The sequence below is a fragment of the Kribbella sp. CA-293567 genome, from assembly GCF_027627575.1.
Taxonomy (GTDB): Bacteria; Actinomycetota; Actinomycetes; order Propionibacteriales; family Kribbellaceae; genus Kribbella.
The window spans coordinates 4,449,823-4,507,159 of sequence record NZ_CP114065.1 but is presented as its reverse complement, the minus strand read 5'-3'; the positions used below and the strand labels follow the sequence as shown (position 1 = coordinate 4,507,159).

The 57,337-nt window shown below is 68.5% G+C and carries 51 protein-coding genes and 1 tRNA gene (1 of these 52 cut by a window edge); 35 read left to right on the top strand and 17 right to left on the bottom strand.

The window, feature by feature from the left end:
• From pyk to OX958_RS20625, 9 genes are all read left to right on the top strand, one after another.
• Window positions 1-1,326, top strand: partial view of a pyruvate kinase gene (pyk, locus tag OX958_RS20665; RefSeq protein ID WP_270130661.1) — the 3' portion only. The gene continues 117 nt to the left of window position 1, outside the view; only the last 1,326 of its 1,443 coding nucleotides appear in the window; the start codon falls outside the window, past its left edge; it ends in the stop codon at window positions 1,324-1,326.
• A 178-nt stretch (window positions 1,327-1,504) separates the two neighbouring features.
• Window positions 1,505-1,587, top strand: a tRNA-Leu gene (locus OX958_RS20660).
• Between the two features lie 78 nt (window positions 1,588-1,665).
• Window positions 1,666-2,409: a transcriptional regulator gene (locus OX958_RS20655; RefSeq protein ID WP_270130660.1), complete on the top strand. Its 744-nt coding sequence runs from the start codon at window positions 1,666-1,668 to the stop codon at window positions 2,407-2,409.
• Window positions 2,410-2,482: 73 nt separating this feature from the next.
• Window positions 2,483-3,016, top strand: a complete 534-nt coding sequence (locus tag OX958_RS20650; protein ID WP_270139114.1) for an ANTAR domain-containing response regulator — start codon at window positions 2,483-2,485, stop codon at window positions 3,014-3,016.
• Window positions 3,017-3,208: 192 nt separating this feature from the next.
• Window positions 3,209-4,450, top strand: coding sequence for a branched-chain amino acid ABC transporter substrate-binding protein (locus OX958_RS20645; protein ID WP_270130659.1), 1,242 nt, complete (start codon window positions 3,209-3,211; stop codon window positions 4,448-4,450).
• 83 nt (window positions 4,451-4,533) lie between these two features.
• A complete protein-coding gene (locus OX958_RS20640; protein ID WP_270130657.1) occupies window positions 4,534-5,850 on the top strand; it encodes a branched-chain amino acid ABC transporter permease in 1,317 nt (438 codons plus the stop codon).
• The gene (locus OX958_RS20635) at window positions 5,847-7,532 is read left to right on the top strand and encodes a branched-chain amino acid ABC transporter permease (protein ID WP_270130656.1); all 1,686 of its coding nucleotides are present in this window, start codon (window positions 5,847-5,849) and stop codon (window positions 7,530-7,532) included. The genes OX958_RS20640 and OX958_RS20635 overlap by 4 nt, the downstream gene beginning before the upstream one ends.
• A complete protein-coding gene (locus OX958_RS20630) occupies window positions 7,529-8,410 on the top strand; it encodes an ABC transporter ATP-binding protein (RefSeq protein ID WP_270130654.1) in 882 nt (293 codons plus the stop codon). The genes OX958_RS20635 and OX958_RS20630 overlap by 4 nt, the downstream gene beginning before the upstream one ends.
• A complete protein-coding gene (locus tag OX958_RS20625; RefSeq protein WP_270130652.1) occupies window positions 8,407-9,123 on the top strand; it encodes an ABC transporter ATP-binding protein in 717 nt (238 codons plus the stop codon). Before OX958_RS20630 ends, OX958_RS20625 begins: the two co-directional genes overlap by 4 nt.
• 69 nt (window positions 9,124-9,192) lie before the next feature.
• On the opposite strand, the gene OX958_RS20620 is transcribed toward OX958_RS20625, so the two are convergent.
• On the bottom strand, window positions 9,193-9,933 hold the full coding sequence (locus OX958_RS20620; RefSeq protein ID WP_270130650.1) for a DUF554 domain-containing protein: 741 nt from the start codon (window positions 9,931-9,933) through the stop codon (window positions 9,193-9,195).
• 152 nt (window positions 9,934-10,085) lie between these two features.
• On the opposite strand from OX958_RS20620, the gene OX958_RS20615 reads away from it, so the two are divergent.
• Window positions 10,086-10,748, top strand: a complete 663-nt coding sequence (locus OX958_RS20615; RefSeq protein ID WP_270130648.1) for a GNAT family N-acetyltransferase — start codon at window positions 10,086-10,088, stop codon at window positions 10,746-10,748.
• Here the strand turns inward: OX958_RS20615 and OX958_RS20610 are convergent.
• Window positions 10,711-11,139, bottom strand: coding sequence for a hotdog fold thioesterase (locus OX958_RS20610; protein ID WP_270130646.1), 429 nt, complete (start codon window positions 11,137-11,139; stop codon window positions 10,711-10,713). The genes OX958_RS20615 and OX958_RS20610 overlap by 38 nt on opposite strands.
• A gap of 92 nt (window positions 11,140-11,231) precedes the next feature.
• Here OX958_RS20610 and polA point away from each other — a divergent pair, with 92 nt between their 5' ends.
• Window positions 11,232-13,943 (top strand): DNA polymerase I, encoded by a 2,712-nt coding sequence (gene polA, locus OX958_RS20605; RefSeq protein WP_270139113.1) that lies wholly within the window; start codon window positions 11,232-11,234, stop codon window positions 13,941-13,943.
• 62 nt (window positions 13,944-14,005) lie between these two features.
• Here the strand turns inward: polA and OX958_RS20600 are convergent, their stop codons facing one another.
• Entirely contained in the window at window positions 14,006-14,476 is a 471-nt protein-coding gene (locus OX958_RS20600) for an NUDIX hydrolase (protein ID WP_270130644.1), read from the bottom strand.
• A 151-nt stretch (window positions 14,477-14,627) separates the two neighbouring features.
• On the opposite strand from OX958_RS20600, the gene OX958_RS20595 reads away from it, so the two are divergent.
• The 3 genes from OX958_RS20595 to OX958_RS20585 are packed head-to-tail and all read left to right on the top strand — an operon-like array spanning window position 14,628 to window position 18,302.
• A complete protein-coding gene (locus tag OX958_RS20595; protein ID WP_270130643.1) occupies window positions 14,628-16,391 on the top strand; it encodes an extracellular solute-binding protein in 1,764 nt (587 codons plus the stop codon).
• A gap of 5 nt (window positions 16,392-16,396) precedes the next feature.
• Complete coding sequence (locus tag OX958_RS20590) at window positions 16,397-17,320, top strand: carbohydrate ABC transporter permease (protein ID WP_270130641.1); 924 nt, start codon at window positions 16,397-16,399, stop codon at window positions 17,318-17,320.
• Between the two features lie 4 nt (window positions 17,321-17,324).
• The gene (locus OX958_RS20585) at window positions 17,325-18,302 is read left to right on the top strand and encodes an ABC transporter permease (RefSeq protein WP_270130639.1); all 978 of its coding nucleotides are present in this window, start codon (window positions 17,325-17,327) and stop codon (window positions 18,300-18,302) included.
• A 7-nt stretch (window positions 18,303-18,309) separates the two neighbouring features.
• Here the strand turns inward: OX958_RS20585 and OX958_RS20580 are convergent, their stop codons facing one another.
• The gene (locus OX958_RS20580; protein WP_270130637.1) at window positions 18,310-19,578 is read right to left on the bottom strand and encodes a lipopolysaccharide biosynthesis protein; all 1,269 of its coding nucleotides are present in this window, start codon (window positions 19,576-19,578) and stop codon (window positions 18,310-18,312) included.
• Between the two features lie 63 nt (window positions 19,579-19,641).
• Here OX958_RS20580 and OX958_RS20575 point away from each other — a divergent pair, with 63 nt between their 5' ends.
• Together OX958_RS20575 and OX958_RS20570 are read left to right on the top strand one after the other, a co-directional pair.
• Window positions 19,642-21,408, top strand: coding sequence for a hypothetical protein (locus tag OX958_RS20575; protein WP_270130636.1), 1,767 nt, complete (start codon window positions 19,642-19,644; stop codon window positions 21,406-21,408).
• Window positions 21,409-21,463: 55 nt separating this feature from the next.
• Complete coding sequence (locus OX958_RS20570) at window positions 21,464-21,631, top strand: DUF2613 family protein (RefSeq protein ID WP_270130635.1); 168 nt, start codon at window positions 21,464-21,466, stop codon at window positions 21,629-21,631.
• A gap of 21 nt (window positions 21,632-21,652) precedes the next feature.
• Here OX958_RS20570 and OX958_RS20565 read toward each other — a convergent pair whose 3' ends face one another.
• Window positions 21,653-22,780 (bottom strand): glycosyltransferase family 4 protein, encoded by a 1,128-nt coding sequence (locus OX958_RS20565; RefSeq protein ID WP_270130633.1) that lies wholly within the window; start codon window positions 22,778-22,780, stop codon window positions 21,653-21,655.
• Window positions 22,781-22,884: 104 nt separating this feature from the next.
• Here OX958_RS20565 and OX958_RS20560 point away from each other — a divergent pair, with 104 nt between their 5' ends.
• Both OX958_RS20560 and OX958_RS20555 read left to right on the top strand, forming a co-directional pair.
• Window positions 22,885-23,643, top strand: a complete 759-nt coding sequence (locus OX958_RS20560) for a class I SAM-dependent methyltransferase (protein ID WP_270130631.1) — start codon at window positions 22,885-22,887, stop codon at window positions 23,641-23,643.
• A complete protein-coding gene (locus tag OX958_RS20555) occupies window positions 23,640-27,716 on the top strand; it encodes an alpha-(1->3)-arabinofuranosyltransferase (protein ID WP_270130629.1) in 4,077 nt (1,358 codons plus the stop codon). Before OX958_RS20560 ends, OX958_RS20555 begins: the two co-directional genes overlap by 4 nt.
• On the opposite strand, the gene OX958_RS20550 is transcribed toward OX958_RS20555, so the two are convergent.
• Complete coding sequence (locus OX958_RS20550) at window positions 27,605-28,828, bottom strand: acyltransferase family protein (RefSeq protein WP_270130627.1); 1,224 nt, start codon at window positions 28,826-28,828, stop codon at window positions 27,605-27,607. The two genes, OX958_RS20555 and OX958_RS20550, sit on opposite strands and share 112 nt — an antisense overlap.
• The gene (locus OX958_RS20545) at window positions 28,825-30,630 is read right to left on the bottom strand and encodes a hypothetical protein (protein WP_270130625.1); all 1,806 of its coding nucleotides are present in this window, start codon (window positions 30,628-30,630) and stop codon (window positions 28,825-28,827) included. Before OX958_RS20545 ends, OX958_RS20550 begins: the two co-directional genes overlap by 4 nt.
• Window positions 30,631-30,741: 111 nt before the next feature.
• On the opposite strand from OX958_RS20545, the gene OX958_RS20540 reads away from it, so the two are divergent.
• Complete coding sequence (locus tag OX958_RS20540; protein ID WP_270130624.1) at window positions 30,742-31,839, top strand: DUF3068 domain-containing protein; 1,098 nt, start codon at window positions 30,742-30,744, stop codon at window positions 31,837-31,839.
• On the opposite strand, the gene OX958_RS20535 is transcribed toward OX958_RS20540, so the two are convergent.
• The 3 genes from OX958_RS20535 to OX958_RS20525 are packed head-to-tail and all read right to left on the bottom strand — an operon-like array spanning window position 31,836 to window position 33,745.
• A complete protein-coding gene (locus OX958_RS20535; RefSeq protein WP_270130622.1) occupies window positions 31,836-32,627 on the bottom strand; it encodes a class I SAM-dependent methyltransferase in 792 nt (263 codons plus the stop codon). The genes OX958_RS20540 and OX958_RS20535 overlap by 4 nt on opposite strands.
• A 9-nt stretch (window positions 32,628-32,636) precedes the next feature.
• Entirely contained in the window at window positions 32,637-33,182 is a 546-nt protein-coding gene (locus OX958_RS20530) for an SRPBCC domain-containing protein (protein ID WP_270130621.1), read from the bottom strand.
• Window positions 33,179-33,745 carry a TetR/AcrR family transcriptional regulator gene (locus tag OX958_RS20525; protein ID WP_270130620.1) on the bottom strand — a complete coding sequence of 189 codons (567 nt, stop codon included), beginning with the start codon at window positions 33,743-33,745 and terminating at the stop codon, window positions 33,179-33,181. The genes OX958_RS20530 and OX958_RS20525 overlap by 4 nt, the downstream gene beginning before the upstream one ends.
• 166 nt (window positions 33,746-33,911) lie before the next feature.
• On the opposite strand from OX958_RS20525, the gene OX958_RS20520 reads away from it, so the two are divergent.
• The 9 genes from OX958_RS20520 to uvrB all read left to right on the top strand — a co-directional run bounded on the left by OX958_RS20520 (window position 33,912) and on the right by uvrB (window position 44,654).
• A complete protein-coding gene (locus tag OX958_RS20520) occupies window positions 33,912-34,799 on the top strand; it encodes an SGNH/GDSL hydrolase family protein (RefSeq protein WP_270130619.1) in 888 nt (295 codons plus the stop codon).
• A 107-nt stretch (window positions 34,800-34,906) separates the two neighbouring features.
• Window positions 34,907-35,812, top strand: coding sequence for a phosphotransferase family protein (locus OX958_RS20515; RefSeq protein WP_270130618.1), 906 nt, complete (start codon window positions 34,907-34,909; stop codon window positions 35,810-35,812).
• Window positions 35,813-36,027: 215 nt separating this feature from the next.
• A complete protein-coding gene (rpsA, locus tag OX958_RS20510) occupies window positions 36,028-37,506 on the top strand; it encodes a 30S ribosomal protein S1 (protein WP_270130616.1) in 1,479 nt (492 codons plus the stop codon).
• A 92-nt stretch (window positions 37,507-37,598) separates the two neighbouring features.
• Window positions 37,599-38,192 carry a dephospho-CoA kinase gene (gene coaE, locus OX958_RS20505; RefSeq protein ID WP_270130614.1) on the top strand — a complete coding sequence of 198 codons (594 nt, stop codon included), beginning with the start codon at window positions 37,599-37,601 and terminating at the stop codon, window positions 38,190-38,192.
• 172 nt (window positions 38,193-38,364) lie between these two features.
• Window positions 38,365-39,576, top strand: a complete 1,212-nt coding sequence (locus OX958_RS20500) for a PrsW family glutamic-type intramembrane protease (RefSeq protein WP_270130613.1) — start codon at window positions 38,365-38,367, stop codon at window positions 39,574-39,576.
• Window positions 39,573-40,688 carry a hypothetical protein gene (locus OX958_RS20495; RefSeq protein ID WP_270130611.1) on the top strand — a complete coding sequence of 372 codons (1,116 nt, stop codon included), beginning with the start codon at window positions 39,573-39,575 and terminating at the stop codon, window positions 40,686-40,688. Before OX958_RS20500 ends, OX958_RS20495 begins: the two co-directional genes overlap by 4 nt.
• Window positions 40,685-41,656 carry a hypothetical protein gene (locus OX958_RS20490; RefSeq protein ID WP_270130610.1) on the top strand — a complete coding sequence of 324 codons (972 nt, stop codon included), beginning with the start codon at window positions 40,685-40,687 and terminating at the stop codon, window positions 41,654-41,656. Before OX958_RS20495 ends, OX958_RS20490 begins: the two co-directional genes overlap by 4 nt.
• Before the next feature lie 49 nt (window positions 41,657-41,705).
• Entirely contained in the window at window positions 41,706-42,470 is a 765-nt protein-coding gene (locus tag OX958_RS20485) for a hypothetical protein (protein ID WP_270130608.1), read from the top strand.
• Between the two features lie 78 nt (window positions 42,471-42,548).
• Window positions 42,549-44,654: an excinuclease ABC subunit UvrB gene (uvrB, locus tag OX958_RS20480; RefSeq protein ID WP_270130607.1), complete on the top strand. Its 2,106-nt coding sequence runs from the start codon at window positions 42,549-42,551 to the stop codon at window positions 44,652-44,654.
• A 15-nt stretch (window positions 44,655-44,669) separates the two neighbouring features.
• Here uvrB and OX958_RS20475 read toward each other — a convergent pair whose 3' ends face one another.
• A complete protein-coding gene (locus OX958_RS20475) occupies window positions 44,670-45,599 on the bottom strand; it encodes a nitrilase-related carbon-nitrogen hydrolase (protein WP_270130605.1) in 930 nt (309 codons plus the stop codon).
• A gap of 295 nt (window positions 45,600-45,894) precedes the next feature.
• Here OX958_RS20475 and OX958_RS20470 point away from each other — a divergent pair, with 295 nt between their 5' ends.
• Window positions 45,895-47,004: a TerC family protein gene (locus OX958_RS20470; protein ID WP_270130603.1), complete on the top strand. Its 1,110-nt coding sequence runs from the start codon at window positions 45,895-45,897 to the stop codon at window positions 47,002-47,004.
• A 111-nt stretch (window positions 47,005-47,115) separates the two neighbouring features.
• Here OX958_RS20470 and OX958_RS20465 read toward each other — a convergent pair whose 3' ends face one another.
• Genes OX958_RS20465 through OX958_RS20455 form a run of 3 tightly spaced genes read right to left on the bottom strand, consistent with a single transcriptional unit; the run spans window position 47,116 to window position 49,855 of the window.
• Entirely contained in the window at window positions 47,116-47,955 is an 840-nt protein-coding gene (locus OX958_RS20465) for a C40 family peptidase (RefSeq protein ID WP_270130602.1), read from the bottom strand.
• Between the two features lie 23 nt (window positions 47,956-47,978).
• Complete coding sequence (locus OX958_RS20460; RefSeq protein ID WP_270130600.1) at window positions 47,979-49,046, bottom strand: mandelate racemase/muconate lactonizing enzyme family protein; 1,068 nt, start codon at window positions 49,044-49,046, stop codon at window positions 47,979-47,981.
• The gene (locus OX958_RS20455) at window positions 49,043-49,855 is read right to left on the bottom strand and encodes a serine hydrolase (RefSeq protein ID WP_270130598.1); all 813 of its coding nucleotides are present in this window, start codon (window positions 49,853-49,855) and stop codon (window positions 49,043-49,045) included. The genes OX958_RS20460 and OX958_RS20455 overlap by 4 nt, the downstream gene beginning before the upstream one ends.
• Before the next feature lie 62 nt (window positions 49,856-49,917).
• Between OX958_RS20455 and OX958_RS20450 the strand changes: the two genes are divergently transcribed.
• Genes OX958_RS20450 through OX958_RS20440 form a run of 3 tightly spaced genes read left to right on the top strand, consistent with a single transcriptional unit; the run spans window position 49,918 to window position 52,480 of the window.
• On the top strand, window positions 49,918-50,862 hold the full coding sequence (locus tag OX958_RS20450; RefSeq protein ID WP_270130596.1) for a cobalamin biosynthesis protein: 945 nt from the start codon (window positions 49,918-49,920) through the stop codon (window positions 50,860-50,862).
• Window positions 50,853-51,533: a phosphoglycerate mutase family protein gene (locus OX958_RS20445; protein WP_270130595.1), complete on the top strand. Its 681-nt coding sequence runs from the start codon at window positions 50,853-50,855 to the stop codon at window positions 51,531-51,533. The genes OX958_RS20450 and OX958_RS20445 overlap by 10 nt, the downstream gene beginning before the upstream one ends.
• Window positions 51,524-52,480 carry a DUF3500 domain-containing protein gene (locus tag OX958_RS20440; protein ID WP_270130593.1) on the top strand — a complete coding sequence of 319 codons (957 nt, stop codon included), beginning with the start codon at window positions 51,524-51,526 and terminating at the stop codon, window positions 52,478-52,480. Before OX958_RS20445 ends, OX958_RS20440 begins: the two co-directional genes overlap by 10 nt.
• 8 nt (window positions 52,481-52,488) lie before the next feature.
• Here the strand turns inward: OX958_RS20440 and OX958_RS20435 are convergent, their stop codons facing one another.
• Both OX958_RS20435 and OX958_RS20430 read right to left on the bottom strand, forming a co-directional pair.
• Window positions 52,489-53,226, bottom strand: coding sequence for a class I SAM-dependent methyltransferase (locus tag OX958_RS20435; RefSeq protein WP_270130591.1), 738 nt, complete (start codon window positions 53,224-53,226; stop codon window positions 52,489-52,491).
• A gap of 98 nt (window positions 53,227-53,324) precedes the next feature.
• Window positions 53,325-55,412 (bottom strand): AAA family ATPase, encoded by a 2,088-nt coding sequence (locus tag OX958_RS20430; RefSeq protein ID WP_270130589.1) that lies wholly within the window; start codon window positions 55,410-55,412, stop codon window positions 53,325-53,327.
• Window positions 55,413-55,536: 124 nt separating this feature from the next.
• On the opposite strand from OX958_RS20430, the gene OX958_RS20425 reads away from it, so the two are divergent.
• The 3 genes from OX958_RS20425 to OX958_RS20415 are packed head-to-tail and all read left to right on the top strand — an operon-like array spanning window position 55,537 to window position 56,572.
• The gene (locus tag OX958_RS20425; RefSeq protein WP_270130587.1) at window positions 55,537-55,869 is read left to right on the top strand and encodes an ArsR/SmtB family transcription factor; all 333 of its coding nucleotides are present in this window, start codon (window positions 55,537-55,539) and stop codon (window positions 55,867-55,869) included.
• A complete protein-coding gene (locus OX958_RS20420; RefSeq protein WP_270130586.1) occupies window positions 55,866-56,147 on the top strand; it encodes an SRPBCC family protein in 282 nt (93 codons plus the stop codon). The genes OX958_RS20425 and OX958_RS20420 overlap by 4 nt, the downstream gene beginning before the upstream one ends.
• A gap of 47 nt (window positions 56,148-56,194) precedes the next feature.
• Window positions 56,195-56,572: a VOC family protein gene (locus OX958_RS20415; RefSeq protein WP_270130584.1), complete on the top strand. Its 378-nt coding sequence runs from the start codon at window positions 56,195-56,197 to the stop codon at window positions 56,570-56,572.
• Between the two features lie 3 nt (window positions 56,573-56,575).
• Here OX958_RS20415 and OX958_RS20410 read toward each other — a convergent pair whose 3' ends face one another.
• On the bottom strand, window positions 56,576-57,313 hold the full coding sequence (locus tag OX958_RS20410; protein ID WP_270130583.1) for a hypothetical protein: 738 nt from the start codon (window positions 57,311-57,313) through the stop codon (window positions 56,576-56,578).
• Window positions 57,314-57,337: the final 24 nt, after the last annotated feature.

Here is a 57,337-nt window from a genome sequence, read left to right as displayed (position 1 = left end):
CACGCCGAGCACGAGCGCATCTACCACCGGATTCGCGCTGCAGCAGAGGAGACCGGCAAGAACGTCGGCATCCTCGTCGACCTGCAGGGCCCGAAGATCCGGCTGGCGGAGTTCGCCGAAGGCAAGGTCACGCTGACCTACGGCGAGCGCTTCACCATCACCAACCGGGAGGTTCCCGGTGACGTCACCATCTGCGGTACGACGTACCACGGACTGCCCGGCGACGTCAGCCCCGGTGATCAGCTGCTCATCGACGACGGCCGCATCGCCCTGGTCGCCGAGGAGGTGACCGAGACCGACGTGATCTGCCGCGTGCAGGTCGGCGGCCCGGTGTCGAACAACAAGGGCATCAACCTGCCAGGCGTCACGGTGAGTGTGCCGGCGATGTCCGAGAAGGACGCGGAGGACCTGCGCTGGGCGCTGCACCTGCCGGCCGACATGATCGCGCTGTCGTTCGTGCAGCGCGCGGCCGACATCCAGGCCGTGCACAAGATCATGCAGGAGGAGGGTCACCGGGTGCCGGTGATCGCCAAGATCGAGAAGCCGCAGGCGGTCGCCAACCTGGACGAGATCATCGAGGCCTTCGACGGCTTCATGGTCGCCCGCGGTGACCTCGGCGTGGAGCTCCCGCTGGAGGAGGTCCCGCTGGTGCAGAAGCTGATCATCGACCAGGCCCGGCTGAACGCGAAGCCGGTGATCGTCGCCACCCAGATGCTGGAGTCGATGATCTCCGCGCCGCGGCCGACCCGGGCCGAGGCGTCCGACGTCGCCAACGCCGTCCTCGACGGCGCCGACGCGGTGATGCTGTCCGGTGAGACCAGCGTCGGCCGGTTCCCGATCGAGACCGTCAAGACGATGGGCCGGATCGTGGCGTCGACCGAGCAGCACGGCCTCGGCCGGGTCGCCGAGATCGACTGGGAGCCCCGCACCAAGGGCGGCGTGATCGCCAAGGCGGCGGCCGACGTCGCCGAGCGAATGGAAGCGAAGTACCTGGTCGCCTTCACCCAGAGTGGCGACACCGCCCTGCGCCTGGCCCGCTACCGCACCGAGATCCCGGTCCTGGCCTTCACCCCGGTCCCGTCGGTCAGCGCCTGGCTGAGCGTCGTCTGGGGCATCGAGACCCACATCGTCCCGACCGTCGAGCACACCGACGACATGGTCCGCCAGGTCGACCAGCGCCTGCTGGAACTCGGCAAGCTGCAGAAGGGCGACCTGGTCGTCATCGTGGCCGGCTCCCCGCCCAGCATCCCCGGCTCCACCAACGCCCTGCGCGTCCACCGCATGGGCGACGCCATCGGCGGCATAGCCCCGGCGTACCGCGACTGACCCGATCCAGAGCTACAGCCGAAGCGGCCGGTCACCCGACCGGCCGCTTCGGTCGTTCGTCGTGCCGGCGGGTGACTAAGAGTAGTTGGTGATGAGGGAGCCGGCGCGACACGGTGGATCGGGAAGGGGCCGATAGCGGGATCCGGCCCTCGTACCGCTAAAGTTCTTCTGCGACCTCGCCGGGTTGGTGGAATGGCAGACACGACGGACTCAAAATCCGTTGCTCGCAAGGGCGTGTGGGTTCGAATCCCACACCCGGCACAGAAATGTCGGTGGCCGGCGCCACCATGAGGTATGCCGCACTTTCGGTCTCAGGAGACCGTCGACTCCGCGTTGCGCATGTCCGACGCCGGGGTGAGCGACCGGGTCAACGCCCAGATTCATGAGGTCGCGGTCAAGACGATCAAACGGTGGCGGCGGCAGTACCAGGAGCTGGGGCTGCCTAGGGGGCAAGGGTTTCGGCCGACGCCGTGTCCTCGGTGCGATGGGGCCGACCTCGATGAGGCGGCGTACGCGCTGCTGTTGGGGTGGTATCTGGGCGATGGGTCCATTGCCGAGGCGCGACGGGAAGTGTTCACACTCCAGATCGCGAACGACGATCGGTATCCGGAGTTGACTCAGGAGATCGCCGCGACGATGCGGATGGTCAAGCCGACGGGTAGCCCGTGTCTGAGGGGCAGTAAGACGGCGAGCTATACGCGGATCGAGGTGCGGTGGAAGCACTGGCCGTGTCTGTTTCCTCAGCATGGGCCGGGGCGGAAGCATCTGCGGAGGATCGAGCTGGCGGGCTGGCAGCAGGAGATAGTTGCCAAGTACCCCGAACAGCTGGTGCGGGGGCTGTTCCATTCGGACGGCTGCCGCTTCGTCAACTGGGCGAGCAAGCCGACGGTGGATGGTGGGACGAAGCGCTACCACTACATCCGTTACATGTTCTCGAACGAGTCCGACGACATCCGGAACATACTCACGGATGCCTTGGATTTATTGGGTATTCCCTGGCGGAAGCCCCGGGTGAACGTGGTTGCCGTCAGCCGTAGAGCGGGAGTCGACGCGCTGGATCGGTTTGTCGGCGGCAAGAGCTGAGGCCGGGCTCGATAAGGTGAGGCGTGTGAATGCTAAGCGGGTCGTGATTGCCGAGGACGAAGCTCTGATCCGGATGGATCTGGCCGAGATGCTGGCCGAGGAGGGGTACGACGTGGTCGGCCAGGCCGGGGACGGCGAGGAGGCCATCCGGCTGGCGATCGAGCATCGGCCGGATCTGGTGATCCTCGACGTCAAGATGCCGAAGCTGGACGGGTTGAGCGCGGCGGAGAAGATCGCGGGGGAGCGGATCGCGCCGGTGCTGATGCTGACGGCGTTCTCGCAGCGCGAGCTGGTCGAGCGGGCCCGGGACGCGGGCGCGATGGCCTATCTGGTGAAACCGTTCTCCAAAGCCGATCTGCTGCCGGCGATCGAGATCGCCGCTTCCCGGTACGTCGAACTGGCCGAGCTCGAGCGCGAGGTCGCCGATCTGTCGGAGCGGCTGGAGACGCGCAAGCTGGTCGACCGGGCCAAGTCGGTGCTGCAGACCAAGTTCGGGCTGTCCGAGCCGGACTCGTTCCGGTGGATCCAGAAGACCGCGATGGACAAGAGAGTCTCCATGCGGCAGGTCGCCGAGCTGGTGGTCGACGAGGCGGGTAGTGACGGCTGAATCACTCTCTGTCCACCCGGATCGGGCCCGGAAGCAGCGTTAACAGTCGTCACTGGTGCTCATGCTGCTTACGGGGGTAACGACCTCACAACACACGCTGCGTGACGTTCGCTTGTGGTGCGTCCGGAGGTCTAACCTGCGGGTGCTCGCGGCATTCGCGGGAGTCCGGGGGTTCGCTCGGACTATCCAGACATGGGAGGAACAGTGCAGCAGCGTTCCGTAGTACGGGTCGGCGCGTCGCTGATCGTTGCGTCGTTGGCCCTGACTGCCTGCGGTTCACGCAGCGGCGACGACAACGGTGGTGGCTCCGACAGCTCGACGAAGACCGCCAAGATCGGCGTCATCGCGCCTCTGTCCGGAGACCTGTCGGCGCTGGGTCTGGGTATCCAGCACTCGGTCGAGCTGGCCGTCAAGCAGGCCAACGACAGCAACGCGATCCCGGGCTGGAAGCTCGAGGTCGACGCGAAGGACGACGAGGCCAAGCCCGACGTCGGCAAGAACGCCGCCACCGCGCTCGCCTCCGACGCGAACGTGATCGGCGTCGTCGGCACCCTGAACACCAGCACCAGCCAGCAGGTCCAGCCGGTCCTCGCGCCGAAGAACATCGTCCAGGTCTCCCCGGCCAACACCGGCCCCGGTCTGACCCAGGGCGCCGACTGGCAGAAGAACCCGAAGCGGCCGTACCCGACGTACTTCCGCACCTGCACCACGGACGCGGTCCAGGGCCCGTTCGCGGCGCGCTACCTGTTCGAGACGGCCAAGATCACCAAGGTCGCCACGATCCACGACAAGAAGGCGTACGGCCAGGGCCTGGCCGGCACCTTCACCGAAGAGTTCAAGAAGCTGGGCGGTCAGGTCGTAGCGGCCGAGACCATCAACCCCGACGACGCGCAGTTCACCGCGGTCATCTCGGCGATCAAGCCCTCGGCCCCGCAGGCCGTGTACTACGGCGGCGAGTACCCGCAGGCCGGTCCGCTGTCGCAGCAGATGAAGGCCGCCGGCCTGAACGTCCCGCTGATGGGTGGCGACGGCATCTACGACCCCAAGTTCATCCAGCTGGGTGGTAAGAGCAGCACCAACGACCTGGCCACCTCGGTCGGTGCGCCGGTCGACACGCTGCCCTCGGCCAAGAAGTTCGTCGAGGACTACAACGCGGCCGGCTTCAAGGAGCCCTACGCCGCGTACGGCGGCTACTCCTACGACGCGGCCAACGCGATCATCAACGCACTGAAGACCTCCCTGAAGGACGCCAAGGACGTCGAGTCGGCCCGCCAGGCCACCGTCGATGCCCTCGGCAAGGTCTCCTTCGACGGCGTCACCGGCAAGGTCTCCTTCGACCAGTACGGTGACACCACTTCCAAGGTGCTGACCGTCTACAAGGTCGACGCCGCCAAGTGGGCGACGGTCGAGACCAAGGACTTCGAGACCAAGTAGTCGACCTCATGACCCCGGGGGTGGGACGCCGAAACGTCCCACCCCCGTGGCATGTCGAAAACTAAGTCAGTTGGGAGGTCGACGTGGACCAGTTCTTTCAGCAGCTCGTGAACGGGCTGACTCTCGGATCGCTGTACGCCTTGATCGCGGTCGGGTACACCGTCGTCTACGGCATCGTGCAGCTCATCAACTTCGCCCATGGCGAGGTCTTCATGATCGGTGCGTTCGGCGCACTGACGACGTACCTGTTGTTCTTCGACGGCCAGACCGGCCTGTGGATCCTGCCGGTCATGCTGATCGGTGCCGTCATCGCCTCGGTGGGAACCGCGGTGCTGATGGAACGTGTCGCGTACCGTCCCCTGCGGAACGCGCCACGGCTGGCACCGCTGATCACCGCGATCGGCATCTCGGTGTTCCTGCAGGAGTTCGTCCGGATCTTCTACGAACGCCCGAACTGGACCGTGCCGGTGCTGGTGGCGCTCTCGGTCGGCGTGGCCTGGGTGGTCGCCGCCCGGCTCACCACCGTGTCGCTGAACCACCCGATCACCAAGTGGCAGGACCGTGAGCCGCTGATCGTGGCCGCGGTGGTCGCCACCGTGATCTGGGCCGGTGCCCGGCTGTCGGCTCCCGACCTGTCGTTCCTGGTCTCGGCCGGTGTCGTCGTCGGCGGTGTCGTGCTCGGTACGGCGGCCGGCTTCCTGGTCGCCCGCCTTCGGGGCGGCGCCACGCGTTCGCAGGCGCTGACCAGGTCACTGGTCGCGATCACCGCGGTGTCGACGGTGCTGATGGAACTCGGCTGGCTGATCTACAAGGAACTGATCGCCTCCATCGAGTGGCCCAGCGCGAAGCAGCGGATCCCGTTCCCGCAGATCGACGTGGTGACCGGCCAGGCCCTCCAGGTCGGCGGCGTCACCATCCAGCGCTCGGCGGTCTTCACGATCCTGGCGCTGGCGATCTGCTCGGTGCTGCTGTGGTACTTCATCAACCGCACCCGGCTCGGCCGGGGCATGCAGGCGGTCTCGCAGGACCCGGACACCGCCCGGCTGATGGGGATCAACGTCGACCGGATCATCGTGGTCGCCTTCGCGCTCGGCGCGGCGCTGGCCGCGGTGGCGGGGATCTCGCAAGGCTTCCAGAACAACAACATCGAGTTCCGGATGGGCTTCCTGGCCGGCCTGAAGGCGTTCACCGCCGCCGTGCTGGGCGGGATCGGCAACATCCAGGGCGCCCTGCTGGGTGGTCTGGTGCTCGGCGTGGTCGAGACCCTCGCCACGCAGTACATCCCCGGTCAGTTCGGCGGTAGTTCCTGGAAGGACGTCTGGGCCTTCGCCATCCTGATCCTGGTACTGGTCTTCCGGCCGCAAGGTCTTCTCGGAGCAAGGGTGGTGGACCGCGCATGAGCAACGACCTGACCACGCGCACCCCCGCGCCGACCGCGGCCTGGCCGCTCGGCCTGGCCGGTGTGGCGCTGGTGATCGCCGGATCGTTCCTGTCGTGGAGCTACGACGGTTCGATCCTCGGCGACCTGTCGATCAACTTCTTCCCCGGCTCGCTGCAGATCCTCACGATCATCCTGGCGGTGCTGGCGCTGATCCTGCTGCTGGCCGAGAAGGGCCCGTTGCAGAACGGGCTCGGCCGCTGGCTGGACGCGACCCTGGGCCTGCGGGTGCTCGGCCTGGTGCTGACGCTGTACATGGTGATGGTGCTGGCCGCCATCTCGCTGGAGTCCGACGGGCTGATCAACGTCAACCCGGGTGGCTACGTCAGCCTGGCCGGCGCGCTCCTGCTGCTGGTCGGTTCGCGGATGCTGCCGCTGCGGCAGTTGCACGACCTCAGCCGGGCGAGACTGCCCGGCTGGGTGGAGATCCTCGCCATCTCGCTGATGATGGCGGCGATCCTGTTCGGCGCCGCGTTCTCGCTGGGCCTGACCGACGCCTGGTCGTTCGTGCTCTGCCTGGTCTTCATCGGCGGCGTGATCACGGTGCTGTTCCGGACCGGGGTGATGAGCTGGTTCGGCCACGTCGCGCAGCGGCACAAGAAGGTGCTGACACTGGCCGCCTTCGCGGTGGCGTTCTTCTTCCCCTTCACCCAGGGCGGGTCGGACGCGAACATGTCGATCGCGACCCAGGTGCTGATCTTCGCGGCCACCGCGATGGGCCTGAACATCGTCGTCGGTCTGGCCGGTCTGCTCGACCTGGGCTACATCGCCTTCCTCGGCTCCGGCGCGTACGTCGCCGCGATGCTGTCGGAGTCGGCGTTCGCGACCATCGACTGGCACCCGCCGTTCCCGGTCGTGGTACTGATCGGTGGCTGCGTGGCCGCCACCCTGGGCCTGATCATCGGTTCGCCGACGCTGCGGGTCTCGGGTGACTACCTGGCCATCGTGACGCTGGGCTTCGGTGAGATCTTCCGGCTGGCGATGTTCAACCTGGACGGCACCAACGGTCCGCTGCTGACCAACGGCCCGAACGGTATCCCCGCCATCCCGGAGCTCCAGGTCGGCAGCTTCAACTTCGGCGACGAGCACACCGTCGCCGGCCTCGAGCTCGGCCGCTTCTCGAACTACTACTTCCTGCTGCTGATCCTGATCGGCTTCGTCATCCTGGTCTTCGCCCGGCTGAACGACAGCCGGATCGGCCGCGGCTGGGTCGCCATCCGCGAGGACGAGAAGGCCGCCGAGGCGATGGGCGTGAACGTCTTCGGGCTGAAGATCCTGGCGTTCGTGATCGGTGCGTTCCTGGCCGGTCTGGCCGGCACGATCAAGGCGCACCAGGACGTTGCCGTCAGCCCCGACCAGTACATCTTCCTGGAGTCGGCGTTCCTGCTCGCGGCGGTCGTGCTCGGCGGTATGGGCACCATCGCCGGCGTGCTGCTGGGCGCGACCATCCTGAAGCTGCTGCCGGAGAAGCTGCGGTTCTTCTCGGAGTACCGGCTGCTGCTGTTCGGGTTGCTGCTGGTGCTGATGATGCGGTTCCGGCCCGAGGGGCTGGTGGCCAGCAGGCGACGGCAGCTGGAGTTCCACGAAGAGGACGAGGAGCTCGCGGTGGCCATCGAGAACGAACTGGTCGAGGAGGCGAAATGACCGTCACCGACGAAACAGCCAAGACCGCTCCGGTCTTCGGTGCAACGGTGCTGGAGGCCACCGGCGTGACCATGCGGTTCGGTGGTCTGCTGGCGGTCAACGACGTGAACCTGACCGTCCGCGAGGGCGAGATCGTCGGCCTGATCGGCCCGAACGGGGCCGGCAAGACGACCTTCTTCAACTGCCTGACCGGGCTGTACAAGCCGACCAGCGGGGTGGTCCGGTTCGCCGGTACGCCGCTGCCGCCCAAGCCGCGGGCGGTCGTCAAGGCGGGAATGGCCCGGACGTTCCAGAACATCCGGCTGTTCGCGAACATGACCGCGCTGGAGAACGTGATGGTCGGCCGCTACTGCCGGACCAGCGCGGGCGCGCTCACCTCGGTCCTGCGCGGGCCGAAGTTCCGGCGCGAGGAGAAGGCCACCCGGGCCCGGGCCCAGGAGCTGCTGGACTTCGTCGGGCTCGGCCGGTCCGCCGAGCACCTGGCCCGCAACATGCCCTACGGCGACCAGCGGCGGCTCGAGATCGCCCGCGCGCTGGCCACCGACCCGAAGCTCATCCTGCTGGACGAGCCGACGGCGGGGATGAATCCGCAGGAGACCAAGCAGGCCAGTGACCTGATCTTCAAGATCCGGGACTCCGGTCTGTCGGTGGTGGTGATCGAGCACGACATGCGCTTCATCTTCAACCTGTGCGACCGGGTGCTCTGCCTGGTCCGCGGCGAGGCCCTGATCGAGGGCAGCCCGGGTGAGGTGCAGTCCGACCCGCGCGTGATCGAGGCTTACATCGGAACGGGCGACGACGACGACGAGGACGAGGTGGACGTCAGCTCGGCCCACCTCCAGGACAGCACCGTCGCCGAGCAGGAGGGCAAGCCATGACCGCGATGCTCGAGGTCCGGGACCTGGAAGTTGCCTACGGCAAGATCGTGGCCGTCAAGCGGATCAGCTTCTCGGTCGAGCAGGGCCAGGTCGTCTCGCTGATCGGCACCAACGGTGCCGGCAAGACGACCACCCTGCGGACCATCTCCGGGCTGATCCGTCCGACCCACGGCGAGATCCTCTTCCAGGGTCAGCGGATCGACCAGACGCCGGCCCACGAGATCGTCACGATGGGCCTGGCGCACTCACCGGAGGGCCGGCGGATCTTCCCCCGGCTGTCGGTGGAGGAGAACCTGCTGCTCGGCGCGTTCTCCCGCAACGACCACGCGGCGATCCGCAAGGACCTGCAGGCGGCGTACGACCTGTTCCCGATCCTGGGGGAGCGCCGCAAGCAGCCGTCCGGAACGTTCTCCGGTGGTGAGCAGCAGATGCTGGCGATGGGCCGCGCGATGATGAGCAAGCCCAAGCTGCTGATGCTGGACGAGCCGTCGATGGGGTTGTCGCCGATCATGATGAAGCGGATCATGTCGACGGTCACCGAGCTGCAGAAGCAGGGCACCACCATCCTGCTGGTCGAGCAGAACGCCCAGGCGGCGCTCAAGCGGGCCGACTACGGCTACGTGCTCGAGGTGGGCAAGATCGTGCTGGCCGGCTCGGGCCGGGAGTTGTTGGTCAACGACGACGTGCGCAAGGCGTACCTCGGCGAGGACTAGCGTTCGCCGTACGAGAAGTTGCTCGGAGCCCCGGTCGCGAGACCGGGGCTCCTTGCCGTTGACAACGAATCAGTTGCGGACGGCCACCAGGAGCTGGACCAGCAGCGGCGCCACGACCAGGGCCGGCAGCAGGTCGGCGACCGCGATCTGCTTGATCTTCAGCAGCCGGAGGGCGACACCGATCAGCAGCAGGCCGCCAGTGGCTCCCAGAGCGATCACATGGGCCTCGGGCAACACATCACCCAGTACTGCGCCGACGGCCGTCATCAGCCCCTGGATGACCAGCACGACCAGTGCGGAGGCGGCCACGCCCCACCCCAGCGAGGCGGCGAAGGCGATCGAGGCGAAGCCGTCCAGCACGGCCTTGAGCAACAACTGATCGGCACCGCGCCCCAGCCCGTCGGACAGCGCGCCCAGGAACGTCAACGGGCCGACGCAGAACACCATCGACGCCGTCACGAAACCCTCGACGAAGGTGCTCTCGCCGTCACCCCGGCTGAACCGCCGCTGCAGCCAGGCACCGAACCCCTCCAGCCGCTGCTCGATCCGCAGCAGCGATCCGGTGATCCCGCCGATCAGCATCGCGCCGAGCACGATCAGTACCGGCGCGCTGTCGCCGACCGCGTCGCTCAGGGCCGCTTCGCCCACGGTGAGTGCCGACGTGATCGCGATCAGCAGGGTGACCAGACCGAGCGCGTCGGTGACCAGGTCCCGGGTCCGGTGACTCAACCGATGGCCGATGAGTACGCCGAGTGCCGAGCCGACGAGGACCGTCGCGACGTTCACGACAGTACCGATTCCGATGAACAAACCTGGTCTCCTGATTCGGTGCGCGGCCGGCCCGGCGTGGGTGGGTCACAGCTTTGCAAGTGACTCCGGAAGCCCTACTGTTGCGCGGGGGATGAGCGTATCGGCTCAGAGCCGTTCACCTCGGGGGTGGAGCAGAAATCTAGGAGGGCCACGTGGCACCAGCCATCGAGGTGCGCGACGCCCGCCCCGACGACGCCGAAGCTCTGGTCACGCTGTGGCGGGAGATGGCGGTCGGGACCGGACACCAAGCCCGGTTGCTGGCGGCGCCGTCCGTGCAGTCCGCCGAGGCGTCGGTGCGCAAGCACGCGCTGGATCCGGCCGGCCGGCTGGTGGTCGGCGAGATCGACGGGGTGCTGGGCGGAATGGCCTATCTGCGCCAGACCCCGATCAGCCCGTTGCACGACGAGGTCACCGTGACGGTCGAGTACCTGCACGTCAGCGACCACGCCCGCCGGCACGGCCTGGGCAAGGCGCTGATCGCCGAGGCCGCGGCCTGGGCCGAGCACGAGAACTGCCCGCACCTGGCCGTCGTCGCGCCGCCCGTCGCCCGTGAGGCGAACCGGTTCCTGGCCCGGCTGGGCCTCGGGCAAGCCGGCGTACTGCGCTTCGCGAGCACCCACACCGTACGGCGCAGGCTCGCGGCCGAGCACGCGCCGAACCTGCTGGCCCTGCTGTCGTCCCGCCGTTCCGTGATGGCCCGCCGCGCGCAGCTGGCCCGGTCGCCGATGACCGGCGGTCACGACGACGCGGAGTTCGGCGACGTGGACCGCGAGCAGGTCACGCTCCCGGCGGCGCCTGAATCAGCTGGCAAGTGATCCGCGCGGTACAGACCCGCTTGTCCCGGTCGTCGGTGATGACGATCTCGTACGACGTGGTGGTCCGGCCGAGGTAGACCGGCGTGGCCACACCGGTGACGACGCCGTCGCGAACCGCCCGGTGGTGGGTCGCGTTGATGTCGACGCCGACCGCCACCTTCCCGTACGCCGAGGCGTGCAGCGCGGAGCCGATCGAGCCGAGACTCTCGGCCAGCACACAGGACGCGCCGCCGTGCAGCAACCCGTACGGCTGGACGTTTCCCTTGACGGGCATGGTCGCGACGACCCGGTCCGGGGTCGCCTCGGTCACCACGATGCCCATCAACTCGAGCAGCGTCCCCTCCGTCCCCATTCCCGGCGGCAGGTCGGCGGCTGTGTTCTCGTCACTCATGACAGCAGGCTACGTGAGCCTCCGTGCGTGCAGAAACTGTCCGTGGGGTCCACTAGAGTCTTTCCGTGGCTCCTGAAACAGACTCCCCGACGATGACCAAGGATCCGGCGACGCCGGTGGGCGACTCCACCGCGCGACCGCGGCTCCTGCTGCTGGACGGGCACTCGCTCGCGTACCGCGCCTTCTACGCGCTACCGGTGGACAACTTCTCCACCAGCACCGGTCAGCACACCAACGCGGTGTACGGGTTCACCTCGATGCTGATCAACATGCTCCGCGACGAGCAGCCGACCCACATCTGTGTCGCGTTCGACGTGTCCCGCAAGACCTTCCGCGCCGAGCAGTACACGGAGTACAAGGCCGGCCGGTCGAAGTCCCCGGACGAGTTCAAGGGGCAGGTCTCGCTGGTCAAGGAGGTGCTGGAGGCGCTCCGCATCCCGACCACCGAGATCGACGGCTGGGAGGCCGACGACATCATCGCCACCCTCGCGACCCAGGGGGACGAGCGGGGCTTCGAGGTGCTGATCAGCTCCGGCGACCGCGACTCGTTCCAGCTGATCAACGACAACGTGACGGTGCTGTACCCCAAGCGCGGCGTCTCCGAGATCGCCCGGATGGACGCGGCCGCGGTCGAGGCAAAGTACGGCATCCCCCCGCGGCTCTACCCGGACTTGGCCGCGCTGGTGGGGGAGAAGAGCGACAACCTGCCCGGCGTTCCCGGCGTCGGCGACAAGACCGCCGCGAAGTGGCTGAACCAGTTCGGTTCGCTGAACGACCTGATCGACCGGGTCAACGAGATCAAGGGCAAGGCCGGGGAGTCGCTGCGCGAACACCTGTCCGACGTGATCCGGAACCGGCAGATCAACGAGCTGGTCCGCGACCTGACCCTGGACGTCTCGGTCGACGACCTGGTCCGGCACCCGTGGGACCGCGACAAGGTGCACACCTTGTTCGACAGCTTGGAGTTCCGGGTACTGCGCGAGCGGCTGGTGGCCGAGCACGAGCAGGTCGAGGAGACGATCGAAGACGGGTTCGACCTCGACGGTTCGCAGCTGAAGCCGGGTGAGGTCGGTGCCTGGATCAAGGAGCACGTCTCCACCGGCGCCCGCACCGGCGTCGCCGTCCAGGGCAGCTGGGGCCGGGGGACCGGCGAGATCACCGGCCTCGCGCTGGCCACGTCGTCGGGCGCGGCGGCCTGGTTCGACCCGGCCGCGCTGACGCCGGACGACGACGCGGCCTGGCAGGCCTGGCTGGCCGACAAGAACCAGCCGAAGGCGCTGCACGACGCGAAGGGTCCGCTGCTCGGCTTCCTGGAGCGCGGCTGGTCGCTCGGCGGGCTCACCTCCGACACCCAGCTCAGCGCGTACCTGGCCCGTCCGGACCAGCGGTCGTACGACCTGGCCGACCTGACAGTGCGGTACCTGAAACGCGAACTGCGCACCGAGGAGGTCGAGAACGGTCAGCTCAGCTTCGACGACGTCGAGGGCGGCCCGGCCGCCGACGCGACGATGCTGCGCGCCCGGGCGATCGCCGATCTGGCCGACACGCTCGACGAGGAGCTGGAGAAGCAGGCCGGTACGGCGCTGCTGGCCGACGTCGAGCTGCCGCTGATCGACGTGATCGCGGGGCTCGAGCGGGACGGCATCTCGGTCGACCGGACCTACCTGGAGGAGCTCGAGGCGAGGTTCGCCACTGGCGTCCGGGAAGCGGCCACGGCGGCGTACGAGGTGATCGGCAAGGAGATCAACCTCGGCTCGCCCAAGCAACTGCAGGTGGTGCTGTTCGACGAGCTGCAGATGCCGAAGACCAAGCGCACCAAGACCGGCTACACGACCGACGCGGACTCGCTGCAGTCGCTGTTCGAGAAGACCGAGCACCCCTTCCTGGCCTACCTGCTGGCCCACCGGGACGCGACCCGGCTGCGGCAGACGGTCGAGGGACTGCTGAAGACGATCAGCCCGGTCGACGCGCGGATCCACACCACGTTCAACCAGACGATCGCGGCGACCGGGCGGCTGAGCTCGACCGACCCGAACCTGCAGAACATCCCGATCCGGACCGAGGAAGGCCGCCGGATCCGGGAGGCGTTCGTGGTCGGCGAGGGGTTCGAGGCGCTGATGTCGGCCGACTACAGCCAGATCGAGATGCGGATCATGGCGCACGTGTCGGAGGACCAGGGGCTGATCGACGCCTTCAACTCCGGGATGGACTTCCACTCGGTGACGGCGGCGCGGGTCTTCTCGGTGGAGCCGGGGGCGGTGACGCAGGAGATGCGCGCCAAGATCAAGGCGATGAACTACGGCCTGGCGTACGGCCTGTCCGCGTACGGGTTGAGCCAGCAGCTGAAGATCGGCGTGGACGAGGCCAAGGGCCTGATGGACGAGTACTTCGAGGGCTTCGGCGGTGTCCGCGACTACCTGCGCAGCATCGTGATCGAAGCCGGCAAGAGCGGCTACACCGAGACGATCCTCGGTCGCCGGCGCTACCTGCCCGACCTGACCAGCGACAACCGGCAGCGGCGCGAGATGGCCGAGCGGATGGCGCTGAACGCCCCGATCCAGGGGTCGGCCGCCGACGTGATCAAGCTGGCGATGCTGAAGGTGGACGCGTCGCTGAAGTCGTCCGGGCTGAAGTCCCGGATGCTGCTGCAGGTGCACGACGAACTGGTCTTCGAGATCGCGCCGGGCGAGCGCGAAGCGCTGGAGGAGCTGGTCCGCCGGGACATGGGCGCGGCGGTCGAGATGACCGTCCCGCTGGACGTCTCGGTCGGCGTCGGCCGCACCTGGCACGAGGCCGCCCACTAGGTCGATCCAGGCTCGTGACGAGACGACCTGCTGGGTGATCACCCGGCAGGTCGTCCTGCGTTTCAGCGGATGAAATGTGGTTGGTCGCCGGCGGTCTTGGCCTGGGCGATCACGGCGAGACTGTGCTCGGGCAGCGGTGGCAGGTCGTCGAGGGGGAACCAGGCGACCTCCAGGTTCTCGTCGTCGTTCACCCGGGCTTCGCCACGGACGGCGTGGCAGTGGAACGTCAGATCGAGGAACTGGACCTGGTCGCCGTTGGGATAGCAGCTCGGCGGCAGCGTCTCGATGCTGAGCAGGCGGACGATCTCCGCCTCGACGCCGGTCTCCTCCTCGATCTCGCGCAGCAGTCCGGGAGCCGGCTGCTCGCCCGGCTCGAGGATCCCGGCCGGTAACGACCACCGGCCGGTGTCGCGCCGGCGGGCCAGCAGGATGCGTTCTTCGTCGTCCAGGACGACCCCGGTGATGCCGGTCAGCCAGAGCAGGTCGTGCCCGATCTTCTCGCGCAGGTGAAGGATGAACTTCGGCGTCGTCATACCGCCGAGCCTAGAGGCCGGTGGAATTTCACGACCTGAAACAAGCACCGGGAAAGCGCTACCCCTTCCCTGGCCGGATGTTCTGTGCAATTCTGCCGGACAAGAATCCGAGATCCTATCGGATATCTCATCATCGGCATCAGGAGGCGGGATGTCAGAAGATCAAGCCCGGCAGGACGGAGTACGGCGGCGCTCGTTCGTCGCCGGAGCACTGGGAATCACCGCCGCAGCCAGTACAGGCGGAGTGCTGAGCGGTTGCAGTGCGAGCGAGGCGGCGGTGGGCGCGAGTCCCGACAGCCTCAGCGCCCCGGCCGCCCAACTCGGCGCGAAGAAGGCCGGAATCAACTACCCACCTGGGTACGTCGGACCGGTGGCCCGCGAGCAGCGCGCGATCGTCACCGAGCCGGTCACCTTCACGCTGGTCGTTCCGCAGAACCTGACGGTCGGCGACTGGTCCAAGAACGCCTTCACCCACTGGATGCAGCAGCAGACCGGGATCAGGATCGAGTTCCGCCAGGTGGCCGGCAACGGGGACGACCCGGAGACGATGACGAAGGTCAACGCGATGATGGCCGCCGGCGACATCCCGGACGCCTTCCTCGGCATCACCTTCACCCGCTCCCAGCTCTACCTGTACGGCGCGCAGAACCTGTTCGTCGACCTCGATCCCTACCTGGACAAGTACGCGCCGAACCTGCAGTCGGCGCTGAAGGACTATCCCGAGGCGCGCAAGCTGATGGTCTCGCCGGACAAGAGCATCTACAGCTTTCCCGACCTCAACGACTGCTACCACTGCCGCGCCTCCAACGGCCGGACCTTCCTCAACACCGACTGGATCCGCAAGGTCGGCCTGTCGATGCCGACGACGACCGGCGAGTTCCGCGAGCTGCTGACCGCGTTCAAGCGCGCGGATCCCGGCGGCCGCGGCCGGACGGTCCCGTTCGCCGGCTTCAAGGACGCACCGCTGGACACCTATTTCATGAACGCTTTCCTCTACAACCCCGGCGATCCCTGGCTGGTGGTCAACGACGGCAAGGTCGAGGCCAACTACGTCAAGGACGAGTGGCGCGAGGCGCTGAAGTACCTGCGCGGCCTGTACGCCGACGGCCTGCTGAACAAGGACGTCTTCACCGCCGACCAGGACCAGATGAACCGGTACGGCAACAATCCCGGGGCTCCGGTGATCGGCGGCGCGCGGGCCTACTACTGGGGCTCGTTCCTCACCATCGACCAGACCGACCCGAACGCGCGCTGGCACCAGTACGCGACCGTCCCGCCGCTAGAAGGGCCGAACGGCACCCGGTACGCCGCCTGGGACTACCTCAAGGTCGGCGTGGAGGTCTCCACCCTCGTCGTCACCCGCAAGTGCCGGCGCCCCGACCTGCTGGTCCGCTGGGCCGACTTCCAACTGGACCTCGAGGCAGTACTGCGCTCCTACGCCGGACCGGATTTCCGCTGGTCGGTCAAGGGCGACAAGGGCATCAACGGCAAGCAGTCCATCTACGGCTTCGACTCCACCTGGAACTCCGACGCCACCAAGGGCAAGACCTGGGACCAGTACGGCGTGATGTACCGCTCGGGCGACTTCCGCCTGTCCGAGCGGGTGGACCCCCGGAAGGCGACCTTCGAGTCGCCGCTCTACACCCAGACCCGGGACCAGCAGTTTCCCTACAAGCAACCGCTGGAGCTGCAGTTCCCGCCGGTCACCCTGGAGGCCGACCAGGCGGCGCAGGACGCGGAGATCGGGCTGAATCTCAAGGGTGAGGTGACCACCTCGCTGGCCAAGTTCGTCACCGGCAAGCTCGACCCGTCCGACGACCGGCAGTGGCGCGACTACACCGACCGCATCGGCAGGATCGGGCTGCGGCCCTATCTGGAGATCCAGCAGGCCGCCTACGAGACCTATCAGGGGTGATGGCGATGGCCACCGCAACCGAGGCACCCACCGGCGCGCCGGCTCCGGTCCAGGAGACCCGGTCCGACCGGATCGTGATGCTGTGCAACTACGCGGCTCTCGGCCTGTTCACGCTGGCCGTGCTCTATCCGCTGGTCTACGTGGTCAGTGCCTCGCTGAGCGACCCGAAGAACGTGGTCTCCGGCAAGGTCTGGCTGTGGCCGGTCGGCTTCAGCACCGAGTCGTTCAAGGCGGTCTTCGACTACGACTCGATCGTCAGCGGGTTCAGCAACTCGGTCTTCTACGCGGTCGGCGGCGCCCTGATCGCCACCGTGCTCACCCTGTTCGCGGCCTACCCGCTGTCGCGCAAAGGCCTGCCGGGCAAGGGTTTCATCATGGGGTTGTTCGTCTTCACGATGATGTTCAGCGGCGGCCTGATCCCGACCTACCTGGTGATCGACCGGGTCGGCCTGCTGAACACCCGGTGGGCGATCATCCTGCCGGCCGCGCTCGCGGTCTGGAACATGATCATCACCCGGACCTACTTCCAGTCGACCATTCCCGAGGAGCTGGTCGAGGCGGCCAAGGTCGACGGCTGCACCGACTTCGGCTTCTTCTGGCGGATCGTGCTGCCGCTGAGCAAGCCGATCATCGCGGTGAACCTGCTCTTCTACGCGGTCGCGCAGTGGAACTCGTGGTTCAACGCGCTGATCTTCCTGACCAGCGAGCACCTGTTCCCGCTGCAGCTGGTGCTGCGCCAGATCCTGATCCAGAACAACTTCGACCCGTCCCAGGTCCGCGACACCGCCGAGCTGATCCGGATGAAGGAGCTGCAGGAGCAGCTGAAGTTCTCGCTGATCGTGATCGCCACCATCCCACCCCTGCTGGTCTACCCCTTTGTGCAGAAGCACTTCGTCAAGGGGGCCATGGTCGGCTCGTTGAAGGGCTGACGCCATGGCCACGGACACTCTGGTACGACGTACTCCGGCAGCGCCCACCGCCGCGCGTCCCCGCCGGCACGGAGCCGGCCTCGGCACCCGGATGCGCCGCAACTGGCAGCTCTACGCGATGCTCGCGGTGCCGCTGATCTGGCTGGCGATCTTCGCCTACTGGCCGATGTACGGCGCGATCATCGCCTTCAAGGACTACAACGTCGTCGACGGCATCCTCGGCAGCCGGTGGGTCGGTTTCAAGCACTTCGAACGGTTCGTCGAGTCGTACCAGTTCTGGCGGCTGCTCAAGAACACGCTGGTGCTGCACGTCTACGAGCTGCTCGCGACCTTCTGGCTGCCGATCGTGCTGGCGCTCGGCCTGAACATGGCCCGGCGCCGCTGGTACCGGCGGTCGGTCCAGCTGATCACCTACGCGCCGCACTTCATCTCCACCGTGGTCGTGGTCGGGCTGATCGTGGTGATCGTCGACCCGAACAGTGGCGTACTGAACCAGCTGCTGGGCCAGTTCGGGATCGGGCCGATCGACGTGCTCAGCAATCCCGACTACTTCCGCCATCTGTACGTCTGGTCCGGTGCCTGGCAGACGATGGGTTTCTCGGCGATCATCTACCTCGCCGCGCTGACCAGCGTCTCGCCCGAGCTGCACGAGGCGGCCATCGTGGACGGCGCTTCCAGGTTGCGCCGGGTCTGGCACATCGACCTGCCGGCGATCCGGCCGGTGGCGGTGATCCTGCTGATCCTGAACATCGGCTCGATGATGTCGGTCGGGTTCGAGAAGGTGCTGCTGCTGCAGAACACGCTGAACCTGCAGACCTCGGAGGTGATCGACACCTACGTGTACAAACTCGGCTTCGCGTCGCAGGTGCCGCAGTTCAGTTACGCCGCGGCGATCGGCCTGTTCCGTTCGGTGATCGGTCTGGTCCTGCTGGTGCTGGCGAACTCGCTGGCCCGCAAGTTCGCCAAGTCCAGTCTCTGGTGAGGCCCGGCTAGTCCGGTGTGCCGGCCGTCTGGCGATGGAGACCCGTCGCCAGGGCGGCCGACAGGACCAGGGCACAGGCCGCGGTCATGCCGGCCAGGGTCTTGATGGCGGCGATGCCGGTGACGAGCTCCGTGCCGAGAACCGCGAAGGCGGCGATCGCCAGCGTGACCAGGCCGATCCAGATCAGCACCGCGGCGCGCTTCTCCTGCTGCGCGATGGCGGCGTAGACGACCAGTTGCAGTACGGCGTACGAGGAACCGGCCGCGGCGAAGATCCAGGCGAACGAGCCGAGGGCGGCGTACTGTTCCTTGCCTCCGGCAACGGTCACGACCAGGTCCGGCAGCAAGTAGGCGCCGAGCACGCAGCAGATGCCGAGCGCACCGACCGCCTGGATCGCGCGGCGCAGCCGCAGCGTGTCGCCGGGGGAGCTGGCGAGGGTCGGGAAGACGACCACGATGACGAACTGCGGCAGGAACAGGCAGGCCTTCGCGACGATGACGCCGGCGGCGTAGTACCCGCTGTGCCGGCCGTCCAGCAGGTTGCGGGCGAGCAGGACGTCGGCGTTGGCGATGGCGAAGAAGGCCAGCAGGGCGTGGGTGCCGTGCACTGTCTCCAGCAGCACCTCCTTCACCTGTGCGGGAGTGCCGCCGGTCGAGCCGCGGAGGAGCACAGCGCCGACCAGAGGCGGTACGGCGGCTCCGATGGCGACGCCGATCATCGCTGCCGTGAGGCTCGGGTGGATCACCAGTGCTCCGGCCCCGAAGGCGAAACGCCCGACTCCGACCGCCGTGTACATGGCGGCCAACTCGGTCCAGCGTTGACTGCCCTGCAGCACTCCGAGTTGAGAGCCCATCAGCGTCAGACCGCCGAGTGTCGGTGCCAGCAGCAGCACCGCGAGGATCGAGTCGATGTGGAGTGCCCACACCAGCAGCGGAGCCGCCAGCAAGGACACCGCGGTCAGTCCGAGCGCTGAGCGCCGGCCGGCCTTCAGCAGCGCGTCGGCGAGTGCCTCCCGGCCAGGGCCGACGTGAGTGGCGATCCGGCGAGCCCCAGAGGCCTGCAGACCGAGTGGCACCACGTTGCCGATCAGCAGCAGGCCCAGCAGCGCGATGACGGCGCTGAACTGCTCCGGCACCAGCCTGCGGACCGCAAACAAGGTGAAACCGTAAGCCGCTACGTTCATGATGGCCATGCCGACCGCCACCACGGTCGCGCTGCGCAGGAAGCCGAGCTTCGGCGCGGCGGGCTGCTGGTCAGGAGTCGTCTCAGAGGTCATGCGGCTTCTGTTCTGCTGGCTGGCGAGTAGGTTGCGCTGAAGACTACTTGCGAGGAGGTAGGCGTGGAGGGGGGATACACCCGGCTGGCCCGGCTGATGCCGTGGGCCTGGCCGGTACTGCTGACAGTGCTGATCACCACGCCGCTGCTCGCTCCTGGCTACGTGCTCGGCTACGACCTGGTGTTCGTGCCGGACCTCACGCTACGGCTTGACCTGTTCGGTGTCACAACCGCCTTACCGCGTGCGGTCCCGTCGGACGTGCTGGTCGCGGTACTGGACGAACTGGTCGGTGGTCAGGCGCTGAACAAGCTGGTGCTGGTCGCGATCCCGCTGCTGAGCGGGCTGGGCATGACGGCGCTGTGGCGGTCTCTGCAGCTGGGTGGACCTCTGGCCGGCGCCGCGGCCACCACGCTCTACGTGTGGAACCCGTTCGTGGCCGAGCGCTTCCACCTCGGCGCCTGGGCGCTGCTCCTCGGGTACGCCGCCCTGCCGTGGCTGGTGCGCGGCGCACTGAAGGTGAGACGCGGCGAGGGCTGGCGCGGCTTCTTGCTGGCTTCGGCCGGCTGCGCGCTCACGGCATCCGGTGGGATCACCGGCTTGCTGCTGGCCGCTGCCCTCCTGTTCTGGCCGAGCCCGAGGTCGGACGCCGCGCCGCAGCACACCGGTGGAGGCGACCGGCGGCTCCGCCTTCTTCGAGCCGCGTCCTCGCCCAGCCGCGTTTTCCTCGGCGCTGTCCTCTTGAACGCACCCTGGCTCGTCGCCGGCCTCGCCCGTACAGCGGCCGCGACCTCCGACCCTGCGGCGGTTCCGGCCTTCGCGGCGCGGGACGAGGGCTACGGCGGCACGCTGCCCACTCTCCTGACCCTGGGAGGAGTCTGGAACGCGGATGTCGTTCCAGGCAGCCGCGGGCAACTGGTGCCGGTGCTGCTCGGTTTTCTGCTGCTGTTGGTGGCTGTCGTCGGCGTGGTGATCTGGTGGCGGTCGGACCGGCTAGCGCTGGCGCTCGTAGCGGCTGCGGTGCTGGCCATCGTGATCGCAATGGCCGGAGTGGTGGCGCCTGGCGTGCTGGAGTGGGCGGTGCGCGAGGTCCCCGGGGCCGGCTTGTTCCGAGACGGCCAGCGGTACCTCGGCCCGTTGGTCCTTCTGGAGTCGATCGGGTTCGGGGCCGCAGTGGCCGCAGTACTGGGCGTGGCGCGGCTGAAGTGGGTGGTGGGCGCCACTGCGGTGTTGATCCCCATCGCTGCGCTACCGACGCTGGCAGGCGGCGACGGGCTCGAGTCGGCGCAGTACCCGGCTGACTGGGCTGAGGCTCGGCGGGTGCTGGCTGCTGACGACAGGCCGGGCGCGTTCATACCTTGGCCGTTCGAGTCGTACCGGGCTCCGGGCTGGAACGGGCGGCGCCCAGTGCTCGACCCGATGCCGCGCTACTTCACCAAGCCGTCGATCGTCCCCGACGAACTGATCGTCGACGGCCACCGGCTGGCAGGGGAGGACCCGAGGGCGACTGTGATTGCCACTGCGCTCCGGTCGGCAGTACGCGACCGGACGGATCCGACTGCGGTACTGAAACAGCAGGGAGTCGGCTGGCTGGTGGTGGACCGGGAGGCCGGTGGCCCGTCGCCGCGCGACTTCACCCCGCAGTTGGCCGAGGTGTTCGCCGGACCGACGGTGACGGTCTACAGTCTCCCCGGCGCCCCCGACCAGCAGGCCGGCCGCCCGTGGGCGGTCGTGCTCGTTCTGCTCGCCTGGACGCTGGCCGGCCTGGTGCTCGTGCTCGCCGCGGTGGGCGGAATCATCAGCCGCGGATCGAGCCGCCGCAAGCTCTGGTGAAGTTACTGGCCGGTTGTTACCATCCGGTTTACTTGTCTAGGAGGGGACACGCTTCATGGGAACTCTGATCGGTGCCGTACTGGCTGTCATCGCTGGTATGGCCGTTTCGACCGCCGCTGTCGTCGGGGTGGTGCAGACGGTGCAGGACAACCCGAAGGCACCCGCTGGCCAGACCAGCAAGGGCCAGGTGGACGTCCCGATCGTCGACTACGGGAGCAAGTGACCCGCTGGATCTGAAAGCCGGTCAGCGTCGGACGCTGGCCGGCTTCTCCGTGGACACGACCTGGCCGGTGAGGACCCGGTCGAAGCCGCGGACCGTGGCGCCCCAGGTGAAGTTGCCCGCCGACGCGAGCGCGCCCGCCGACAACCGGCGCCGGGCAGCCTGGTCCTGCAGCAGTGACAGGATCGCCTCGCTGAACTCGGCCTCGGTGTCCACCAGGAGCCCCGTGGCCTCGTGCTGGACCGACTCGGTCGGCCCGCCCGCACTGCGATAAGCAACAGTCGGTACGCCGTGCGCCGCAGCCTCGCCGACCACCAGGCCCCAGCCCTCCTTGAGGCTCGGCAGCGCGAGCACCCAGGCCTCGTCGTACGCCGCGTGCTTGTCGGCCTCGCTGACGTGTCCGCGGAACTCGACAGCGTTCTGCAAGCCGCGTGAGACGACGTACTCGCGCAGTGAGTCCTCCCACCAACCGGACCCGACCACGAGCAGCCGTGCGTCCGGCAACACCTTCCTGGCTTCGGCGATGGCGTCGACCGCGTGCTCCACCTGCTTGTGCGGCACGATCCGCCCGACGCAGACCACGGTCGGCGCGGCCGCCTGCTCCAGTTGGCGAGGCGGTGCCGGGTCGGTGCCGTTGTGGATGACGTCGATCCGGGCCTTCTCGATGCCCAGCGCGTGTAGTTCGTCGCGCGACGCGGAGGAGACCGTGACGTAGCGGCAGTCACGGTAGAGCCAGGGGGCGAGCCTGGACTCCAGCCACCAGCCCAGGCGTCCCTTCCAGCCCGGGTAGACGACCTGCCACTGCTCTTCGTGCACGTGGTGGACCAGCACGACGACGCCGGTACGACGTACGAGGCGGGTAAAGAATGGGAGGCCGTTCTGCACGTCGATGACGTGGGCAGGGCGCTGCAGCAGCGTGTAGAGCAGGCCGGCGAGGTAAACCGTCACCTTGCTGCCGCGGTACAGGTAGCGGACGTCGTGGCGGCGGGCCTCGCGGGGACTGCCGGGATACGCGGCGCAGAGCATGGTGACGGACCAGCCCATCGCAGCAAGGCCTCTGGCGACCTCCTCCACGCACCTCTCCGAACCACCACCCTCGGGGTTCGTCGTGTCCCGCCAGTTCAGCAACAGCACGCTCTGCTCGCGCCCCACTTCGGTCCCACCCTCACTAAGTCCGCCCCCGGAGATCAGGCCGCGAGGTTACCAGGGAGTAACGATGTCCGCCAGAGGTCGTGAAATCGGTTAGGGTCCGGCCTGTGCCCGAAGCGATTCCGAGCCCTGTGACCGCCGTCGGCTGGACGGCCGACCTCGGGCGTGCCGTGCGGCTGCTCCGGGCGTTCGGGGTCGAGCAGACCGATCCCGACCACTTCTACGGCACGCTGGCCGCGGACTCGGCCGGCCAGTTGTCGTCGTACGTCGACCTGCGCGGCGCGCGGATGCTCGACGTGGGCGGCGGCCCGGGCTACTTCGCCGACGCCTTCCGGGCCGCGGGAGCGACGTACTACGCGATCGACTCCGACCTGGGCGAACTGAGCGGCCGGGGCGAGCCGATGCCCGGCACCGTCCTGGCCAGCGGGATGGCGCTGCCGATCGCCGACGGCCAGATCGACGTCTGCTTCTCCTCGAACGTGCTCGAGCACGTGCCCGACCCGTGGCTGATGGCCGACGAGATGGTTCGCGTCACCAAGCCGGGCGGCACGATCTTCCTGTCCTACACCGGCTGGTGGGGCCTGCACGGCGGGCACGAGACCGCTCCCTGGCACTTCCTCGGCGGCCACCGGGCGGCGCGGCGCTACGAGCGCAAGCAGGGCAAGCCGCCGAAGAACAAGTTCGGTGAGTCGCTGTTCCCCATCACGGTGGCCGGCGGTCTGCGCTGGGCCCGGTCCTGCGCCGGCGCCGAACTGGTGGCGGCCTTCCCGCGCTACCACCCGCGCTGGGCGTACGGCGTACTGGCGGTGCCGGGGGTGCGGGAGTTCGCGACCTGGAACCTCGTAGTCGTGCTCCGGCGCCGATGAAGGCACCGAGCAAGGAGAAGGTGATCTGGCGGGCCCGGCTGCTGCTGGGCTGCCTGGTCCTGATCGCCCTGTGCTTCCACCAGGCGCCGGGGAAGATCGTGCCCGACACCAAACTCGACCTGACCGCCGGACCTGGCGCCTTCCTGGCCCGGTCGTTGCACCTGTGGGACCCGCAGGGCGCCTTCGGGCAACTGCAGAACCAGGCCTACGGCTACCTGCTGCCGATGGGCCCGTTCCATTGGCTGCTGGACACACTGTCGGTGCCGGGCTGGGTCACCCAGCGACTGTGGTGGTCGCTGGTCATGTGCGTGGCGTTCCTCGGCGTCTGGAAGCTCTGCGGTGCTCTCGGGTACGGCGCTCCGTGGGCTCGCTTTGTGGTCGCGCTGTTCTACGCGTTGAGTCCCCGGATGCTCGGCGAGGTCGCGATCACCTCCATCGAGGTGTGGCCGCTCGCGATGGCTCCCTGGGTGCTGCTGCCGCTGGTGACCCCGAAAGCCCGTTCCGGCTGGTGGCGGGTCGGCTGGTCCGCTGTGGCGTTCGGACTGGTCGGGGGAGTGAATGCGGTAGCGACCGGCGCCACGCTGGTGCTGCCGGCGTTGTGGCTGATCACCCGGCGCCTGGACAAGTCGACCCTCAAGGTCGCCCTGGGCTGGTTCGGCTGCGTGCTGGCCGTCTCCTTCTGGTGGCTGGTCCCGCTGGTGATGCTGGGCCGCTACAGCCCGCCCTTCCTGGACTGGATCGAGAACGCCGCGGTCACCACCAGCAAGGCGAGCATCTTCGAGTCCTTCCGCGGCACGTCGCAGTGGCTGAACTTCCTGCTGGCAGGAGATGGTCCGACCTGGCCGGCGGGCTGGCTCTACGTCACGCAGCCGGCCTTGATCCTCACCTCGGCCACCATCGCCCTGCTGGGGCTGGTGGGCCTGGCCATGGGCACGTTGAAGCACCGCGGCTTCCTGCAACTCTCCCTGGTGGTCGGCCTCCTGCTGGTGACGCTCGGCTACGCCGGCACAGCCGGTACGCCGCTCGCCTCACAGCTGCACGAGCTGCTGGACGGACCGCTGGCCGCTATCCGTAACACCCACAAGTTCGAGCTGGTGGTGAGGCTGCCGCTCGTGCTGGCGGCAGCGCACGCGTTGACGCGCCTGACGGCCTGGGCAACGGCCCGTGGCGTCCACCGCCGCATCGTGCCGATCGTGGCGGCTTTCCTGGTCGTGTCGATCGCCACGCCCGCGCTGTTCGCTCAGTTGCCGCGGCCGGAGTCCTACGAGGCGATCCCGGCGCACTGGCGGGAGGCGGCCACCTGGCTCGACGACCAGCCGACCAAGGGCAGTGTGCTCGTCGTACCGGCTGCGTCGTTCGCGGACTTCACCTGGGGCTCCACCAAGGATGAGCCGTTCCAGGCGCTGCTGAAGCGGCCGATGGCGGTTCGCGACGCAGTACCGCTCGGCTCGGCCGGTACTACGCGCTGGCTGGACGAGGTGGAGCGGCGCCTGGGCTCAGGGGTCGGCGACAAGACGCTGCAGCAAGCACTGGCCCGGGCGGGCGTGAAGTACGTCGTCGTACGGAACGACCTGCGGATCGATGCGCAGGTGAGCCCGACGATGGCTGTCCACGAGAGCCTGGACGAGTCCGGCCTGAAGCGAGTCGCGTATTTCGGACCGCCGACCGGCAGCGCCATGGAGCGGCCCGGCCTGACGCTCGACGAGCACACGCGACTCCCTTACCCCAGCGTGGAGATCTACGACGTCGGTGAGGTCAGCCCGGCTCGGCTGGTCCCGCAGTCGCAGCTGCTGGAGGTTCGCGGCGCTCCTGAAGATGTGCCGGGTGTGCTGACTGCTCTGGGTGGCTCACGGGAGGCAGTGACGAGTACTGACGCCAAGAACCTCGGCAAGCTTCAGTTGGTCCAGACCGACGGCCTGCAACGCCGGGAGGTGACTGTCGGCAGATCCGCGGACAATGCGTCGCCTGTACTGACCGCCGACGATCCTGGCCGGCAGAAACGACGCACGCTCGACTATGTCGTCGACCCGGCGGCCGCGTTGACGACGCGATCGTGGGCGGGCGGCGTCACCGACGTCCGAGCCTCCTCGTCGGCAGCGGATGCGGACGCGACCTTGCGGCTCGGGCCGGGCAACGGGCCGGCGGCAGCCGTCGACGGCGATCCCATGACCCGCTGGGTCTCGGGCAACTACGGCCGGAGCAGCGGGGAGTGGCTCGAGCTGACCTTCGCGGAGCCGCAGTCGCTGGAGAACCTGGAGGTGCGGTTCTCCCTGGCGGCCCCGACCACGGAAGGGGTCCGCACCCTCAAGATCGACTCCGACCGCGGCTCGCTGACCACCGTCGTCCAGAACACCGACCAGCCGCAGCGCCTGACCGCACCGCCGGGCACCACCCAGCGGCTGCGAATCACCGTCGGCGTGACGGACGGCAAGAACCCCAACGGCGTCTCGATCTCCGAGCTCTCACTGCCCGGCGTGACACCGGCGAGCAGACTGCTGATTCCAGCCGTGCCTGACCGGCGGCCAGACGCGCTGGTGTTCCGGAACCAGCAGGCCGGCCGTTCGGCTTGTCTGCACGCCGGCACCCGGCCGCTGTGCCGCGATGGCTTCGCCCGGGACTCCGAGGAAGCGACGGGACTGCTGCGCAGCGTCGAGCTGCCCGAGGCCGCGGCGTACCGGCTGCAGGGGACGGCGTTGCCGAAGGACGGCGACGCCGTGGAGCGTCTGCTGGACCGGCCGGCGCCGATCCGCGCGACCGCGTCGTCCCGCGCGGTCACCGCGCCGGAGGGCCGGCCGGGTGCGGTGGTCGACCGGGAGCTCGGTACCGGGTGGGTGGCCGGCCCGGCCGACCTGCAGCCGAAGCTGTTCCTGAGGTTGCCGGGGGCAAGGAAAAAGCCGGTCACCGGACTCCAGTTCCTGACCGACCCCTACCTGGCGGCGTCGCGGCCGACCATCGTGACCCTGCGACTGGACGGGGGCCCGAGCTCGGTCTACAAGATCGATCCGGAGGGCTTCGTCGCACTACCGGCCGGAACCACCGTGACGAGGCGGATCCAGGTCACCTTCACCGCCGACAACCGGTCCGTCGACGTGGACTCGGCCAGCGGGTTCGCCCGGCACCTCCCGGTCGGTGTCTCCGAGCTGCGCGTGCTCGGGATCGACGAACTCCGCAAGCCGGTCGACCTGGACGCCGCGACCGGATCGCTCTGCGGCTTCGGGCCGTCGGTCCGCGTCGACGGCGTGGATCTGCCCACGAAGCTGACCGGGACGGTCCGGGACGTCCTGCAGCGACGGCCGGTCGGATTCACGCTCTGCAAGCAGAACGCCGTGCGGTTGCCGGCCGGCCGGCACACCCTGGACATCCTGGCGAGCGCCGACTTCGTGCCGGTCGAGGTCAAGCTGATCCGGCCCGGCTTCGCGGCCACCCCCACGCCGGTCAAGAGTGTGGACGTCTGGCGGGCGACGCCGGCGTCGCTCACTCTCGAAGTACCGCAGGCTGACGAGCAGTCCGTCCTGACGGTCGCCCAGAACTTCAGCACCGGCTGGGAGGCCTACGACAGCAGTGGACGCAAGCTGGCTCCGCTGCGCGTCGGCGGCTGGCAACAGGGATGGATTCTTCCGGCCGGTCCCGAGCAGGTGGTCACCGCGCGCTTCACCCCCGACCGGGACTACCGCGCCGGCTTGCTGGTCGGTCTGGTGACCTTCCTGGGCGTCGCCGGACTGGCGATCTTCTCGCGTCGCCGGTCACGGCACACCGGCCACCGGCTACGGGAAGCCGGCCGGATGGCTCCTTGGCTGGCTTCCGTGCTCGCGGTGGCAGCAGGCACGTTCATCGCCGGCTGGATCGGACTCGCGGCCACCTTGGCCGCGGCGCTGCTGGCCTGGTTGCTGACCGGTCGCCGGTTCGAACTCATCGCCGTGGTGGTCGGCGTGGTCCTGCTGGGTTCGCTGGTCGCCGCGGTTCAGCCCTGGCCGGACGGCGGGACGGGTTTGACCTCCGGCTTCGTCCAGTCGTCGATCCTCTTCGGCTGTGCGTTGGCGTTGCTGTCCCGGCCGACGCCGGAGACGTCGTAGCTGCGGTCGCGCCGTCCCCAGCGCATCATCGGCCGCTCCAGCCCGTAGTAGCTGGCCGTGGCCACCGCCACCGACACGAGCAGCGTCGGCCAGAAGAGGATCGCGAACCGGCCGTCGAAGAGAGTCTGACCGACCAGTTGCTGCATCAGGCTCAGCACGATCGTGTGGTAGACGAACACGCCGTACGAGATGTCACCGGCGAAGCGGCCGGCCCTGCTGCCGAGGACGGCGACCGTCCGGCGGGTCGGGGTGATCGCGGGAAACACCACACAGGCGGCGATCCCGGTGTAGAGGGCGTCCTTCAGCACCGCCTGGCCGACGGTCGAGGCGGACAGACCGTACGGACCGGCGAGCGGGCTGGTGGCGATCAGGAAGAGCGCTGCGGCGATTCCCCAGACGGTGCCGGGGATCTTGGTGAGGGTGTCCAGCACGGACGGTCCCAGCCGGCCACTGGCGCGGGCCACCTGCCACAGAGCCAGGCCCATGCCGACCGCGAACCAGCCGATGTAACCGGGCAGCCAGAGACCTGCGCGCGCGTTGTCGGTCGCGGTGATCACGCCCATCCAGAGCGGTCCGAGCAACGTGAAGCCGAACAGCACCGCCAGCCGCCAACGCACGGCGCGCCTGGTCGGCCGCTCGTAGCTGGTCAGCAGCTTCGCGAGGAACGGCAGCAGCAGGTAGAACGCGACCTCGGTGGACAGGCTCCACATCTGCGTCATGCCGTGCACGGACGGCCCGTCGACGTAGATGTTGGTGAAGGTGGCCTCCCGCAGGTAGGACATCCACCCGACGGGCTGGTCGTTCTGCACCAGGAACACGGCCAGCAGGACGGCGACCCACAGGGCGGGCACGATCCGAAGGGCCCGGTTGCGTAGGTAGGGGAGCAGCAGCGGCGGCTCGGTCTCCTCGAACCACGCGACCACGTGCGGCCGGTAGAGCAGGAAGCCGGAGATGACGAAGAAGATCGCCACCCCGATGTCCAGCCGGGCCAGCAGGCCCGCCAGTGGACCGTTCAGCGACTCACCGGTGTTGAAACCGACGTGCGTCGTCAGGACGGCGAGAGCGCCGATCGCCCGGAGCCCGTCGAGGGCCGGGAACCTTGTGCGTCTCATCCAGTCCCCTGAGGTAGGCCGAGGTCGAATCCGCCGAGACAGATGTCGACGTTCGGGTCGAGGTTACGCAGCCGCACGGTGACGGGCTCGATCGGCTCGGACGGCCCGAAGTACATGTTGGCCAGACCGCTGCTGGGCCAGGGGTCCGCGGGCAGCGGCATCGCCACCACCTTGCCGCCGGCATCGATCAGCTCGACCTGGACCCGTGACTCCCGGGTGGTGGTGTAGGCGAGCCGGGCGAACCAGCGGGTCGGACCGAAGCCGACCCCGACCCGCCGCAGCGACTGCTCGAGCGGCTTCGTCCCGTGCAGCCACGTCTTGCAGTCGCCAGGGGTGCTGGTCTTCGCCCAGATGAAGAACGAGGTGGGCTGGAGCCGGCCGGCCTCGGAGACCGTGTACGGATCGCCGCCGGGTCCTTGCAGGCGGAACGGGATGCCGGCGGTGCGGAGTACGGGGGAGAGGCGGTTGTCCTTGGACAGGATCGTCGAGAAGCTCGCCGGCATGGTGATGTCCCACAGGTTGACCGACGGGCCGGCTTCTTGCAGTTCGGCGGTGAGGGTGTCGAAGTAGGCGCGGGACGGGTTCTGTCCCCAGAGCTGGGCGAAGCCGGCCGCGGAGACCACGGCGCCGGCCGTCCAGGCGACCAGGCAGAACGCGACGGCGGCCGGAATCGTACGGGCCGGCCAGGCCGGCAGCTTGACGGCTCGCGCGGTCAGGACGACGGCGAGGGTCAACGGGATCGAGAGGTCCGACCAGTAGTGGTAGTGCAGGGTGAAGACCCCACCGAAGGTCTCGAACCGGCCGTACGAGACGAGCAGCCAGGTGGTCAGCACGTAGGCGAGCACGGATCCCCACACCAGCAAGGCCCGCCGGTTCGAGCGCCAGGCGACGAACAACAGGAACGCGCACACGACTGAACCGATCACCAGCGCGGCGGCGGGCGCATCGGCCAGCCCGAACGGTACGGCGATCGGGCTCCATCGCCACGGCCCGCCGGCCAGCGACCCGATCGGTACGGCGAACGCGCGCCCGGCCAGCTCCACCAGGTCACCGAAGCCGGGCAGCCGGCCGGCCGAGGGCTGCCCGTTGGTCAGATAGACGATGCCGAAGGCAACCACCGGTACGGCGAACGCGGCGCCGAGCGGCAGGCTCTGCCGAAGCCACTCGCGCAGCGGGACCTTGCGGAGATAGAGCGCCAGGGCGAGCGCGGTCACCAGGACGAGACCCGACTTCTCCCAGCAGGCCAACGAGATCAGCAGCGACAAGGGGCCGTAGGCAACTGCCCGCCGCCGGTTGCCGGAGTACCAGTCGAGGGTGGCGTGCAGGACCAGCAGCCCGAAGACGTGGGCCGGCAGGTTGTTGACCGCGCTGGACAGCGACATGAACGACGGCATGCTGACCGGAGCGAGCGCGTAGAGGGCCGTGCCGGCCACCACCCACCAGTTCCTGCCCAGCAGGCGCAGCAGGAGGAAGCCCAGCAGGGTGATCGCGAGCGCCTGCATCAGGACGCGCCAGGCGACGGTGAGGTCGTGGTTCAGCGGGGCCAGCTGGGCGAAGACCGCGTAGACGAACCGCAGGCCGGGCGCGATGTGGTCGTTGACCGGGGTGAGCAGCTCGCCGGGCGCGAAGCCGCGGCCGCCCTGCACCAGGAACTCCAGGTCGTCGCTCATCCAGGAGCCGCGGCGGGCCAGCACGCCGAGCACGACGGCCTGGACGATCGCGATCGTCACCGCCACGACCCGCAGTACCGCCTCTTCCGGCGCGGCACGCAGCCGTCCGGACGCCCCCCAGAACGTACTCATGGGGCCGGACTATATGACAGTTCGGCCACTGCCGGACTTTCTCGCCGCCGGTCTCTGTTCAAGACACCTACTCGCTGGTAGCGTCCCGCGGACAGACCGGGAGGGGTTGTTGTGGGGAATCGCAGTCGTGTGCTGGTGATCGCACTCGGGATCTTCTTCGTGGGGATCGCGGCACTGGCCAAGTTCTACGCGTATCCGACGTTGGCGGTGGCACCTGCGGATCAGGTCGCGCACACCGTCTCGACGGGACCGAACGCGACCTTCTTCAGCGCCAAGGAGCTGGCCAAGAAGGAAAACCAGACGCTGGAGGCGCGCCGGACGGTACGCGGTGACGTCAAGGCCGCCGAGGACATCAGCAAGAAGCTCGGCCGCGACGTCGTCGTCTTCGACACCGCCGTGGTCACCGCCAACGAGCCGAACTACCAGTTCCCGGACGACCCGAGCGACACGGACAACATGCCGTTGAGCTTCGTCCAGGAGCGGGTCGTGCTGGACGCGCACACCGGTGAGGCGGTGCGCTGGGACGACAAGGAGACCGGCGAGTACATCACCACCACGCTGAACAAGGCCGACCGGCAGACCCTGGACAACGGTGGCTCCGACTTCTTCCGCGGGCACGAGGGACTGGTGCTGAAGTTCCCGTTCGGGACGGAGAAGAAGGAGTACAAGTTCTGGGACACCACCACCCGGAAGGCGTTCCCGGTCAAGTTCGAGGCCGAGGACGAGCTGTACGGCCTGAAGGTCTACAAGTTCGTGCAGGAAGTGCCGAAGCAGAAGTTGCTGCAGGCCACCCAGTTGCAGGTGCCCGGCAAGCTGGTCGGTGAGCCGGCCCAGGCCGCGGTCGCGGTGGACCGCACCTACCAGAACACCCGGACGCTGTGGATCGAGCCGGTCACCGGCGCGATCATCAAGGGTGAGGAGAAGCAGCTCGCTTCGCTGGAGGTCGACGACGAGCCGCGGCTGACCGCGACCGAGGTGACCATCGCGTACGACGACGCGACGGTGAAGAAGAATGTCGAGGGCGCCGAGGAGAACGGTGTCCAAGAGGGTGGCTACCAGGCGAAGGCCGCGCAGCTGAACCTGATCGGCTTCTGGGTGCCGCTGCTGTCGCTGATCATCGGGCTGCTGTTGCTCGGCCTGGTCGTCGCTCTGCAGCTCCGGACCCGGCCGGTGGTCGCGACCCGGGCGAAGTCCAAGGAGTCCAGCTAGCTCTTGTGGGCCGACCAGATCGCGGTACCGGGAACGAGCCGGCCGCGGTCTGGTCCCCAGCCGCCCCAGACCTGGTCATGGCCGGCCGGCCACTCGGGTTCGAGCAGGTCGGCCACCACGAAGCCGGCGCCGGTGAGGGCGCGGATCCAGTCGCCGGTGGTGCGATGGTGCTCGGCGTAGACGGCGGTGCCCTGGTCGTCGACCTCGACGTACGGGGTGCGGTCGAAGTACGACTGGGTGATCTTCAGGCCCGCCGGTGTCGGGTCGTCCGGCAGACTCCAGCGGATCGGGTGAGTGACGGAGAAGACCAGCAGTCCGCCCGGTTTGAGAGTCCGCGCGATCTCCCGTAGGGCTGCTTCCGCGTCGGCGACGAACGGCAACGCCCCGAACGCCGAGCAGGCGATGTCGAAGGTGCCGTCCCGGAACGGGATCGCGACGGCGTCAGCGGCAACGGTCCGTACCGCCGTCCCCGTCCGCTCGTCCAGCTGCTTGCCGATCCTGAGCTGCTCGACCGAGATGTCGAAGGCAACCACGTCGGCCGCGCGTCCGGCCAGCCAGCGCGAGCACTGTGCCGCGCCACAACCGATCTCCAGAACTCGTCTGCCGCGGACCGGGCCCAGCAACTGAGCCTCCGCCTCGTCGACACCTTCGGGGCACCAGATGAACTTGTCGTCCCCGAGGAACGCGCCGTGCTCCGCGAGGTAGTCCCCGGCGGCTGAGTCCCAATAGGTCCGGCTCGCCCGGGAAGTCTCAGGCTCCGAAAGCTCCACCCGCTGCGGCTCGACCACGCCCGCAGCCTATCCGGCCGCCCGGGCGGCGAGCGCGCGGTTCATCGCCTCGAACTGTGGCTTGATCGTCTCGTTCAGCATGCTGACGGTGAACGGGACGGCGATCCCGTGGAACCTCTCCTCCTGAACGAACTTCGAGCGGCCACCGGCCAGCGGCTCGATCCGGAACGAGTGCTCGCCGTCGAAGACCAGTCCCGGCGCGATCCGGCCGATCCAGCACAGCTCCCGGCCCGGCTCGACCACGACCAGCTCGGGAGTGAAGGTGGTCTCCTTCCCGTTCGTGTCCCTCAGCACGTTGGTGATGACCGCACCGGCCGTCAGCTCACCGGTCGACGAGACGATGAACGGATTCCACTCCGGGTACGCCGCGCGGTCGGCGAGCACCTTCCACACCTCGTCGGGCGTCGCGTCCACCTCGATCTCGGTGCGCAGCACGGTGGTGTGAGCGATCGCGTAGACGCAGTACCCGAGCAGCAGCACGAGGACCGCACCGAGTGCGGTGAGTACGCGACGGCGTACGGGGGATTTGTCGGGGACGGCAGCGGTGGTGCTCATTCGGACTCCTCAGGACCGAGGACGCTGCGTACGAGCGTCCTGGCGTAGTCGGGGGACAGCGGCTCGCCGGTGACGAGGAGCCGGTAGTAGAGCGGGCCGACCAGTTGATCGACCAGTACGGCGGGGGAGACGTGGTCGAGCACGATCCCGGCCTGCTGGGCCTCGGCGACCACGGCGGTGACGGCTCGATGGCGCTCGGCCCACAGGGCCCGGACGCTGTCGCCGACGCGTGGTTCACGAGCCGCCGCGGCCACCAGATCGGCGACCATCGTCGTGGGGGTCGCGGTGAGGTTGGCGGCGATGGCGGCGACGAGCTCGGTCAGGTCGCGGCGTGGATCGCCGGACGGTTCGAACAGGACCTCCTGGCGGAGTGCGGTGATCAGCGCGACGACCAGTTCGGCCTTGGTGGCCCAGCGGCGGTACAGCGTGGTCTTCGCGACGCCGGCGCGCTCAGCCACCCGATCGATCGACAGAGCGTCATAGCCGCCTCGGCGCAGCTCTTCGCCGGCCGCGGCCAGTACCCGGCCCTCGATCGCCGTATCTCGGGGTCGGCCGCGCGTCATGCATTTACGCTACCGCGGTAGCGGAAATATTCAATCAAAATAACCGGGTCCGAGCCCTTGCCGGAAAGGTGAGTTTTCTTCAAGCTGACTCGCACGCAAACTGTTACCGACTGGTCACTTAACGTCTAAGGCAGGCAGCATGCAAAACAGGTCAGCTCGTGCACGGATGATTGCGGTACTCGGTGCGGCGGTGGCGCTGGTCGCCGGTCCGCTGACGGCCCAGACGGCGCAGGCGGCCCCGGCCGCGGCCCCACCTCTGGTCTATGTGGCGATGGGCGACTCGTTCGCGGCCGGTTCGCTCGTACTGCCGGCCAAGGAGGTGCTGACCTGTGCGCGGTCGGCGGTCAACTACGCGTCGCTGATCGCCCGGCAGCTCGCTCCTGCCAAGTTCCGCGACGTCACCTGCGGCGCGGCTCAGACCACCCACTTCGCGAACCCGCAGCCGGGCATCGTGCTCGGCACGGCGGCGCCGCAGTACGACGCTCTGAGCGCCGACACCACGCTGGTCACGGTCGGCATCGGCGGCAACGACATCGGCCTGGTCGGTCTCGCGGTCTCGTGTGTGAACCTGCTGCCGCAGGGCCTCGGGAAGTCCTGCAAGGCGGCCAACACCGCCGGTGGCGTCGACAAGCTCGCGCAGAAGATCGACGCGTTCGCGCCGACCTACGGCACGGTGATCGAGGAGATCCGCGCGCGGGCGCCGCAGGCGAAGATCCTGATGGTCGGCTACCCGACGGGCATCAAGAAGGGCGGCTGCTGGCCGGTCGTGCCGGTCTGGGGCATGGACGCGGACTACCTGCAGTCGGCCCTGACCCGGTTGAACGTCCGGATGGCTGAGCAGGCAGCCGCGCATGGCGCGACGTACGTCGACCTGGCGACGCCCAGCGTCGGTCACGACATGTGCAAGAGCGCCGGTACGCGCTGGATCGAGGGTCTGATCCCGAGCGTGACGACGAACGGCCTGGTGCCGCTGCACCCGAACGCGGCGGGCCTGCGCAACGCAGTACCGACGGTCCTGGCGGCCGCCGGACTCGCAGCACCGACCAAGGCGTAGTCAGCCGCAGCGATCACGCTCAACCCGCCGTGGAGAAGTGCTTCCGCGGCGGGTTGGTCAGTGGTGGCGGTCCGGGGTTGTCGGTGAAGTGCGGCAGGATGCGCGGCATGGATGAGTTCGGGGCGATCGCGGCTAGCGCGGTGCCGCTGGCCGGCGGCTACGGCGGCGAGACCTTCGCTGTGAGCGCCGGCGGCGAGGATGCGGTGCTGAAGCTCTACGGCAGGCGCCCGGAGCGAGCGGCGGTCGACCTGTCGCTGATGCGGCTGGTGCGCGGACTGTTGCCGGTGCCGCGCGTGCTGGACGCGATGCCTGAGCCGGCGGGGGATGGTGCTCCTCCCTATGTCCTGTACGAGCGGCTGCCCGGGGTGAACCTGGAGACGTACCTCGAGACGGCCGGCGACGACGAGCGGCGCAGGGTGGGGGAGCAACTCGGCGAGTTGCTGGTGCTGCTGAGTGGGATGCCGTTCCTGAGCTTTGGCGATTTCACTGGGCGGGAGTTGGCGATCCGGCCGTTCGGGGTCGGTGAGCTGGCGGACTTCTTCCAGGAGCATGCGCGGGAGATCGGGCTGACCCGCGAGCAGGGCGAGCGGATCGAGGCAGTGATCGACGAGACCGAAGAGCTCGCCGAGACCGGTGCCGACCGGATCTGCCTGGTGCACAGTGACTTCAACCCGAAGAACCTGCTGGTCGATCCGGAGACCGCCCGGATCACGGGGCTGATCGACTGGGAGTTCGCGCACGCGGGATCGCCGTACGCGGATCTGGGGAACCTGCTGCGGTTCTGTGCCGATCCGGTGCTCGGCAAGGCGGTGCTGGACGTCGTACGGGACGGGTTCGACCTGGGTGACCGGCTCGTCGAGCGGGCTCGGGCGGCTGATCTGTGGGCACTGATCGACCTGGCCGCACGCCCCGCGGCCAACCCGGTGACGGCGGCCGCGAACGCTCTGGTCAAGCGGATCGGAGACACGGGTGACCTCGCGGGCGGTCGCCCGGATCCGGACGCCGTACGTTGAGTAGTGCCGCAGGGTGCCCCGGGTTGCCGTGCCTGAGTCATTACACGTATTCTGTGAGATGCGCTATGGGCCCGCGCGACCTCGGACGGAGCAGGCTCGTGCTCGCAGCAGTCGGTGGTGATTCTGTCCTGTTCAGGTAATCCAGCGTTTCTGATGCGATCCAACGGCCCGGGTGCACCCGTACGACACCATCAGCCCACGGAGCAACCCACCACATGACGGCCAGCATCGAGGCACCTCTCGACCCCGCAGTACGCACCACCCCGCAGGTAGCGGTCAATGACATCGGGTCGGAGGAAGACTTCCTCGCGGCGATCGATCTGACCATCAAGTACTTCAACGACGGCGACATCGTTGAGGGGACCATCGTCAAGGTCGACCGGGACGAGGTTCTCCTCGACATCGGTTACAAGACCGAAGGCGTCATCCCGTCGCGCGAGCTGTCGATCAAGCACGACGTCGACCCGAACGAGGTCGTCAAGGTCGGCGACCACGTCGAGGCCCTGGTTCTCCAGAAGGAGGACAAAGAAGGCCGCCTGATCCTTTCGAAGAAGCGCGCCCAGTACGAGAAGGCCTGGGGCACGATCGAGAAGATCAAGGAAGAGGACGGCGTCGTCACCGGTACCGTCATCGAGGTCGTCAAGGGTGGACTCATCCTGGACATCGGCCTCCGCGGCTTCCTGCCGGCCTCGCTCGTCGAGATGCGCCGGGTCCGCGACCTCCAGCCGTACGTCGGCCAGGAGATCGAGGCCAAGATCATCGAGCTCGACAAGAACCGCAACAACGTGGTTCTGTCGCGTCGCGCGTGGCTGGAGCAGACGCAGTCCGAGGTGCGGATGAACTTCCTCACCCAGCTGCAGAAGGGCCAGATCCGCAAGGGTGTCGTCTCCTCGATCGTCAACTTCGGTGCGTTCGTGGACCTCGGCGGCGTCGACGGCCTGGTGCACGTCTCCGAGCTGTCCTGGAAGCACATCGACCACCCGACCGAGGTGGTCGAGGTCGGCCAGGAGGTCACGGTCGAGGTGCTGGACGTCGACATGGAGCGCGAGCGCGTCTCCCTGTCGCTGAAGGCGACCCAGGAAGACCCGTGGCAGCAGTTCGCCCGGACCCACCAGATGGGCCAGATCGTGCCCGGCAAGGTCACCAAGCTGGTGCCGTTCGGTGCGTTCGTCCGCGTGGAGGAGGGCATCGAGGGTCTGGTGCACATCTCCGAGCTGGCCGAGCGTCACGTCGAGATCCCGGAGCAGGTCGTCCAGGTGAACGACGACGTGATGGTCAAGATCATCGACATCGATCTCGAGCGTCGCCGGATCTCGCTGTCGCTGAAGCAGGCCAACGAGGGTGTCGACACCGTGTCGGACGACTTCGACCCCACGCTCTACGGCATGGCGGCGACGTACGACAAGGAAGGCAACTACATCTACCCGGACGGGTTCGACCCCGAGACGGGCGAGTGGCTCGAGGGCTTCGACACGCAGCGCGAGGAGTGGGAGCGGCAGTACGCCGAGGCCCACACGCGCTGGGAGACCCACAAGAAGCAGATCGAGGACGCCAAGACGGCGGACGTCGAGGCCGGCGAGGCCTCCACGTACTCCTCGGCCGCCGAGCCGAAGGACGACGCTCCCGTCGAGGGCGCGCTGGCTTCCGACGAGGCGCTCCAGGCTCTCCGCGAGAAGCTGACCGGCCAGGGCTGATCCAGCTGTAGTTCCTGTACCACCTGCAGGACCCGAGACCCCCGCACCCCCGTACTGGGTGCGGGGGTCTCGGCACGCCGTAGGGTGCTGCTGTGCTGAGAGTTGGATTGACCGGCGGAATCGGGTCGGGGAAGAGTTCGGTGTCGGCGCGGCTGGCCGCGCGCGGTGCGGTCGTGATCGACTCCGATCTGCTCGCCCGGGAAGTGGTTGCGCGAGGCACCGACGGGCTGGCCGAGGTGGTCGAGGCCTTCGGCGACGTACTGACGCCCGAAGGAGAGCTGGACCGGCCGGCAGTGGGGCGGATCGTGTTCGGCGACGAGCAGGCCCGGCGGAAGCTCGAGGCGATCATCCATCCGCGGGTGCGGGCCAGAGCGGCCGAGATCGAGGCTGCCGCACCGGCCGACGCCGTGGTGGTGCACGACATCCCGTTGCTGGTCGAGACCGGCCAGGGCGACAAGTTCGACCTGGTACTGGTGGTCGACGTGCCGCAGCAGGTCCAGGTCGAGCGGCTGGTCCGGGACCGAGGGATGACCGAGCAGGAGGCGGAGGCCCGGATCGCGAGTCAGGCGACCCGGGAGCAGCGGCTGGCGGTCGCGGATCTGGTGATCGACAATTCGGGCGGTCTCGACGAGCTGGACGCGCGGGTCGGCCGGCTCTGGCCGGGCCTCGCCGAACGCGCCGGCTGACCGGTCCCAGGGCACGGTCTGGACACGAAAAGGTGACCCCCGGCCGGGAAATGATGAATCCCGATCGAGCTGTACGAGAATCGTCCGGGTTCGCCGGCGGAGTCCGGCCGACGTGACCAGCTCCCGGCGCGCCCCCGCGCCGGTCCGCAAGTTCCAAGGTTGGGAGGATGGCGTGGAGTGTCCGCGCTGTAGCTCTGACGTCCCCGAGGTCTCGCACTTCTGCCACCGCTGTGGCAGCGACCTGCAGTCGGCGGACGCTGGGCGCAAGAAGGCCTACGCGGCCAGGCCGGACGAACCGGTGGCCTCGTTCAAACTGGTCTCCACGATCATGCCGCAGGGCGCGGGCCGCCAGCCGTACACCTACAAGGTCGCACTGGGCATCGCCCTGCTGCTGACCGTGGTGACGGCCGCGCTGGGCGCGCTGCCGGTCGCGATCATGGTGGCCGCCTTCGCCATCCCGATCGTCTACATCCTCTACCTGTACGACGTGAACCTGTGGGAGGACGAACCGGTCCCGGTCGTCGCCGCGGCGTTCGTGCTGACCGGGGTGTTGGCCGCCGTCTTCACCTGGCTGTGGTCGGACCGGATCAGCCTCACCAGTGACCTGGTCGGCAGCAACCCGGGTGGCCCGTCCGGGCGCGACCTGGTGATCCTGATGCTGCTGGTACCGGTCGTGTCGGAGCTGATCCGCCAGATCGGCCCGATCTACCTGGCCTCCCGGCCGCGCTACGACGACCTGATGGACGGCTTCACCTTCGGTGTGGTGGCCGGTGTCGGGTTCGCCTGCTTCGAGACGCTGGTGCTGCACTGGGCCTGGATCAGCGGCGGCTTCGCCGGTCCGGGCAGCAGTACGGGCACCTGGATCTCCATCGTGGTGCTGCAGGGCTTCGTGAAGCCGCTGATCTACGGCTCGGCGACCGGTCTCGCGGTGGCGGAGTTCTCCGGTCTCGGGGAGAAGTACGACGGCTTCACCCCCCGCTGGGTGTTCGGCCTGATCCAGGCAATGGCCGTCAACGCCGCCTTCCAGGGCGGCGTCTACCTGCTCGGCTTCATCGGCGGGCGCGGCTCGACGATCGGCGCGATCCTCGGGGTGGTCTGGGGGCTGGTGCTGCTCGGCGCGCTGATCATCCTGGTCCGGACCGTGCTGCACAAGGGGCTGCTCGAAGCGGCCCTGGAGTCCGCCGCCCGCGGTGGCTCGAACCACGCTTCGGGCGAGCTCGCGTTCTGCTCGCGCTGCGAGATGCCGCTGCTGCCGCACTCCGACTTCTGCTCCGCCTGCGGGAACTCGGTACGATCCGTGCCGAAGTCCGAGCGTGGCGTGGCAGCGCGGGGGAGCGTTCCGGCCGCCGGCTTCGACGGGATCACTGGGGAGACGCAGGCATGAGCAACCAGCAACCGCCGTACGGCCAGGGCGGCCCGGGTGGGCCGGGTCGGCCGGGTCAGCCGGGTCAGCCGCCGTACGGAGGGCAGCCGGGCTACGGACAGCCGGGACAGCAGGCGCCGTACGGCCGGCCGCCGCAGGGCCCGCCGCCTGGCTACGGTCAACCGGGTCAGCCTGGACAGCCGCCGTACCAGGGAGCGCCGCCCCAGGGGCCGCCTCCACAGGGTGTGCCTCCGCAAGGTCGACCGCCGCAGGGGCCGCCGCCGCAAGGCCAGCCTCAGGGGCAGCCTCCGCAAGGCCAGCCGCCGCATGGCCAGCCGCCGTACCAGGGGCAGCCGCAGCAGTACCCCGGCCAGCAGCCGCCTGCCTATCCGGGCCAGCAGCCGCCGCAGGGCTTCCCGGGTCAGCAGTACCCGCCGCAACAGCAATGGGGCCAGTCCGCTCCGCAGTACGGCGGTGGCAACCGTGGCAAGGGGCCCAACAAGATCCTGTTCCTCGCCGGTGGCGGCCTCGCCGCCGTCGTGGTCGTCGGCGTCGTGCTGGCACTCCTGTTCGGTGGGGGCGACGACCAGAAGGTCCAGCCGCCGCCGGTCGCGCCCACCAGCGCCCAGCCCAGCGGTGAGCCGACAACGGAGCCCAGTGGCGCACCGAGCACTCCGGTGGACGAGGGGATCGAGGTCGGTCAGGGCGTCTTCGTGAAGCCGCACCCGGGCTACCTGCGCAAGTCGCTGGACAAGTTCGACGGCGTCTACCTGCTCAAGGCGGGCGAGGCGTACCTGATGCTCCAGGCGTTCAAGCCGAACGGTGGCGAAACCCCCGCGGCGTTGCTGCCGAAGCTGCTGAAGGCCGAGACGAAGGGCCTGAGCCAGCTCCAGACGAAGGCGCCGATCGACGTCAGCCAGCCCACCGGCAACGTGAAGTTCATGACCTCGCAGGGTTACAGTGCGACCTCGACCAACCAGAACGGAACCCTGCAGGTGGTGGGTCTGGTCGGCGTGATCGAGCGTAAGGACGGCGTAGTGACGGTCTTCCGGGTGTACGGCCGCAAGGACAAGGTCTCGACGTCCCAGAAGGCCGTCTCGGCGATGCTGGAATCGGTGATCAAGAGCCAGTGAACGGTAAGCGCGACAAGAACCAGGGCCCCAGCAATCCATGGGTGCGCAAGACCGACGCCGAGGGTGAGGAAGAGACAGCCACCCCGGAGCCGGAGCTTCCACCGTCCCCGTGGTCGCTGGAGGTGCCAGCACGGCCGCCGTCCCCTTGGGACACTCCGGACGCGGCCACGCCTGGTGGCAAAAGCGAGCCTGCTCCGGGTACTGCGGGCTCCGCTCCGTCCACCTGGGGCACAGCCGGTGTTGCTGCCGGTGGCACCGCGGCGGGCGGCACCGGCGTACAGAAGGGTGCTACTGAGACCGGTGCGGCCTGGGGTGACCAGGTCAGCCCGCCCTCTCTGCGGCGACCTGAGCCGGTCAAGAAGGGCTTCAAGCTCCCGCCTGTGGTGATTCCGATCGCTGCCGGCCTGATGGTCGTGGTGCTGGTCGCTGTCGCCCTGGTCCTGCTGACCGGGGGAGACGACAAGGCGGATCCTGGTCCGGCCCAGTCGCCCAGCCCGAGCGCGTCCCCGAGCTACACGCCACCGGCCGGTGCACTGCCGGTCCAGTTCGGCGTCTCGGTCGTTCCGGCGGCGGGATGGACCGTGGTGGCCAAGGAGACCAACGGCAAGCAGGTGGCCGCCTACTCGCCGACCGGTGAGCCACGGGCGTGGTTCTGGGTCCGGCAGAAGCAGAACGTCACCGCGAGCGCGTTCGCGGTCGGCATCGTCGAGGGGGAGACCGACAAGGAGATCGCCCAGCTCGGCAACGTACGGAACCTGGAATGCCCCAAGGACGTCTTGGTGGAGTGTGTCGCGATCTCCTACACCTCCACCCCGGTCCAGGGCGTCGCGGTCAAGGGCGAGGTGGAGGCGTACCGGCGTAAGGACGGCGTGGTCACCGCGCTGGACTACCGGACCCGCAACGACTTCGCGGCGACGGCCGACGCCGCCCTGGTGCCGATGAAGAAGTCCGTCCTCGACAGCCTGTGACGCCCGAACACCCACCGCCCAATCCCATGAGACACCGCGAGGAACGATCATGAGTCAGCAGTACGGAGCTCCGCAGCAACCACCGGCTCAGGGTGGCTGGGGTCCCGGTCCGGCCGGGCCGCAGTTCCGGTCCCCGGCCAAGTCGTCCAAGACGCCGTGGATCGTGATGGGCGGCGCCGTGCTCGCGGTGCTGCTGATCGCGGTCGGTGTGGTGCTGCTGACCACCGGTGGCGGCAAGGACGACAGCGCCGCGCCGGCTCCCGACGACAAGGTGACGCCCGACCCGATCGGCACCATGTACACGCCGGAGCCGACCGAGGCGCCGAAGACCAAGGGCCCGAACGACGTCGGGGTCGAGGTCGGCAAGGGCGTCTGGTTCACCCCGGCCAAGGGCTGGCTGCAGGGGCCGGACAAGACCGTTTCCGGTCAGTACTGGATCCTGCAGGAGTTCAACAAGCGGGGCCTGATCGACGGGTACTTCTGGGTCCGGCAGACCAAGCTGTACGACGCGAAGGCGTTCGCCGAGCACCTGGTGGACATCGAGTCGAACGGGTTCAAGAACGTGCGGATCGGCAAGGGTGTCGTGGTGGAGTGCGCGACGGAGGCGCTGAAGGCCTGCTACTCGATCGACTACACGGCCGACGTACCGTCCAAGAGCGGGAAGCTGCTGCCGTTCAAGGGCTTCGTTACGGCGTACGAGGACCAGTTCGGGCAGGTCACCGCGACCGACGCCGGGCTGGAGTCGCGGGTCTACGACCGACGGGTCAACGAGCTGAAAGCGATGAACAACTCGGTGGTCAAGAGCTACTCCTAGGCGGCCGGCGGCGGTGCCGGGCGTCCGCCGTGGGCGGATTTTCGGAAACTGTCGGTGGGGCGCCGTACGGTTGGTGTCATGAGACAGGTCACCGATCTCCAGCGTATGGTCGCCCCCCTCAAGGTCGTGTCCGACTTCGAGCCGGCCGGCGACCAGCCGGCCGCGATCGCCGAGCTCGAACGCCGCATCAACGCCGGCGAGCAGAACGTGGTGCTGCTGGGCGCCACCGGTACGGGTAAGACGGCGACGGTGGCGTGGCTGGCCGAGAAGATCCAGCGGCCGATGCTGATCCTGCAGCCGAACAAGACGCTGGCCGCCCAGTTCGCGACCGAGCTGCGGCACTTCTTCCCGAAGAACGCGGTCGAGTACTTCGTGTCGTACTACGACTACTACCAGCCCGAGGCGTACGTTCCGCAGACCGACACCTACATCGAGAAGGACTCCTCGATCAACGAGGAGGTGGAGCGGCTGCGGCACTCGGCCACCTGGAACCTGCTGACCCGGCGGGACGTGGTGGTGGTGGCGACCGTGTCGTGCATCTACGGTCTGGGCTCCGCCGACGAGTACCTGAACCGGATGGTTCACGTGAAGGTCGGCGACGAGATGGACCGCGACGGCCTGCTCCGCAAGCTGGTCGGCGTGCAGTACGCGCGCAACGACCTGGCCGGCACCCGCGGCACGTTCCGGGTCCGCGGCGACACGCTCGAGGTGTTCCCGGTCTACCAGGAGCTCGCCGTCCGGGTGGAGTTCTTCGGTGACGAGATCGAGCGGGTGATGACGCTGCACCCGCTGACCGGCGAGATCCTCAGCGAGGAGGACGAGCTCTACATCGGGGCCGCGACGCACTATGTGACCGCGCCCGAGAAGATGGAGCACGCGATCGCCGGTATCGAGGCCGAGCTGGAGGAGCGGCTGGCCGAGCTCGAGCGCGGCGGGCAGTTGCTGGAGGCGCAGCGACTGCGGATGCGCACGACGTACGACATCGAGATGATGCGTCAGATCGGCACCTGCTCGGGGATCGAGAACTACTCCCGGCACACCGACGGGCGTGAGCCCGGAACGGCGCCGCACTGCCTGCTGGACTACTTCCCCGAGGACTTCCTGCTGGTGATCGACGAGTCGCACGTCACCGTGCCGCAGATCGGCGGGATGTACGAGGGCGACATGTCCCGGAAGCGGACGCTGGTCGAGCACGGGTTCCGGCTGCCGTCGGCGATGGACAACCGGCCGCTGCGCTGGGAGGAGTTCCTGGAGCGGATCGGCCAGACGGTCTACCTTTCGGCGACGCCCGGGCAGTACGAGCAGGACAAGTCGGACGGCTTCGTCGAGCAGATCATCCGGCCGACCGGCCTGATCGACCCGGAGGTGATCGTGAAGCCGACCAAGGGCCAGATCGACGACCTGATCCACGAGATCCGGCTCCGGGTGGAGAAGAACGAGCGCGTCCTGGTCACCACCCTGACCAAGAAGATGTCGGAGGACCTGACCGACTACCTGCTGGAGATGGGCATCCGGACCCGCTACCTGCACAGCGAGGTGGACACCCTCCGCCGGGTCGAGCTGCTGCGTGAGCTGCGGATGGGTGAGTACGACGTACTGGTGGGGATCAACCTGCTCCGCGAGGGCCTCGACCTGCCGGAGGTCTCGCTGGTCGCGATCCTGGACGCGGACAAGGAGGGCTTCCTGCGCTCCGGCCGGTCCCTGATCCAGACCATCGGCCGTGCCGCCCGGAACGTGTCGGGCGCGGTCTTCATGTACGCCGACCGGATCACCCCGTCGATGGAGCAGGCGATCGACGAGACCAACCGTCGTCGCGCCATCCAGGTCGCGTACAACACCGAGCACGGAGTCGACCCGCAACCGCTGCGGAAGAAGATCGCCGACATCACCGACATGCTGGCCCGCGAGGACGCCGACACCGCCGAACTGCTGGGCAACGGCCGCACCCAGTCGCGCGGCAAGGCACCCGTTCCGGGCGGAGGCAAGCTGATGGCCGGTGGCAAGGCCAAGGAACTGGCCGGTGGCCTGCCGTCCTCGGACCTCGCCGATCTGATCCAGCAACTGACCGATCAGATGCACAACGCCGCGGCCGAGCTGCAGTTCGAGGTGGCGGCCCGCTACCGCGACGAGATCTCGGAGCTGAAGAAGGAGCTGCGGCAGATGGTCAACGCCGGCGCCAAGTAGCCCGGCGGAAGGTGATCAGTCGGTGCGGGCGACCGTGTGCCGGGCTGTTTCGTCGACGGTGAGGGTGAAGATGTCGGGCCGGCTGTAGTGGCCGACCGCGTCGAAGTCGAGGAACGAGCGGTCACGGTCGGCCAGGTCGAGTTCGGCCAGCAGGACGGCTTCGCCGGCCCGGGCAGGGCCGGCGAGGATCTCGCCCAGCGGAGAGACGATCGTGCTGCCGCCGTTGATCAGGACGGTGCCAGGGGAGTCGCCCTGCAACGGGTGCACGTCCGCCGGGAGGTCGGCGCGAGTCAAGTACTGATTGGCGCTGATCACGAAACACCGGCCTTCGAGGGCGATGTGCCGCATGGTCGCCTGCCACTGGTCACGATCGTCGACGGTCGGCGCGCACCAGATGCCGACGCCCTTGGCGTACATGGTCTGGCGGAACAGCGGCAGATAGTTCTCCCAGCAGATGGCCGCGCCGAGTACGCCGTACTCGGTGGTGACCGCGGGCATGGTGGAGCCGTCGCCCTGACCCCAGAGATAACGCTCGGCGGCGGTCGGCAGGAGCTTGCGGTGTTTGGCGACCAGCCCGTCGGCGGGGGAGAAGAACAGTGCGGTGCAGTACAGAGTGCCACCGTCGCGTTCGATCACGCCGATGACCAGGTCCACGCCCAGCTGCCCGGAAAGTTTCGCGAGCCGCGCGGTCTCCGGCCCGGGGACGGCGATCGCAGCCTCGCGGTAGCGGCGGAAGAGTTCGCGGCCCTCGGCGGTTCGCGACCCGACCGTGACGCCGAAATCGACCCCCTTCGGGTAGCCGCCGATGAACGCCTCCGGCAGCACCACCAGCCGCGCGCCCGCCGTGGCGGCCTCGCGGATCAGGCGCTCGGCCTTCGCGAGCGTCGCGGGAGTGTCGAACAGAACCGATCCAGCCTGGACAGCGGCGACGGCAACGGGATCCATGTCCGGAGCGTACGGCGCCCCTCGAACACCGGCCTCTCCTGACTACTCAGGCAACCTATTCCCGTTGCGTGACGTGATCATCGCGACAAGGTTGATAGAAGGCTTCGATTTGGAAACATGGACACCGACCGGTCAGAATGGGGCCTGTTGAAGGGGAGTATTCCTTTCGCGGCGGTATCGTCATCACGGTCAAGGGTTCGACCCCGCGCCCGGTGCCGCCGGCCAGGCCCGACTAGTCGAGCCAGGCGGAAGAGACCTTCGGAGTCCACTTTTCGTCTGCGCTCCGGAGGTTTCTGTGCACGTTGCCGATTATGTCTGGTACATCACCGTCGGGGTGTTGCTCGCCCTGCTGGCCTTCGACGTCTTCGTGATCGGGCGTCGGCCGCACGAGCCGAGCACCAAGGAATCGGCGCGCGCGATCATCTTCTACGTCTCGCTGGCGATCATCTTCGGGCTGGGCGTCTGGTTCTTCTCGGGCGGTCAGTACGCCGGTGAGTTCTTCGCGGGCTGGCTGACGGAGTACAGCCTCAGCGTCGACAACCTGTTCATCTTCCTGATCATCATGGCCAGGTTCCAGGTGCCCCGGCAGTACCAGCAGACGGCCCTGCTGGTCGGCATCATCCTGGCGCTGTTCTTCCGCGGCATCTTCATCGCCGTCGGCGCGGCCGCGATCAACCAGTTCTCCTGGGTCTTCTACCTGTTCGGCGCCTTCCTGGTCTACACCGCGATCCACCTGGCCAAGCAGGGCGAGAACGACGACGAGGACTACAAGGAGAACGCGGTCATCCGGTTCGCCAAGCGGCGCCTGAAGGCCACCGACGAGTACAACGGCGTCAAGCTGACCGTGATCCAGAACGGCAAGCGCTTCGTCACCCCGATGGCGATCGTCATCATCGCGCTCGGTACGACGGACCTGCTGTTCGCGCTGGACTCGATCCCGGCGATCTACGGCCTGACCCAGGAGCCGTTCCTGGTCTTCACCGCGAACGTGTTCGCCCTGATGGGTCTGCGGCAGCTGTACTTCCTGCTCGGCGACCTGCTCCGCCGCCTGGTCTACCTGTCGCTCGGCCTGTCGGTCGTGCTGGCCTTCATCGGCGTCAAGCTGGTCCTGCACGCGATGCACGAGAACGAGCTGCCCTTCATCAACGGCGGCAAGCACATCGAGTGGGCGCCGGAGATCCCGATCCTGGTCTCCCTCGGCTTCATCATCGTGACGCTCGGAATCACCACGATCCTGAGCCTGCACAAGTCCCGCAACATGCCGGTCCACCACGACAGCGAGCCCGACCGGCCGGTCGACACCACCGGTGCGGCGGCGCCGGCCAACGGCGACCTGGACGACGCGACCCGCGCCGAGCTGGACGGTCTCCAGGAGCCGCGTCCCAGCGATTCCAAGAAGTCCTAGCACCAAGCGGACCGGCGCCCGATCCCCTGCAGGGGATCGGGCGCCGGTTTGTTGTTCGAAGGGGCCGGCCGCCGAACCATCAAGCGGCCGGCCGTCGCCGCGCGCGGCGGGCTACAGGCGGGCGGTGGCCACCAAGGTCTCGCGCCGCTCAGGCCGCAGGGCCTCGTTCTCGAGCAGCTTTCCGGTCTCCGAGGCGTGCAGCATGCCTTCGGGAGACACGAAACCGACGTGATGGACGGTCTGCCCGGGGCGGGCGAAGAAGTACAGATCGCCTGGCCGGGCCTCGTCGGTGGGGATCTGTTCCAAGGCGTCGCACTGGTCATGGGCGTCGCGTGGAACTCGCTGACCGAGCACCCGGCTGACCGCGTGCACCAGACCCGAGCAGTCCAGCCCGTACGCCGACGTACCGCCCCACAAGTACTCGAGTCCCAGGAAGAGCGACCCCAACCTGATCCGGTCCTCCGGTACTGCGGGGGAGTCGACCGCCCTCAGCGCCTCGTCAGCCAGCCAGCCCGTTGCCCCATCCGGCAGCGCGACCCGAGTGAACCCCTCGGCGTGATCCACCGACGCCAGCACGGTCGCGAACGACAACTCGGCCAGCTGTCCCGAGCCAGGCTCCGCGAACAACCCGGCCGTCGGCACCGTCACGGCCACCGGCGAGGTGGCAGCGTTGGGCAGCTCGCCGAGATGGCTGGACGGCACCCACCCCACGTACCCCAGATCGTCGGTCGACGACGGCTGCCACGGCGCGAGGATCTCGGACCAGCCGTTGCGTTCGGAGCGCACCAGCACCGGCTCGGCGAACAGCAACTGGGTCAGGGTCCGGCCGTGCAGGCCGAGCCGGCTCTCGGTGTCCATGGCCTTGGCCCAAGCGGCGACGTCCGGCTGGGCCGCGACCGCCGGAGCATCGATGTCACGCGGCGCATCCGGTGAAGTCCATACGGTACTCACCGGAACTTTGGAAGAAAGCAACCTCATGAGGCCAAGCCTGTCACGCCCAGTCCAGCCGCCGTCGGCAGGTGGATCACCGAGCCCTCGTACCGCACTCCGCCGGTCACCGGCGCCTCCCTCAGCCACCACGCCGCGTCCAGATCGTTGACCGCCGTCGTCGGGTACGCCGCCACGAGCGCTGCCGCCGCGCCGATTCCCACGTGACTCTCCATCATCGAGCCGACGATCGCGCCGATACCGTGCTCACGCGCCAGCTCCAGCAGGGTCCGGCCCGGCCCGAGCCCTCCGCACTTGGCGAGCTTCACGTTGACCAGGTCGGCAGCGCCGTGCCGGATCACCGCCACCAGGTCCCGGACGCCGTACACCGACTCGTCGGCCAGGATCGGCGTACTGACCCGATCGGTGATCCACGCCATCCCCTCCAGATCGGCCGCGACCACCGGTTGCTCGACCAGTTCGATGTCGCAGCCGGCGTCCTCCAGTGCCCGGATCGCGGTGACGGCGTCGCGCCGGGTCCAGCCCTGATTGGCGTCGAGACGGAGCTTCGGCTCCGGCCCGATCGCCTCGCGCACCCGCCGGACCCGGTCGAACTCCGACTTCGCGTCTCCGGTGCCGACCTTGATCTTCAGCACGTCGAACCCGTCCGCGACCCGGGCGGCCGCGGCGGCCGCCAGCGACTCCGGATCGCCGACGGACAGCGTCACGTCGGTTCGCACCGTCGTGGTGGTCGATCCGAGGAAGCCGTGCAAGGTCTGCCCTCGCCGCCGTGCGGCCAGGTCGTGCAGCGCGACGTCCACCGCGGCCTTCGCGCCGAAGTTGCCCTGCACGGCGCCCTGGATCCGCCGCAACGCCTCGGTGAAATCGTCCGGTTCGAGTTCTTGCAGCGCCGCGGCGATCGGGCCTTCGACACATGCCTGAGCGCCGGCGAGCGAGTCGCCGGTGACTTTCCAGACCTGCGGCGCCTCACCCCAGCCGCTCAACTCGCCGTCGCTGAGCTCGACGAGCAGTGAGTCGGCGTGCGTCGCGGTACGCAGAGCCGTGATGAACGGGGTGTGCAGTGGCGCGGAGACCAGATGGGTGGTGAGCTTCACCGGATCGCCTCCAGATCGTGCCGATGGGTCCAGGCTTCGGCCGCGATCTCGGCGATCAGCTGCTGCGCCTCGGGATCGGGCAGGTCGGACGTGGTGCAGACCACCACCACGAACGGCTCCGCGTCAGCGGGCCGGATGATGCCGCCGTCGTGGCGGATCCGGGAGTCCCAGCCGTTCTTGTGCTCGACCCGGGTCCCGGCCGGCAACAGCGCGGGGAGTTCGCCGTTCCAGGTGTTGCCGGCGAGCAGCTCCCGGACGTGGTCGCCGGCCGGGCTCTTGTCGTTGCCCACTGCAACCAAGACGGCGGCGAAGTCGGCCGGGCCCATCAGGTTGCTGATACCGGCGGCCTGCGCGGCCGCGTCGTCGATGCCGCGGCGGACGACGCTGGCACCGGACCCGTGCTCGGCCAGTACTGCGTTCGCTGCCTCCACCCCGGTCTGTTCCAGCACCAGGTCGGTGGCCAGGTTGCTCGAGTTGGTGATCATCTCCGTCGCCAGCCAGCCGAGCTCGACCGGCTCACCCAGCTTCGTCCAGGTTGCCGGCGCCTCGTCCTCGGCCGGGTTCACGCCGAACCGGCCGCCCGCCGCGGAGGCGAAGTCGTTGTGCACGGTGACCGGCTGATCGAGCCTGAGCTCGCCCGCCTCGACCTTGCGCATCATCGCGATCGCGACCGGCAGCTTCATCGTGCTCGCGGCGTAGTGCGTCCGCTCCGCGTCGTGACGGAGAACCGCGATGCCGTCGAGCCGCCCCAGCCAGACACCGAACTCGCCGCGCCCGGCGACCCCTTCGAGAAGGTCTGCGATTCCCATGCCCGTCACCCTTCCACACTGCGACCGTCCTTGAACTTGCCGGGCCTGGCAGACTTCCCGGCGTGTCCAGAGCACTAGGTCTCCTGATGGGTTTCGCCGCCGACCGCTGGCTTGGCGACCCCCGGCGGTTCCACCCGGTCGCCGGTTTCGGCCAGCTGGCCGGCAAGCTCGAGACGAAGGTGTACTCCGACTCGCGCGCGGCCGGTACGGCATACGCGGGGGTGCTGGTGGGTTCGATGGTCGCCGGTGGTGTGGTCGCCGAGCGGCTCACGAGCGGCCGGCCGGTTGCCCGGACCCTGCTGACGGCCGCTGCTACGTGGGCGGTGCTCGGTGGGCGGAGTCTCGAGCGCGAAGCCGAGGTGATGGCCGGATTCCTGGAGGCCAAGGAGCTGGAGGCGGCGCGTGGGCGGCTCAGCTATCTCTGCAGCCGCGACGCGACCGACCTGTCCGCGGACGAGTTGGCCCGCGCCACCGTGGAGTCGGTCGCCGAGAACACTTCGGACGCGACCGTTGCTCCGCTGTTCTGGGGTGGCCTGCTGGGGATTCCCGGGCTGATCGGCTATCGCGCGGCCAACACGCTGGACGCGATGGTCGGCTACAAGTCGGCGAGGTACCGGAATTTCGGGTGGGCCTCGGCGCGGCTGGACGATCTCGTCAACCTCGCGCCCGCGCGCGCTTGCGCAGTACTGACCGGGCTGGTGTCGGGTCGGCCGGACGAGACGTGGCGGATCTGGCGTCGGGACGCGCCCGGACATCCGAGCCCGAACGCGGGGCCGGTCGAGGCGGCGTTCGCCGGTGCGCTGGACCTGCGGCTGGGTGGCACCAACGTGTACGGCGCCGAGGTCGAGGACCGGGGCACGCTGGGCGACGGGCTGCCGCCCTCGGTGAGCGACATCCGGCGTACGGCGTCACTTGCCCGGCGCGTCTCGTACGCCGCGGCCGTGACTGCGGCAGTCCTGGCGTTGCGCCCGGCCTGGGCGCGGCGAGAGGAGCGGGCATGCAACTGAGCCGGCGGCCGATGCGGATCGCGCTGATCAGGCACGGCGAGTCCGCGGCGAACGTGGACAAGAAGATCTACGAGACGGTGCCGGACCACGCCGTCCCGCTCACCGCGCGCGGGCACGAGCAGGCGGCCGAGGCGGGCAAGAACCTGCGGGAGCTCTTCGAGGGCGAGCCGGTGCGGGTCTACGTCTCGCCGTACCTACGGGCCCTGCAGACGCTCGACTCGCTCGGGCTGGACGATCTGATCGGGCTGGCCCGCGAGGAACCGCGGCTGCGTGAACAGGACTGGGCGAACTTCCAGGACACCGAGGACATCGTCCGGCAGGAAGCGCTGCGGGACTCCTACGGGCATTTCTTCTACCGGTTCACCCACGGTGAGTCCGGGTCCGACGTGTACGACCGGGTGTCGAGTTTCCTGGAGACGATGCACCGGGACTTCGAAACGCCGGACTCGCCGCGGAACGTGCTGCTGGTCTCGCACGGGCTGACGATGCGGTTGTTCTGCATGCGATGGTTCCACTGGTCGGTGAAGTTCTTCGAGACGCTGCGCAACCCGGACAACGCCGAGACCCGCGTGTTGCTGCGCCAGCCGGATTTCCGCTACAAACTGGATCGTCCGTTCGAGCAATGGACCCAGCACGCACCGACCGAACGGGAGCGCTCCGCATGGTGGTAGAACAGTCCCGCGCCGCGGCGATCGAGCTGTTGGCGAGCCTGGACGACGGGCAGCGAGCGAAGATCGGCGCGCCGTTCGACACGCCTGATCACCAGGTCTGGACGTATCTGCCGGGTGACCGGCCCGGGCTGACGCTGGGGGAGTTGTCGGTCGAGCAACGGCTGCTGGCGTTCCGGTTGCTGGAGATCGCTCTGAGCGAGCGCGGGCTTGCTGACGCGCGGGCGGTGCTGCTGACCGAGGCGATCCGGCGCGGGCTTCCGCAGGCCATGCCGGGGTCATCGGTCGACGTAGCGTCCGACCAGCGGTACTTTTTGCGCGTGCTGGGTGACCCGGCCGGCTTCGAGCCGTGGGCCTGGCGGATCAACGGCCACCACCTCGCTCTGCATGTGACGTTCGTTGCCGGCGCCGTCGGGTTCACGCCGCAGTTCTTCGGTGCCGAGCCGGCGATGGTGCTGTCCGGACCGCACAGCGGACTGCGGACGCTGGCCGACGAGCAGGACCTGGGCTTCGCGCTGCTGCATTCGCTGGAGCCCGGGCAGCGCTCACTCGCCGTCGTGTCGGACGAGGCGCCCAGCGACATCCTCACGCGCTTCGACCCTGTCGCTGACCCCGCGGTGCTGCTGCGCGGTCTGCCGTACGGCGAACTGACGCCCGAGCAACGCCAGCTCTTCAGCCTGCTCATCGGTCAGTACATCGGCCGAGCCGCCGGCCCGATCGGACTGCAGACCTGGCAGGACATCACCGAGCACGGCATCGAACGCCTCACCTTCGCCTGGGCAGGCGCCCAGGAGCCCGGCGACGGCCACTACTACTCGATCGCCGGGCCCACGTTCCTGGCGGAGTACGACAACACCCAGGACAACGCCAACCACATCCACTCGGTCTGGCGAGACCTTCGCAACGACTGGGGGACCGACCTACTGGCCGCGCACTACGCCGCTCATTGAGACTGCTCCTAGGCCTTTCGCCAGACCGAGACGTGGCTCTCGCTCTCCGACGTGAACGCGCCCCGCTGCCAATCGGCGTACCGGCCCTCCAGTTCCATCCCGGCCAGTTGGGCCATCAGATCGCACTCGGCGGGCCAGATGTACCGGAAGCTCCCGGACCCGTACCGCGTGGTCCCGTCAGCGTCATGGAAATAGTGATGCGACATACAAGCCTGCGTAGCCAGGTCGTACGTGTCGAAGATCAGATGCCCGCTGTCTCCGAGCGTCATCGGCACCGCCGTCTGCCCGGGAGGCATCCGCCGGATCGCCGGGACCCAGAGCTCGATCACGAATCGCCCACCAGGTCGCAGATGCCGGGCCGCGTTGCGGAAACACTCGACCTGCTCGGCCTGCGTGCGGAGGTTGGAGATGCTGTTGAAGACGAGATAGACCAAGTCGAACTCGCCGGCCACCTCCGTCGTCGCCATGTCGCCCAGCGCCACGGGCAGTGTGGCCTCGTCGACCTTCTGCCGCAACTGAGCCACCATCGGGTCGGACAGCTCGATCCCGGTCACCGGAACGCCGCGCGCGAGAAGCGGAACGGCCACCCGCCCGGTCCCGATCGCGAACTCCAGCGCCCGCCCTGTCCCGGCGAGCCCGGCCAGGAAGTCGACCGTCGGTTCGATCACCTCCGGCGCGAACATCCCGGCCGACGACTCGTCGTACCGCGCCGCTGTGTCCTCGTCCCACACTTCGCTGCTGGTCATCTCCAGCAGCCTGCTGAAGAGCACACTCGGCTGTCTACTGGTTTTCCTTCGCGTCCAGCCCCGCCGCTGACCTCGCCGCACGTGGTGGCCGAGCCGGATCAGGTGCCCGGCTTCTGCAGCAGGTAGTCCTCGGCGCGCATCGACCCGGCCGACTTCACGTCCTCGGGCAGGATCTCGCGCAGATCGCGCTCGGTCAGGGTCGCGGGGTCGCGGCGGCTGAGCCGGGTGGCCTGGTTGGAGATCGCCTCTTCGAGCAGGTTGCGGATGAAGCGGCCGTTGCCGAAGTTGTGGCCGCGTGGCGCGGCCGGGATGTTGCGGCGTACGGCGGCCAGCACCTCGTCGTTGTGGATCATGCCCTTCTGCCTGGCCTGCAGCGCGAAGATGGCGATCAGCTGATCGGTGCTGTACTCGCTGAACGACAGCAGCTTCGGGAACCGCGACGCCAGGCCTGGGTTGGAGTCCAGGAACCGCTGCATCTCGCGGTGGTAGCCGGCCACGATGACGACGCACTCGTCGCGGTGGTCCTCCATCATCTTCAGCAGCGTCGCGACCGCTTCCAGGCCGTAGTCGCCGGGGTTGCTGTCCGGGACCAGCGTGTAGGCCTCGTCGACGAACAGCACGCCGCCGAGCGCCTCGCGGAACTTGGCCGCCGTCATCGGGGCGGTGGTGCCGACGCCGGAACCGACCAGGTCGGACCGGTCGACCTCGACCACGTGCCCGGTCTCCAGTACGCCGAGCTGCTTGTAGACCTTGGCCAGCAGCCGCGCGATCGTGGTCTTCGCCGTACCGGGCTTGCCCACGAACACCATGTGCCGGGCGCGCTCCTGGATCGGCAGCCCGAACTCCTTGCGGCGCTGGTTGGTCTGGATCTCGGCCACCATCTTGCGGACGGCCTCCTTGATCGACTCCAGCCCGATCAGCGCCTCAAGCTCGGCGAGCGCGTCGTCGCCGGCCATCGGCTCGGGAGCCACGAAGTCATCCGCCTCGGTCGCGGCGGGCGGGGGCGAGACCGTGGTGACCTCGAGCGGAGCCGGTACGGCGGCAGTCGGCGCCGCCGCCTCGACCTCGGCCACCGGCGGCGGGGGAGCAGCGTTCGAACCCCAGGTATGGGTCAGCGGACCCGTCGGCGGGGTCAGCACGATCGCCTCCGCGTCGGCGGCCTCGTCCGTCACCGCCTCTTGCGACCGATCGAGAAGCCGGAAGATCGCGCCGAGATCCGGTACCTCGGGGTCCGGCCAAGGCCCGCTCTCCAGTACGCCGGACAAGTGGACCGTCACCCGGGTCGCCGCGGCCGCCCAGGACCGCGCGAGCAGCTCCTGATCCTGCTCGATCGCACGCTCCAGCCAGGCGACGTTGCTGCTGGACCACACCTGCGGATCGAAACCACGCCGCAGGTCGGCCAGCGCGTGCTCGACATCCCAGCCGGCAACCCCGAGGATCTGCCCCACGGCCGGCGGCTGGCCACTGAGCCCAGCGGCCCGGATCAGCCGCGCGAGCAACTGCGAGAAGTCGAGCGCAGGATTGTCCGCGACCACCGCCGACAACTTGCCGTGCGCGTCGCGCAGGGTGTCGAGCGAGTACCGCAGGGCCGCTGCGGGCCCGGCCAGTTCAGGCAGTACTGCGCGCTCAGCCTCGCTAAGCACCGTCGTACGCCAGAACTGGACGATCGTGTCGTAGTCGGCCTCGACGTGCATCCGGGTTGCCTCGCGGTCCGCCAGCACCCGGTTGTAGCCGGCCAGCAGTGCCTTGGCCCGCGCTGCCAGAGGAGGAGCGTCGACGAACAGACTTGCGACGTCACGAGACAGCTGCAGCGCTTGCAGCCGCCCCGCTGTGTCGAAACTCCGCGCGCCGGAGACCACGAGCAGCGGCCAGTCCGTCGCGGCCACCTGCACTCGATGGCCGTCGCCACCGAAACGGGCGGTCGGCCGGTGGAAGTCCCGGGTCAGCGCGGGGGAGAGATCGGCGTAGTCGCCGTGCAGCACCGGAATCCAGCCGGCCAGCAGCGGCGCGACCTGATGAGCGAACCAGACCGCGGCGGGCGTCTCCTCGACGAAGTCCGGAAAGACCCCCGGGCGCAACGCCTTCGGGTCCTCACCCCAGGCTCGCAGCCGGTCGCGGACGCCGACCAGCCACTCGTCCGGCACCTGCCAGGGTCGGTCGGCGCCGAGAACGTCGAGAACCCGCACTCTCCGGGTGTGCTGAACCACAGAATTCCTTTCGGCCCGTCGGGCAACTGGCCCGCTCACTTTAGTGCGTCGTCCGGACAACCACCGCTTGCCAATAGTTAACGGGGAATGCAACTATTAACGCATGGTAGATGAGGTCGACCGTTTCTTCGAAGTGCTGGCCGATCCGACGCGCCGGCACGTCGTGCGGTTGCTAGGGGAGGGCCCCCAGCGCGCCGGCGAGCTCGCGGCGGCCACCGGTTCATCGGCTCCGGCCATGAGCCGCCACCTCCGGATCCTGCTCGCGGCCGACCTGATCACCGACGAGCGGGTCCCCGACGATGCCCGGTTGCGGGTCTTCCGCCTGCGCCCCGAGCCGGTCGTCGCAGTACAGGCGTGGCTGGATCAGCTCCAGGCGCACTGGCAGGAACAACTCGGCGCCTTCAAGAAGCATGTCGAGCAGAAGGAGAAGCCATGACCGAACAATCAGCTTCAGCAACAGTCGAGGTCGCCACCGTCGCCGAGGACGTCCTCGAGATCGGCCAGATCACCGCCTGGGAGCCCGGCGCTCGCTTCGCCTACCGCAGCTCCGTGGACGACACGGAGACCGAGATCCGCTTCGCCCCCTCCAAGGGTGGGACCCGGGTCACCGTCGAGCAGACCCTCGTTTCCAACGGCGACAAGGCCTTCTACTTCTGGCCCAACGTCATCCCCTGGTACGCCGCCCACGCGAACCCGGTGGTTGCCGGTCGCTAGCGGGCGCTGGTCGCGTCGGTGTTCGGCCGGCTGGGTACCGGCGCGGCATGAGTGCGAATCTTGCCGCGACAGTGCTCGGTACGCCGGACCCGCCGGTGCTGGCCGACTTCTACCGCGAGTTGCTCGACTGGGTCGAGGTCAGCCGGGAACCGCACTGGGTGCGGCTTCGGCACCCGGACAGTGAGCGGCCGGGGCTCAGTTTCCAGTACGAGGCGGATCACGTCCAGCCGGTCTGGCCGCAGCAGCCGGAAAGTCAGCAGATGCAGGCTCACCTGGACATTCAGGTGGACGACCTCGACGCGGGCGTCGCGCGCGCCGTACGGCTCGGCGCGACCGTCGAAGGGCACCAGCCGCAACCCGACGGGGTGCGGGTCATGCGCGACCCGCACGGCCACCTGTTCTGCTTGTTCATCCCCGGCTTCTGAGCCTCAGGATCCGCTGGGCAGAGGCTGGCCGAAGTCGTCGAGGACGAAGAACGGGAGGAGGTCGACGACACCGCTGAGGACGGGCAGAGTCGCGAGGGCCTGCGGGACGGTCCAAGGTTCGGGGGCGTAGGCAACGATCAGGTTGGCGTGGATCCGGAAGTTCACCTCGCGGTGGGCCAGCAGCCACTCCATCATCCGGGGGTGCAGGACGGCCGAGGAGTACCGCGGATCCGGGCTGCCGACCGTGTACGCGCGGTTGAACGTTCCGCTTTCCCCCTCGAACAGCTGCAGCTCGAGTTCCTGGAAGCTGAGCAGGCCGAGGTCGGTCAGCGGTCCCCGGTGGACCACGAGGTGCGGCAACCGGGTCGGCAACTCGATCGCGATCAGGTTGTTCACCGAGGCCGTCGGGAGCCTCGACCCATCGGTGTGGAGGAACTCCGCCATCCGGATCCGGCGCCCTTCGAACTGCCCGACCAGGACGCGGCGCACACTGCCCGCGTGATCGAAGCACCAGCGACCCGCGGCGGTGAGCAACCCGCCGGTGTCCTGGCCGGGGTGCCAGCCGTGCTGCTCGCCACCGGACTGGTTTCGCGCCAGCCGGGCCTCGGATCTGGCCAGTGACGGACCGCCCACGGTCAAGATCACCTTCCCGACCAGCGCGATGCAGCCCAGAAAGATGCCCAATCCCACCTGCAGCCCGAGAACGGCCACCAGCCACTCGGGCATCACGATCCGGATCACCCGGGCAACTTAACCGACGGCCCG

Coding starts and splice junctions, on each gene's coding strand:
- OX958_RS20570 (WP_270130635.1), top strand. CDS start 21,464: ATGGGAACTCTGATCGGTGCCGTACTGGCTGTCATCGCTGGTATGGCC.
- OX958_RS20475 (WP_270130605.1), bottom strand. CDS start 45,599: ATGGATCCCGTTGCCGTCGCCGCTGTCCAGGCTGGATCGGTTCTGTTC.
- OX958_RS20645 (WP_270130659.1), top strand. CDS start 3,209: ATGGGAGGAACAGTGCAGCAGCGTTCCGTAGTACGGGTCGGCGCGTCG.
- OX958_RS20435 (WP_270130591.1), bottom strand. CDS start 53,226: ATGACCAGCAGCGAAGTGTGGGACGAGGACACAGCGGCGCGGTACGAC.
- OX958_RS20585 (WP_270130639.1), top strand. CDS start 17,325: ATGGCCACGGACACTCTGGTACGACGTACTCCGGCAGCGCCCACCGCC.
- OX958_RS20530 (WP_270130621.1), bottom strand. CDS start 33,182: ATGAGCACCACCGCTGCCGTCCCCGACAAATCCCCCGTACGCCGTCGC.
- OX958_RS20555 (WP_270130629.1), top strand. CDS start 23,640: ATGAAGGCACCGAGCAAGGAGAAGGTGATCTGGCGGGCCCGGCTGCTG.
- OX958_RS20595 (WP_270130643.1), top strand. CDS start 14,628: ATGTCAGAAGATCAAGCCCGGCAGGACGGAGTACGGCGGCGCTCGTTC.
- polA (WP_270139113.1), top strand. CDS start 11,232: ATGACCAAGGATCCGGCGACGCCGGTGGGCGACTCCACCGCGCGACCG.
- OX958_RS20415 (WP_270130584.1), top strand. CDS start 56,195: ATGAGTGCGAATCTTGCCGCGACAGTGCTCGGTACGCCGGACCCGCCG.
- OX958_RS20420 (WP_270130586.1), top strand. CDS start 55,866: ATGACCGAACAATCAGCTTCAGCAACAGTCGAGGTCGCCACCGTCGCC.
- OX958_RS20600 (WP_270130644.1), bottom strand. CDS start 14,476: ATGACGACGCCGAAGTTCATCCTTCACCTGCGCGAGAAGATCGGGCAC.
- OX958_RS20580 (WP_270130637.1), bottom strand. CDS start 19,578: ATGACCTCTGAGACGACTCCTGACCAGCAGCCCGCCGCGCCGAAGCTC.
- OX958_RS20590 (WP_270130641.1), top strand. CDS start 16,397: ATGGCCACCGCAACCGAGGCACCCACCGGCGCGCCGGCTCCGGTCCAG.
- OX958_RS20425 (WP_270130587.1), top strand. CDS start 55,537: ATGGTAGATGAGGTCGACCGTTTCTTCGAAGTGCTGGCCGATCCGACG.
- OX958_RS20630 (WP_270130654.1), top strand. CDS start 7,529: ATGACCGTCACCGACGAAACAGCCAAGACCGCTCCGGTCTTCGGTGCA.
- OX958_RS20550 (WP_270130627.1), bottom strand. CDS start 28,828: ATGAGACGCACAAGGTTCCCGGCCCTCGACGGGCTCCGGGCGATCGGC.
- OX958_RS20525 (WP_270130620.1), bottom strand. CDS start 33,745: ATGACGCGCGGCCGACCCCGAGATACGGCGATCGAGGGCCGGGTACTG.
- OX958_RS20520 (WP_270130619.1), top strand. CDS start 33,912: ATGATTGCGGTACTCGGTGCGGCGGTGGCGCTGGTCGCCGGTCCGCTG.
- OX958_RS20650 (WP_270139114.1), top strand. CDS start 2,483: ATGGATCTGGCCGAGATGCTGGCCGAGGAGGGGTACGACGTGGTCGGC.
- uvrB (WP_270130607.1), top strand. CDS start 42,549: ATGAGACAGGTCACCGATCTCCAGCGTATGGTCGCCCCCCTCAAGGTC.
- OX958_RS20610 (WP_270130646.1), bottom strand. CDS start 11,139: ATGAGTGACGAGAACACAGCCGCCGACCTGCCGCCGGGAATGGGGACG.
- OX958_RS20440 (WP_270130593.1), top strand. CDS start 51,524: ATGGTGGTAGAACAGTCCCGCGCCGCGGCGATCGAGCTGTTGGCGAGC.
- OX958_RS20445 (WP_270130595.1), top strand. CDS start 50,853: ATGCAACTGAGCCGGCGGCCGATGCGGATCGCGCTGATCAGGCACGGC.
- OX958_RS20545 (WP_270130625.1), bottom strand. CDS start 30,630: ATGAGTACGTTCTGGGGGGCGTCCGGACGGCTGCGTGCCGCGCCGGAA.
- OX958_RS20485 (WP_270130608.1), top strand. CDS start 41,706: ATGAGTCAGCAGTACGGAGCTCCGCAGCAACCACCGGCTCAGGGTGGC.
- OX958_RS20495 (WP_270130611.1), top strand. CDS start 39,573: ATGAGCAACCAGCAACCGCCGTACGGCCAGGGCGGCCCGGGTGGGCCG.
- OX958_RS20515 (WP_270130618.1), top strand. CDS start 34,907: ATGGATGAGTTCGGGGCGATCGCGGCTAGCGCGGTGCCGCTGGCCGGC.
- OX958_RS20655 (WP_270130660.1), top strand. CDS start 1,666: ATGTCCGACGCCGGGGTGAGCGACCGGGTCAACGCCCAGATTCATGAG.
- OX958_RS20635 (WP_270130656.1), top strand. CDS start 5,847: ATGAGCAACGACCTGACCACGCGCACCCCCGCGCCGACCGCGGCCTGG.
- OX958_RS20455 (WP_270130598.1), bottom strand. CDS start 49,855: ATGGGAATCGCAGACCTTCTCGAAGGGGTCGCCGGGCGCGGCGAGTTC.
- rpsA (WP_270130616.1), top strand. CDS start 36,028: ATGACGGCCAGCATCGAGGCACCTCTCGACCCCGCAGTACGCACCACC.
- OX958_RS20625 (WP_270130652.1), top strand. CDS start 8,407: ATGACCGCGATGCTCGAGGTCCGGGACCTGGAAGTTGCCTACGGCAAG.